Source organism: Pseudomonas sp. H1_D05, from assembly GCF_054682705.1.
Genome location: NZ_CP162825.1, coordinates 1,923,133 through 1,975,000, shown reverse-complemented (window position 1 = coordinate 1,975,000; position 51,868 = coordinate 1,923,133). Strand labels below are relative to the sequence as shown.

Annotated in this window: 58 protein-coding genes (2 of these 58 running past the window's edge); 36 read left to right on the top strand and 22 right to left on the bottom strand. The window is 59.4% G+C overall.

The window, feature by feature from the left end; all coding sequences use genetic code 11:
• Positions 1-1,083, bottom strand: partial view of an acyl-CoA dehydrogenase gene (locus AB4O11_RS09090; RefSeq protein ID WP_007953903.1) — the 5' portion only. Its footprint begins 99 nt before the window's first position; only the first 1,083 of its 1,182 coding nucleotides appear in the window; it begins with the start codon at positions 1,081-1,083; its stop codon lies beyond the left edge, outside the window.
• A 157-nt stretch (positions 1,084-1,240) separates the two neighbouring features.
• On the opposite strand from AB4O11_RS09090, the gene AB4O11_RS09085 reads away from it, so the two are divergent.
• The 11 genes from AB4O11_RS09085 to AB4O11_RS09035 all read left to right on the top strand — a co-directional run bounded on the left by AB4O11_RS09085 (position 1,241) and on the right by AB4O11_RS09035 (position 11,377).
• Positions 1,241-2,140, top strand: coding sequence for a LysR family transcriptional regulator (locus AB4O11_RS09085; protein ID WP_116254150.1), 900 nt, complete (start codon positions 1,241-1,243; stop codon positions 2,138-2,140).
• Between the two features lie 434 nt (positions 2,141-2,574).
• Entirely contained in the window at positions 2,575-3,696 is a 1,122-nt protein-coding gene (locus tag AB4O11_RS09080) for a Re/Si-specific NAD(P)(+) transhydrogenase subunit alpha (protein WP_093429467.1), read from the top strand.
• 15 nt (positions 3,697-3,711) lie between these two features.
• The gene (locus AB4O11_RS09075; protein ID WP_003187417.1) at positions 3,712-4,032 is read left to right on the top strand and encodes an NAD(P) transhydrogenase subunit alpha part 2; all 321 of its coding nucleotides are present in this window, start codon (positions 3,712-3,714) and stop codon (positions 4,030-4,032) included.
• The gene (locus AB4O11_RS09070; protein ID WP_093429468.1) at positions 4,032-5,465 is read left to right on the top strand and encodes an NAD(P)(+) transhydrogenase (Re/Si-specific) subunit beta; all 1,434 of its coding nucleotides are present in this window, start codon (positions 4,032-4,034) and stop codon (positions 5,463-5,465) included. The genes AB4O11_RS09075 and AB4O11_RS09070 overlap by 1 nt, the downstream gene beginning before the upstream one ends.
• Positions 5,466-5,679: 214 nt before the next feature.
• Complete coding sequence (locus AB4O11_RS09065) at positions 5,680-7,173, top strand: acetyl-CoA hydrolase/transferase family protein (protein ID WP_460089406.1); 1,494 nt, start codon at positions 5,680-5,682, stop codon at positions 7,171-7,173.
• A gap of 320 nt (positions 7,174-7,493) precedes the next feature.
• Positions 7,494-7,709, top strand: coding sequence for a DUF1127 domain-containing protein (locus tag AB4O11_RS09060; RefSeq protein ID WP_007911656.1), 216 nt, complete (start codon positions 7,494-7,496; stop codon positions 7,707-7,709).
• A gap of 258 nt (positions 7,710-7,967) precedes the next feature.
• Entirely contained in the window at positions 7,968-8,177 is a 210-nt protein-coding gene (locus AB4O11_RS09055) for a DUF1127 domain-containing protein (protein ID WP_460130480.1), read from the top strand.
• Between the two features lie 135 nt (positions 8,178-8,312).
• Positions 8,313-8,630 (top strand): DUF2388 domain-containing protein, encoded by a 318-nt coding sequence (locus tag AB4O11_RS09050; protein WP_460089403.1) that lies wholly within the window; start codon positions 8,313-8,315, stop codon positions 8,628-8,630.
• A 107-nt stretch (positions 8,631-8,737) separates the two neighbouring features.
• Entirely contained in the window at positions 8,738-9,055 is a 318-nt protein-coding gene (locus AB4O11_RS09045; RefSeq protein ID WP_093429472.1) for a DUF2388 domain-containing protein, read from the top strand.
• A gap of 43 nt (positions 9,056-9,098) precedes the next feature.
• The gene (locus AB4O11_RS09040) at positions 9,099-9,419 is read left to right on the top strand and encodes a DUF2388 domain-containing protein (RefSeq protein ID WP_007911662.1); all 321 of its coding nucleotides are present in this window, start codon (positions 9,099-9,101) and stop codon (positions 9,417-9,419) included.
• Positions 9,416-11,377, top strand: coding sequence for a DUF7844 domain-containing protein (locus AB4O11_RS09035; RefSeq protein WP_460089401.1), 1,962 nt, complete (start codon positions 9,416-9,418; stop codon positions 11,375-11,377). Before AB4O11_RS09040 ends, AB4O11_RS09035 begins: the two co-directional genes overlap by 4 nt.
• Before the next feature lie 47 nt (positions 11,378-11,424).
• Here the strand turns inward: AB4O11_RS09035 and AB4O11_RS09030 are convergent, their stop codons facing one another.
• The 3 genes from AB4O11_RS09030 to trpB all read right to left on the bottom strand — a co-directional run bounded on the left by AB4O11_RS09030 (position 11,425) and on the right by trpB (position 14,035).
• Positions 11,425-11,868 carry an anti-virulence regulator CigR family protein gene (locus AB4O11_RS09030; RefSeq protein WP_460130479.1) on the bottom strand — a complete coding sequence of 148 codons (444 nt, stop codon included), beginning with the start codon at positions 11,866-11,868 and terminating at the stop codon, positions 11,425-11,427.
• Between the two features lie 122 nt (positions 11,869-11,990).
• Positions 11,991-12,803, bottom strand: coding sequence for a tryptophan synthase subunit alpha (trpA, locus tag AB4O11_RS09025; protein WP_116254153.1), 813 nt, complete (start codon positions 12,801-12,803; stop codon positions 11,991-11,993).
• Positions 12,803-14,035 carry a tryptophan synthase subunit beta gene (trpB, locus tag AB4O11_RS09020; protein ID WP_186620386.1) on the bottom strand — a complete coding sequence of 411 codons (1,233 nt, stop codon included), beginning with the start codon at positions 14,033-14,035 and terminating at the stop codon, positions 12,803-12,805. Before trpB ends, trpA begins: the two co-directional genes overlap by 1 nt.
• Positions 14,036-14,149: 114 nt before the next feature.
• Here trpB and AB4O11_RS09015 point away from each other — a divergent pair, with 114 nt between their 5' ends.
• A complete protein-coding gene (locus AB4O11_RS09015) occupies positions 14,150-15,067 on the top strand; it encodes a LysR family transcriptional regulator (RefSeq protein ID WP_460089399.1) in 918 nt (305 codons plus the stop codon).
• On the opposite strand, the gene AB4O11_RS09010 is transcribed toward AB4O11_RS09015, so the two are convergent.
• Positions 15,040-15,366, bottom strand: coding sequence for an ElaB/YgaM/YqjD family protein (locus AB4O11_RS09010; protein WP_007911686.1), 327 nt, complete (start codon positions 15,364-15,366; stop codon positions 15,040-15,042). The genes AB4O11_RS09015 and AB4O11_RS09010 overlap by 28 nt on opposite strands.
• 157 nt (positions 15,367-15,523) lie before the next feature.
• On the opposite strand from AB4O11_RS09010, the gene AB4O11_RS09005 reads away from it, so the two are divergent.
• On the top strand, positions 15,524-15,739 hold the full coding sequence (locus tag AB4O11_RS09005; protein ID WP_003220389.1) for a dodecin: 216 nt from the start codon (positions 15,524-15,526) through the stop codon (positions 15,737-15,739).
• Positions 15,740-15,866: 127 nt separating this feature from the next.
• Positions 15,867-16,088: a DUF1161 domain-containing protein gene (locus AB4O11_RS09000; RefSeq protein WP_099757642.1), complete on the top strand. Its 222-nt coding sequence runs from the start codon at positions 15,867-15,869 to the stop codon at positions 16,086-16,088.
• A 260-nt stretch (positions 16,089-16,348) separates the two neighbouring features.
• Here AB4O11_RS09000 and AB4O11_RS08995 read toward each other — a convergent pair whose 3' ends face one another.
• Positions 16,349-17,350 (bottom strand): LLM class flavin-dependent oxidoreductase, encoded by a 1,002-nt coding sequence (locus AB4O11_RS08995; RefSeq protein ID WP_034152274.1) that lies wholly within the window; start codon positions 17,348-17,350, stop codon positions 16,349-16,351.
• A gap of 242 nt (positions 17,351-17,592) precedes the next feature.
• Between AB4O11_RS08995 and AB4O11_RS08990 the strand changes: the two genes are divergently transcribed.
• Positions 17,593-18,024, top strand: coding sequence for an OsmC family protein (locus tag AB4O11_RS08990; protein WP_093429478.1), 432 nt, complete (start codon positions 17,593-17,595; stop codon positions 18,022-18,024).
• Positions 18,025-18,270: 246 nt separating this feature from the next.
• A complete protein-coding gene (locus AB4O11_RS08985; RefSeq protein ID WP_099757641.1) occupies positions 18,271-18,510 on the top strand; it encodes a DUF1161 domain-containing protein in 240 nt (79 codons plus the stop codon).
• Positions 18,511-18,516: 6 nt separating this feature from the next.
• Here AB4O11_RS08985 and AB4O11_RS08980 read toward each other — a convergent pair whose 3' ends face one another.
• Both AB4O11_RS08980 and AB4O11_RS08975 read right to left on the bottom strand, forming a co-directional pair.
• Entirely contained in the window at positions 18,517-18,936 is a 420-nt protein-coding gene (locus AB4O11_RS08980) for a PA0061/PA0062 family lipoprotein (RefSeq protein WP_093429480.1), read from the bottom strand.
• 40 nt (positions 18,937-18,976) lie between these two features.
• Entirely contained in the window at positions 18,977-19,399 is a 423-nt protein-coding gene (locus AB4O11_RS08975; protein ID WP_034152270.1) for a PA0061/PA0062 family lipoprotein, read from the bottom strand.
• Positions 19,400-19,458: 59 nt separating this feature from the next.
• On the opposite strand from AB4O11_RS08975, the gene AB4O11_RS08970 reads away from it, so the two are divergent.
• Positions 19,459-20,541 carry an aminopeptidase gene (locus tag AB4O11_RS08970; RefSeq protein ID WP_460089396.1) on the top strand — a complete coding sequence of 361 codons (1,083 nt, stop codon included), beginning with the start codon at positions 19,459-19,461 and terminating at the stop codon, positions 20,539-20,541.
• Between the two features lie 93 nt (positions 20,542-20,634).
• Here AB4O11_RS08970 and AB4O11_RS08965 read toward each other — a convergent pair whose 3' ends face one another.
• Positions 20,635-21,285, bottom strand: a complete 651-nt coding sequence (locus tag AB4O11_RS08965) for an HAD family hydrolase (RefSeq protein ID WP_186620376.1) — start codon at positions 21,283-21,285, stop codon at positions 20,635-20,637.
• 28 nt (positions 21,286-21,313) lie between these two features.
• Positions 21,314-21,859, bottom strand: coding sequence for a gamma carbonic anhydrase family protein (locus AB4O11_RS08960; RefSeq protein ID WP_093429483.1), 546 nt, complete (start codon positions 21,857-21,859; stop codon positions 21,314-21,316).
• Positions 21,860-21,947: 88 nt separating this feature from the next.
• Between AB4O11_RS08960 and prlC the strand changes: the two genes are divergently transcribed.
• Positions 21,948-23,999 (top strand): oligopeptidase A, encoded by a 2,052-nt coding sequence (prlC, locus tag AB4O11_RS08955; RefSeq protein WP_095113094.1) that lies wholly within the window; start codon positions 21,948-21,950, stop codon positions 23,997-23,999.
• Positions 23,996-24,283: a YheV family putative zinc ribbon protein gene (locus tag AB4O11_RS08950; protein WP_093429485.1), complete on the top strand. Its 288-nt coding sequence runs from the start codon at positions 23,996-23,998 to the stop codon at positions 24,281-24,283. Before prlC ends, AB4O11_RS08950 begins: the two co-directional genes overlap by 4 nt.
• A gap of 49 nt (positions 24,284-24,332) precedes the next feature.
• On the opposite strand, the gene AB4O11_RS08945 is transcribed toward AB4O11_RS08950, so the two are convergent.
• Positions 24,333-24,977, bottom strand: a complete 645-nt coding sequence (locus tag AB4O11_RS08945; RefSeq protein WP_093429486.1) for a dual specificity protein phosphatase family protein — start codon at positions 24,975-24,977, stop codon at positions 24,333-24,335.
• A gap of 303 nt (positions 24,978-25,280) precedes the next feature.
• Between AB4O11_RS08945 and AB4O11_RS08940 the strand changes: the two genes are divergently transcribed.
• The 3 genes from AB4O11_RS08940 to AB4O11_RS08930 are packed head-to-tail and all read left to right on the top strand — an operon-like array spanning position 25,281 to position 29,128.
• Entirely contained in the window at positions 25,281-26,027 is a 747-nt protein-coding gene (locus tag AB4O11_RS08940) for a gluconate 2-dehydrogenase subunit 3 family protein (RefSeq protein WP_460089393.1), read from the top strand.
• Positions 26,028-26,029: 2 nt separating this feature from the next.
• Entirely contained in the window at positions 26,030-27,814 is a 1,785-nt protein-coding gene (locus AB4O11_RS08935) for a GMC family oxidoreductase (RefSeq protein ID WP_460130478.1), read from the top strand.
• Positions 27,815-27,826: 12 nt separating this feature from the next.
• Positions 27,827-29,128, top strand: coding sequence for a c-type cytochrome (locus AB4O11_RS08930; protein WP_460089390.1), 1,302 nt, complete (start codon positions 27,827-27,829; stop codon positions 29,126-29,128).
• A 59-nt stretch (positions 29,129-29,187) separates the two neighbouring features.
• On the opposite strand, the gene AB4O11_RS08925 is transcribed toward AB4O11_RS08930, so the two are convergent.
• Both AB4O11_RS08925 and AB4O11_RS08920 read right to left on the bottom strand, forming a co-directional pair.
• Positions 29,188-29,463, bottom strand: a complete 276-nt coding sequence (locus AB4O11_RS08925; protein WP_460130477.1) for a hypothetical protein — start codon at positions 29,461-29,463, stop codon at positions 29,188-29,190.
• 207 nt (positions 29,464-29,670) lie between these two features.
• On the bottom strand, positions 29,671-29,973 hold the full coding sequence (locus AB4O11_RS08920) for a hypothetical protein (protein WP_460130476.1): 303 nt from the start codon (positions 29,971-29,973) through the stop codon (positions 29,671-29,673).
• A 227-nt stretch (positions 29,974-30,200) separates the two neighbouring features.
• On the opposite strand from AB4O11_RS08920, the gene AB4O11_RS08915 reads away from it, so the two are divergent.
• From AB4O11_RS08915 to AB4O11_RS08905, 3 genes are all read left to right on the top strand, one after another.
• Positions 30,201-31,259, top strand: coding sequence for a PA0069 family radical SAM protein (locus AB4O11_RS08915; RefSeq protein WP_093429491.1), 1,059 nt, complete (start codon positions 30,201-30,203; stop codon positions 31,257-31,259).
• A gap of 237 nt (positions 31,260-31,496) precedes the next feature.
• Positions 31,497-32,225: a carbonic anhydrase gene (locus tag AB4O11_RS08910; protein WP_064116616.1), complete on the top strand. Its 729-nt coding sequence runs from the start codon at positions 31,497-31,499 to the stop codon at positions 32,223-32,225.
• Between the two features lie 90 nt (positions 32,226-32,315).
• The gene (locus tag AB4O11_RS08905; RefSeq protein ID WP_460130475.1) at positions 32,316-33,842 is read left to right on the top strand and encodes a SulP family inorganic anion transporter; all 1,527 of its coding nucleotides are present in this window, start codon (positions 32,316-32,318) and stop codon (positions 33,840-33,842) included.
• A 135-nt stretch (positions 33,843-33,977) separates the two neighbouring features.
• Here the strand turns inward: AB4O11_RS08905 and AB4O11_RS08900 are convergent, their stop codons facing one another.
• Positions 33,978-34,628, bottom strand: a complete 651-nt coding sequence (locus tag AB4O11_RS08900; RefSeq protein ID WP_093429493.1) for a hypothetical protein — start codon at positions 34,626-34,628, stop codon at positions 33,978-33,980.
• Between the two features lie 369 nt (positions 34,629-34,997).
• Here AB4O11_RS08900 and coxB point away from each other — a divergent pair, with 369 nt between their 5' ends.
• From coxB to AB4O11_RS08880, 4 genes are all read left to right on the top strand, one after another.
• Positions 34,998-36,125 (top strand): cytochrome c oxidase subunit II, encoded by a 1,128-nt coding sequence (gene coxB / locus AB4O11_RS08895; protein ID WP_034152255.1) that lies wholly within the window; start codon positions 34,998-35,000, stop codon positions 36,123-36,125.
• An 82-nt stretch (positions 36,126-36,207) separates the two neighbouring features.
• Entirely contained in the window at positions 36,208-37,794 is a 1,587-nt protein-coding gene (gene ctaD, locus AB4O11_RS08890) for a cytochrome c oxidase subunit I (RefSeq protein ID WP_034152254.1), read from the top strand.
• A gap of 116 nt (positions 37,795-37,910) precedes the next feature.
• The gene (locus AB4O11_RS08885; protein ID WP_016986464.1) at positions 37,911-38,462 is read left to right on the top strand and encodes a cytochrome c oxidase assembly protein; all 552 of its coding nucleotides are present in this window, start codon (positions 37,911-37,913) and stop codon (positions 38,460-38,462) included.
• Between the two features lie 25 nt (positions 38,463-38,487).
• Positions 38,488-39,375 carry a cytochrome c oxidase subunit 3 gene (locus AB4O11_RS08880; RefSeq protein ID WP_093429494.1) on the top strand — a complete coding sequence of 296 codons (888 nt, stop codon included), beginning with the start codon at positions 38,488-38,490 and terminating at the stop codon, positions 39,373-39,375.
• A gap of 9 nt (positions 39,376-39,384) precedes the next feature.
• Here AB4O11_RS08880 and AB4O11_RS08875 read toward each other — a convergent pair whose 3' ends face one another.
• On the bottom strand, positions 39,385-39,588 hold the full coding sequence (locus AB4O11_RS08875; RefSeq protein ID WP_007911731.1) for a twin transmembrane helix small protein: 204 nt from the start codon (positions 39,586-39,588) through the stop codon (positions 39,385-39,387).
• A 71-nt stretch (positions 39,589-39,659) separates the two neighbouring features.
• On the opposite strand from AB4O11_RS08875, the gene AB4O11_RS08870 reads away from it, so the two are divergent.
• From AB4O11_RS08870 to AB4O11_RS08850, 5 genes are read left to right on the top strand one after another with little or no spacing between them, the layout of a single operon-like run.
• Entirely contained in the window at positions 39,660-40,400 is a 741-nt protein-coding gene (locus AB4O11_RS08870; RefSeq protein WP_093429496.1) for an SURF1 family protein, read from the top strand.
• Complete coding sequence (locus AB4O11_RS08865) at positions 40,366-40,959, top strand: hypothetical protein (RefSeq protein WP_093429961.1); 594 nt, start codon at positions 40,366-40,368, stop codon at positions 40,957-40,959. The genes AB4O11_RS08870 and AB4O11_RS08865 overlap by 35 nt, the downstream gene beginning before the upstream one ends.
• Positions 40,960-40,969: 10 nt before the next feature.
• Complete coding sequence (locus AB4O11_RS08860) at positions 40,970-42,049, top strand: COX15/CtaA family protein (RefSeq protein ID WP_460130474.1); 1,080 nt, start codon at positions 40,970-40,972, stop codon at positions 42,047-42,049.
• Positions 42,037-42,936 carry a heme o synthase gene (gene cyoE, locus AB4O11_RS08855; RefSeq protein ID WP_093429498.1) on the top strand — a complete coding sequence of 300 codons (900 nt, stop codon included), beginning with the start codon at positions 42,037-42,039 and terminating at the stop codon, positions 42,934-42,936. The genes AB4O11_RS08860 and cyoE overlap by 13 nt, the downstream gene beginning before the upstream one ends.
• Complete coding sequence (locus tag AB4O11_RS08850; RefSeq protein WP_008081211.1) at positions 42,933-43,568, top strand: SCO family protein; 636 nt, start codon at positions 42,933-42,935, stop codon at positions 43,566-43,568. The genes cyoE and AB4O11_RS08850 overlap by 4 nt, the downstream gene beginning before the upstream one ends.
• Positions 43,569-43,892: 324 nt before the next feature.
• On the opposite strand, the gene AB4O11_RS08845 is transcribed toward AB4O11_RS08850, so the two are convergent.
• The 3 genes from AB4O11_RS08845 to AB4O11_RS08835 all read right to left on the bottom strand — a co-directional run bounded on the left by AB4O11_RS08845 (position 43,893) and on the right by AB4O11_RS08835 (position 46,421).
• Complete coding sequence (locus AB4O11_RS08845; RefSeq protein WP_093429499.1) at positions 43,893-44,663, bottom strand: MetQ/NlpA family ABC transporter substrate-binding protein; 771 nt, start codon at positions 44,661-44,663, stop codon at positions 43,893-43,895.
• A 76-nt stretch (positions 44,664-44,739) separates the two neighbouring features.
• Positions 44,740-45,414 carry a methionine ABC transporter permease gene (locus AB4O11_RS08840; RefSeq protein WP_016986455.1) on the bottom strand — a complete coding sequence of 225 codons (675 nt, stop codon included), beginning with the start codon at positions 45,412-45,414 and terminating at the stop codon, positions 44,740-44,742.
• Positions 45,414-46,421, bottom strand: coding sequence for a methionine ABC transporter ATP-binding protein (locus tag AB4O11_RS08835; RefSeq protein ID WP_460130473.1), 1,008 nt, complete (start codon positions 46,419-46,421; stop codon positions 45,414-45,416). Before AB4O11_RS08835 ends, AB4O11_RS08840 begins: the two co-directional genes overlap by 1 nt.
• Positions 46,422-46,681: 260 nt before the next feature.
• Here AB4O11_RS08835 and katE point away from each other — a divergent pair, with 260 nt between their 5' ends.
• On the top strand, positions 46,682-48,823 hold the full coding sequence (gene katE / locus AB4O11_RS08830; RefSeq protein WP_460131065.1) for a catalase HPII: 2,142 nt from the start codon (positions 46,682-46,684) through the stop codon (positions 48,821-48,823).
• 105 nt (positions 48,824-48,928) lie between these two features.
• Here katE and AB4O11_RS08825 read toward each other — a convergent pair whose 3' ends face one another.
• Genes AB4O11_RS08825 through AB4O11_RS08810 form a run of 4 tightly spaced genes read right to left on the bottom strand, consistent with a single transcriptional unit; the run spans position 48,929 to position 51,728 of the window.
• Positions 48,929-49,642 (bottom strand): PA5502 family lipoprotein, encoded by a 714-nt coding sequence (locus AB4O11_RS08825; RefSeq protein WP_099757626.1) that lies wholly within the window; start codon positions 49,640-49,642, stop codon positions 48,929-48,931.
• Positions 49,643-49,679: 37 nt separating this feature from the next.
• Entirely contained in the window at positions 49,680-50,468 is a 789-nt protein-coding gene (gene znuB / locus AB4O11_RS08820) for a zinc ABC transporter permease subunit ZnuB (protein WP_093429502.1), read from the bottom strand.
• Positions 50,461-51,246: a zinc ABC transporter ATP-binding protein ZnuC gene (znuC, locus tag AB4O11_RS08815; protein ID WP_007911759.1), complete on the bottom strand. Its 786-nt coding sequence runs from the start codon at positions 51,244-51,246 to the stop codon at positions 50,461-50,463. The genes znuB and znuC overlap by 8 nt, the downstream gene beginning before the upstream one ends.
• The gene (locus AB4O11_RS08810) at positions 51,246-51,728 is read right to left on the bottom strand and encodes a Fur family transcriptional regulator (RefSeq protein ID WP_007911760.1); all 483 of its coding nucleotides are present in this window, start codon (positions 51,726-51,728) and stop codon (positions 51,246-51,248) included. The genes znuC and AB4O11_RS08810 overlap by 1 nt, the downstream gene beginning before the upstream one ends.
• Positions 51,729-51,794: 66 nt before the next feature.
• Between AB4O11_RS08810 and AB4O11_RS08805 the strand changes: the two genes are divergently transcribed.
• On the top strand, positions 51,795-51,868 hold the 5' portion of the coding sequence (locus tag AB4O11_RS08805) for a zinc ABC transporter substrate-binding protein (protein ID WP_460130472.1). Its footprint extends 847 nt past the window's final position; the window shows 74 of its 921 coding nt (coding positions 1-74); its start codon is at positions 51,795-51,797; its stop codon lies off the right edge, out of view.

The window sequence follows — 51,868 nt, the reverse complement described above, 5'->3', positions numbered from 1 at the left end:
ATGACGGGCCACGCCGAATTCGTCGGAGATGCCGTTACCACCCAACATGTCGCGCGCCATACGGGCAATGTCCAGCGACTTGCCGCAGGAGTTGCGCTTCATGATCGAAGTGATTTCGACCGCAGCAGTGCCTTCATCTTTCATACGCCCCAACCGCAGGCAGCCTTGCAGGGCCAAGGTGATTTCGGTCTGCATGTCTGCCAGTTTTTTCTGGATCAACTGAGTGGCAGCCAATGGGCGACCAAACTGCTGGCGATCGAGGGTGTACTGACGAGCGGTGTGCCAGCAGAACTCGGCAGCGCCCAGTGCGCCCCAAGAAATGCCGTAACGCGCCGAGTTGAGGCAGGTGAACGGACCTTTCAGGCCACGCACGTCCGGGAAGATGTTCTCTTCCGGCACAAACACGTTATCCATAACGATTTCACCAGTGATCGACGCACGCAGGCCGACCTTGCCGTGAATCGCCGGAGCACTAAGGCCTTTCCAGCCTTTTTCCAGGACGAAGCCACGAATGTCACCGGCATCGTCTTTGGCCCAGACCACGAACACATCGGCGATCGGGCTGTTGGTGATCCACATTTTCGCGCCGGTCAGGCTGTAGCCGCCGTCGACCTTACGTGCACGAGTGATCATCGCGCCCGGGTCGGAACCGTGGTTGGGTTCGGTCAGACCGAAGCAGCCGATCCATTCGCCGGAAGCCAGCTTCGGCAGGTACTTCTGCTTTTGCGCTTCAGTACCGAATTCGTTGATCGGCACCATCACCAGCGACGACTGCACGCTCATCATCGAGCGGTAGCCTGAGTCGACACGCTCGACTTCACGAGCAATCAGACCGTAGCTGACATAGTTCAGACCGCTGCCGCCGTACTGTTCAGGGATGGTCGCGCCCAACAGACCGACTTCGCCCATCTCGCGGAAGATCGCCGGGTCGGTTTTCTCATGACGGAAGGCTTCAAGAACACGCGGCGCGAGGCTCTGTTGAGCAAACTGCTCGGCGGTGTCGCGGATCATGCGCTCTTCTTCAGTGAGCTGTTGATCCAGCAGCAGGGGATCAATCCAGTTGAAGCTAGCTTTACCGCCCATGAGTCTGTCCTCGCAAATCGGTGAATTAACGTGGCATTGATCCTAGGCGCGGTTCGCCGTCGCGGCAAACGAGGATTTCGCATTCTGTTGTGCTAATTTCTCACTCCGAAACGTCGCGGAATGCCTTTTATGCGGCGCATTAGTGAGGTTGACGTACATGCGCAGGAAGATCCCCAGCACCACCGCCCTGATCAGTTTCGAAGCTGCCGCGCGCCACGAGAGCTTTACCCGCGCTGCCGAAGAACTTTCCCTGACTCAAGGCGCCATTTGCCGACAAATAGCCAGCCTTGAGGAGTTCCTCAGTGTGGAACTATTCCGACGCTCGCGGCGCGGGGTGAAGCTGACCGAGGCGGGGCTTTCCTACAGCCGCCGAGTCGCGACGCAACTAGATGCAGTCGAACGCGACACGCTGTCCGTGATGGGCCAGCAAGGCACCAACGTAATCGAACTGGCGGTGGTGCCGACCTTTGGCACGCAATGGCTGCTGCCACGTCTGAAGGATTTCCAGCACAAGCATCCGGAAGTCACGGTCAACCTGACCAACCGCACCCGGCCCTTTCTGTTTGCCGATACCGAATTCGATGCGGCGATCTACTTCGGTGATGCCGATTGGTCCGGTACCGAATCCCACAGGCTGATGGGCGAGAATCCGATGCCGGTGTGCAGCCCGGCCCTACTCGGCAACAAGACGCTTCTGACAGCCGCAGCCATCGCCGAACTGCCGCTGCTGCAGCAGACTACCCGACCTTACGCTTGGCGCCAGTGGTTCAACTCGCAACAGCTGAATATCCCGCGCGACATGACAGGCCCGCGCTACGAGCTATTCTCCATGCTCGCCCAAGCGGCCATGCACGACATGGGGATCGCGCTGATTCCACCGTTCCTGATTCAGCGTGAGCTGGCCGAGAAACGCCTGGTGATTGCAAACCCGCAGGCGCTTTCCAGCATCAAGGCCTACTACCTGATGATTCCTGAGCGAAAGGTCGAATCAGCGTCATTAAAGGCATTTCGTGACTGGCTGGTAACTCAGGCACAGAGCTATAGCCTAGAAGGGTAAAGGCTTACAACGTTACCTAACCCCGTAGTCAGGAAAACAAAAGCCCTACAGATATAAGTATTTGTCGCAATTCAACAGACTGTATCCGAAAGTCGTACAGACGTCCCACAAGCGGCTGAAGACGTGGCTTTCAGCCTTCATCAGCGACGCATTAGTGCCTATTCACGTCACCGATGAGAAATTTTTCCATATTCGGCCAGAATCCTTACAAGGCACGGCCTGCAAGGGATTCGGCTGGCCATCTGCGACATTCGGTCACGGGATGACTTGTAGTTAATTTTCCGTCACCCGTCATAATCCCTTGAAGGGCATAAAGTTCGCCTGCAAAATGCCGCGCCCCGCCCTGATTTGGCGGGATCGTGCTGATCGGCCGCCCCAGTCGCACCATCCGTAGTGCATGGGTTTACTCAATAAGATCACGCAGGAGATTTGACGTGCACATTGGTGTTCCTCTCGAAACCCAGACCGGTGAAACACGGGTTGCTGCAACCCCGGAAACCATTAAAAAGCTGATCAGCCAAGGTCATAAGGTCACTGTGCAAACCGGCGCCGGCGTTAAAGCCAGCGTTGTCGACAGTGCCTATGAAGCGGCAGGCGCAACCATTGGCAGTGCCAATGACGCGTTTGGCGCCGAGCTGATTCTCAAAGTGGTCGCGCCAAGCGATGCCGAACTGACGCTGATCAAGCGCGGTACGGTGTTGGTCGGCATGCTCAATCCGTTCAACAACGAAACCATCGCAAAGATGGCCGAGTGCGGCATTACCGCGTTCGCCCTCGAAGCGGCGCCGCGCACCTCGCGCGCGCAGAGTCTCGATGTGTTGTCGTCGCAGGCGAACATTGCCGGCTATAAGGCTGTGTTGCTGGCCGCTCATTACTATCCGCGCTTCATGCCGATGCTGATGACCGCTGCGGGCACCGTGAAAGCGGCGCGCGTGCTGATTCTCGGCGCCGGTGTGGCCGGGTTGCAGGCGATTGCTACGGCGAAGCGTCTGGGTGCGGTGATCGAAGCGTCCGACGTGCGTCCGGCGGTAAAAGAGCAGATCGAATCACTCGGCGCCAAGTTCGTCGACGTACCTTACGAGACCGATGAAGAGCGTGAATGCGCCGTCGGTGTCGGCGGTTACGCGCGACCAATGCCGGCGAGCTGGATGCAGCGTCAGGCGCAGGCCGTGCACGAGCGCGCCAAGCAAGCTGACATCGTCATCACCACCGCGCTGATTCCGGGCCGAAAGGCACCGACGCTGTTGAGCGCGGAGACCGTAGCGCAGATGAAACCGGGCTCGGTGGTCATCGACCTCGCCGCTGCTCAGGGCGGCAACTGCCCGCTGACCGTGGCTGATCAAGTCGTGGTCGAGAATGGCGTGACCATTTGCGGCCCGACCAATCTGGCCGGTGAAGTCGCTGCAGACGCCTCGGCACTGTATGCGCGCAACCTGCTGGACTTCCTCAAGCTGGTCTTCACCAAAGAAGGCCAGTTCGACGTCAACCTCGAAGACGACATCGTCGCCGCGTGCCTGATGTGCCGCGACGGCCAAGTCATCCGCAAAAACGCCTAAGCAGGGATTCAGACGATGGAAGAGCTTATCTCCCCCGGTATCTACAACCTGATCATCTTCGTGCTGGCGATTTATGTCGGTTACCACGTGGTCTGGAACGTTACACCTGCGCTGCACACACCTTTGATGGCGGTAACCAACGCCATCTCGGCGATTGTGATCGTCGGCGCCATGCTTGCCGCTGCGCTGACCGTCACGCCGCTGGGCAAAACCATGGGCACCCTTGCTGTGGCGCTGGCTGCGGTCAACGTGTTCGGTGGCTTCCTGGTGACCCGCCGCATGCTTGAGATGTTCAAGAAGAAAGCCCCGAAAGTAAAAGAAGAGGCGCCGAAGTAATGAGCATGAATCTTGTCACGACGCTCTACCTGATCGCGTCGATCTGCTTTATCCAGGCCCTCAAAGGCTTGTCGCACCCGACTACCTCGCGGCGCGGCAACCTGTTCGGCATGCTCGGCATGGCGTTGGCCATCCTGACCACCGTCGGCCTTATCTATAAGTTGGGTGCTGAGCTGGCCACGGCTGGCATCGGTTACGTGATCGTTGGCCTGCTGGTCGGCGGCACCGCCGGTTCGATCATGGCCAAGCGCGTTGAAATGACCAAGATGCCGGAACTGGTCGCCTTCATGCACAGCATGATCGGCCTTGCGGCAGTGTTCATTGCCATCGCCGCTGTGGTGGAGCCGCAATCGCTGGGCATCGTCAAGCAACTGGGCGACTCGATTCCGGCGGGCAACCGTCTGGAGCTGTTCCTCGGCGCTGCGATCGGTGCGATCACCTTCTCCGGTTCGGTGATTGCGTTCGGCAAGCTGTCGGGCAAATACAAGTTCCGTCTGTTCCAGGGCGCCCCGGTACAGTTCGTTGGTCAGCACAAGCTGAACGCCGTGCTGGGCCTGGCGACGCTGGCACTGGGCCTGACCTTCATGTTCACCGGTAACCTCACTGCGTTCGCGCTGATGCTGGCGCTGGCGTTTGTGATGGGCGTGCTGATCATCATCCCGATTGGCGGCGCCGACATGCCGGTCGTGGTGTCGATGCTCAACAGCTACTCGGGCTGGGCGGCGGCGGGTATCGGCTTCTCGCTGAACAACTCGATGCTGATCATTGCCGGTTCCCTGGTGGGTTCGAGCGGTGCGATCCTGTCGTACATCATGTGCAAGGCGATGAACCGTTCCTTCTTTAATGTACTGCTCGGCGGTTTCGGCAACACGGCCGACGCAGGTCCTGCCGGTGCGAAGGAAGCACGTCCGGTGAAATCCGGTTCGGCTGACGACGCGACCTTCCTGCTGACCAACGCCGACACCGTGATCATCGTCCCGGGCTACGGTCTGGCAGTGGCACGTGCGCAACATGCGCTGAAAGAGCTGACCGAGAAGCTGACCCACCGTGGCGTGACCGTGAAGTACGCGATCCACCCCGTAGCGGGCCGTATGCCGGGGCACATGAACGTTCTGCTCGCCGAGGCCGAAGTGCCTTACGACCAGGTGTTCGAGATGGAGGACATCAACTCCGAGTTCGGTCAGGCCGATGTGGTGCTGGTGCTCGGCGCGAACGACGTGGTTAACCCGGCCGCAAAGAACGATCCGAAATCGCCGATTGCCGGCATGCCGATTCTCGAAGCGTTCAAAGCCAAGACCATCATCGTCAACAAGCGCTCGATGGCCAGCGGCTATGCCGGCCTGGACAACGAGCTGTTCTATCTGGACAAAACCATGATGGTCTTCGGCGACGCGAAGAAAGTCATCGAAGACATGGTCAAAGCGGTCGAGTAATTCCCCGCTGCAATACCGAACGCCCCGACTTGTCGGGGCGTTTTTGTTTGCGCAAACAGTCGGACAATTTGCCGCGTTGTTGCAGATCCAGTAACGGTGTTTTACTTCAAACCCGCTAAATAGACGCCTCGTTTGCGACCTTGGTAGCGGGACAGGCGCTCGTCAAATTCACTAGACTGCGCATCCTGCTACTCGCTTCCCGAGATAATAATCCATGTACCGTGACCGTATTCGCCTGCCTTCGTTGTTGGATAAAGTGATGAGCGCCGCCGACGCAGCCGCTTTGATTGAGGACGGCATGACCGTCGGCATGAGCGGATTTACTCGTGCTGGCGAAGCCAAAGCCGTCCCTCATGCACTGGCCGAGCGCGCCAAGGTCACGCCGCTGAAGATCAGCCTGATGACCGGCGCCAGCCTGGGCAACGACCTCGACAAGCAACTGACCGAAGCCGGCGTGCTGTCGCGGCGGATGCCGTTCCAGGTCGACAGCACCTTGCGCAAGGCAATCAATGCCGGCCAGGTAATGTTCATTGATCAGCACCTGTCGGAAACCGTCGAGCAGCTACGCAACCAGCAACTGAAGCTGCCGGACATCGCGGTCATCGAAGCTGTGGCCATCACCGAGCAAGGCCACATCGTGCCGACCACCTCGGTGGGCAACTCGGCGAGCTTCGCAATTTTCGCCAAACAGGTGATTGTCGAGATCAACCTGGCGCACAACGCCAACCTCGAAGGCCTGCATGACATCTATATCCCGACCTATCGCCCGACGCGCACGCCGATCCCGCTGGTAAAAGTCGACGACCGCATCGGCAGCACGGCGATTCCGATTCCGCCGGAAAAAATCGTCGCCATCGTGATCACCCAGCAGGCGGACTCGCCGTCTACCGTGTCGTCGCCGGACGTCGACACCAACGCCATTGCCGATCACCTGATCACCTTCTTCAAGCAGGAAGTCGACGCCGGGCGCATGACCAACAAGCTCGGCCCGTTGCAGGCAGGGATCGGCAACATTGCCAACGCGGTGATGTTCGGTCTGATCGATTCGCCGTTTGAAGACCTGACCATGTACTCCGAAGTACTACAGGATTCGACCTTCGACCTGATCGACGCCGGCAAGCTGAGCTTCGCTTCGGGCAGCTCGATCACCCTGTCGGAGCGCCGCAACAGCGACGTGTTCGGTAACCTGGAGAAGTACAAGGACAAACTGGTACTACGTCCGCAGGAGATCTCCAACCACCCGGAAGTGGTGCGCCGCCTAGGCATCATCGGGATCAACACGGCGCTGGAGTTCGACATTTACGGCAACGTCAACTCCACCCACGTTTGCGGCACGCGGATGATGAACGGCATCGGCGGTTCCGGCGACTTCGCGCGTAACGCGCATCTGGCGGTGTTCGTGACCAAGTCGATCGCCAAGGGCGGGGCGATTTCCAGCGTGGTGCCGATGGTCAGCCACGTCGACCACACAGAGCACGATGTCGACATTCTGGTGACCGAAGTGGGTCTGGCCGATTTACGCGGCTTGGCGCCGCGGGAACGTGCACGTGTGATCATCGATAACTGTGTGCACCCGGACTTCCGTCAAGCGCTGGATGATTACTTCACGAAGGCCTGTGCAATCGGTGGCCATACCCCACACATTCTGCGTGAAGCGTTGAGCTGGCATATCAACCTGGAAGAAACCGGGCGCATGCTTGCGGTGTAATTCACTCAGATAACCGTTGGCGCAAACACAGTTTGCGTCAGCGGATTGTTGCAATCTTCAAAGCTGACAAAAACTGTACCGCTGTACCGGTCCTTTCCTACAGCTTTTGCCTACCTTTTTCCTCGAATCGAGCAAAAACGCACCACTTAAGTGCGGACAGGTACAGTTTGCTCGTTTTTGACCCGTACACCCCCTATAAACAGTTAACTGGTCACTCACAATACAGTTGAACTGTATCTAGAGAGACTTGGCAAACGAGAGGATCATGGGCACCAGTCAAACCACTACCTGATCCCGCCACAAGCGGAAGGATGTCAACCATGGAACGTACACTCAGTTCCGAACTGTTCTTCGAAGACAAAGCTGTAAACACCCAGGCTTCCCTGCCTCTGCGCGTTATCGCCAACCTGATGTTGTGGCAGCGCCGCATCTCCAGCCGCCATCAACTGGCTCGCCTGGATTCGCGTTTGCTGGCTGACGCCGGTATCAGCGAAGCACAACGCTACGAAGAGCTGAGCAAGCCGTTCTGGCGCTAAGTAGCGTCGCTGGCTCTGGTCATTAGACCCACCGCCAGCAACCCGAATTGAACAAACGAAACCCGTCGTGGGAAACCACGACGGGTTTCGTCGTTTTGGGGAGTTTTAAATCCCTATACAGCTAGCTTTATCGCTGACAGGTACAGTTCATTATAATCACCACCTGGACCAGTACAATTTGCTTCTGCTGTATCTGCCTCTTCCTCTGTCACAGGCTCAACATGACCTTCCGCCTTCACCGGTAATAAGGAATACGTCATGAATGACTTACGGGATGTTTCAAGAAACTTCAGCCATTCCTACCCTCGCCCCAATGCTCTGCGTCGCCTGATTCGCGGGCTTCTGGACAGCCTGGAGCGCGCCAGAACAAGGCGCCTGCTCTCTCAACTCGACGGTCGGGATCTCGCCGATCTTGGCCTCAGCCATGCTGATCGACTGAGTGAACTGCATAAACCGTTCTGGCGCTAGCATTTTGCCCACTGTGCGAACCTCGCAAAGCAAGCCTAATATCCACGCAGAACGTGGCGAATGCTGTGTCACTGGCGTCTGACTCCTCAGATCCCGAGCCACCTCTCAATACGGTTTATCCATAGGAGTTACACCATGTCCCGTCTTCGTCTGATCAGTGCTGCCGCCCTGCTGGCCGTGGCTGCCAACGCCAGCGCCACCAGCTTCATCGTGACCACCGACGCTGTTGTCGGTGCACTGAAATCCTCGTCCGACGCCACCTCCGACGTTTCCTCGTCGTTCCGTGATGACAAAATCGTCCTCGCCGCCCGTGACGACGCTGCCAGCTTCGTGGCCAGCGAAGGCGAAATCCGTGGTGTGAAACTGGAAAGCGCGCTGGATCACATCCGTCATCAGGCCCCACAGCTACAAGCTACCGACGCACAGTTGGCTCAAGCCATCCTGACGATCTAAGCGCGTGACACCGTTCGGGACACGCCGGTCGTGTCCCGATGTTTCGGCGCTGGCTCTGGCCCGGGCATTGCGCTAGCCTTTGGGCTCACCAAAAATTACCGAGTCCGATGCGCTTTCTTCCAAATCTACTGATTCCCTCCGTATTGTTCACCGCCTGCTGGGCGACATCGGTCGATGCCTTTGATGCTTTCAATGCGTCGACGCAAGGCACCGTCGTCAGTGGTTACGCCACCAGCATGGTGTCTTCCGCCCCATTCGACCGTAAACTGCTGCTCGCGGCCCACGATGATGCCGCAGCTTTTGTTGCCAGTGACGGTGAATGGCGTGGTGCTCGACTGGAATCCGCGCTGCATTACCTGCGCAAAACCCGGCCGAAACTTCATGTCAGCGACCTTGAACTGGCAGAGGCAATTCTCGTCCAATAGTTATCCTGTACCCCTGTTATCCTTGCCCTTCCGGAGTCGTTCCATGCGTAGCCCGCTGATTGCTGCCGCCCTTGGCCTGTTTTTGTTGGCCGACGTGGCCCAGGCGCACACCCTGGTAGCCACCAGTAACATCATCGTTCGTGCCTCCCAGCGCACTATCGATTTCACTTCCGACACCACCACGTCGATCCGCGATTCGAAAATCATCCGCGAAGCACACGATGATGCCGCCAGTTTCGTCGCCACTAACGGTGATATCCGTGGCGCGCATCTGGAAGCCGCGCTCAACACCCTGCGCACCCGTGTGCCGGAAGCGCGCGACGCCAGCGATCAGGTTCTCGCCGAAGCCATCCTCGCACTGTGAAGTCACTCGGCACCTGGCTGCTGGCCGGGGCGTTGTTGCTGCTTGGCAACAGCGCCCACGCCGGCCTGCAATTGCGGCTCAAGACCGACGGTCTGAGCCCCGCCCAACAACAGGCCAGCCAGGCGCTGATCGATGAGGCGATGCAAAAGCTGCCGCCGAGCTTTATCGAGCGGCTGGATCGGCGCATCGATGTCGGCTGGACCGACGACATGCCCGCCAACGCTTACGGCCAGGCCACGCTCGTTGCCGAACTCGATCTGAATCGCAAACTGCTGGCCAGCCTCACTGACGGCAGTGCAGCCAAAGAAAAAACCAATCGCCCCCACGGCACTGTGCGCCAGGAATTGCTCGCCACGGTGTTGCACGAAATTACCCACATTTACGATCGCGCGCGCTTGTGGCCGGACGCCGAGCGCACGCTAATCCAGCGCTGCACCCGCCGCTTCAACAGCGCCGGGCTGATCGGCATTCCCGATGAGTGTCGCGGGCAGAACGGGCGGCGTTTCACCCTCAGCGATGACCCACGCCTGCTCGATCTCGCCGGTTGGCAGCAATACGTCGGCCGTCGGGGTGAGCGCGAACAACACAACCGCCAGATCGCGCGCAGCCCGGACCTGTACGAAATCTCCAGCCCGAAGGAGTTTGTCGCGGTCAACATGGAGTATTTCCTCCTCGACCCGAGCTATGCCTGCCGTCGCCCGGCGTTGTATCGCTATTACCAGCAGCACTTCGGCTGGACACCGTCGGCCAAGGACACCTGCAGCAAGACCTTCTCCTTCCTCAATGCCGGCAACGACTTCGCCAAGCAACCCTTGGGGCAGGTCGATCCCGAGCGGGTCTACGCCGTCGACTATCTACTGGCCGAGGCCAATCAGAACTGGGTCAGCCGCTGGGGCCACAGCATGTTGCGCCTGGTGATCTGTGCACCGGGTCGCCCGCGCGGGCCGGATTGCCGGCTCGACCTCGATCAGCATCTGGTGTTGTCCTACCGCGCCTTTGTCGGTGATGTACAGCTGTCGAGCTGGGACGGACTGGTCGGCAAATACCCGTCGCGCCTGTTCGTGCTGCCGCTCGCGCAGGTCATCGACGAATACACCAAGACCGAACTGCGCAGCCTTGCTTCCGTGCCGCTGAACCTGTCACGGGACGAGATCGAAGGCGTGGTCGAACACGCCGCCGAAATGCACTGGAGCTACGACGGCAACTACTTCTTCCTCTCCAACAACTGCGCGGTAGAAGGCCTGAAGCTGTTGCGCAGCGGCAGTAACAACAACCAGTTCGTGGGTCTGGACAGCATCATGCCCAACGGTTTGCTGGAAGTGATGAAGGGCCGTGGTCTGGCGGACACCAGTGTGCTGGATGATCCGAAAGAAGCCCTGCGCCTGGGTTACCGCTTCGACTCGTTCCGCGATCGCTATCAGGCCATGTTCGATGTGCTGAAGAAGCAATTGCCGATCAAACAGAACACCGTCGAGGAATGGCTTTCGCTGACAGCCGAAGAACGCCGTGAGTGGTTCGAACGCGCCGACTTGCGTACCAGCGCCGCCCTGCTGCTGTTGGAGCAGGCGAGTTATCGACGCCAGTTGTTGCTGGCTCAGGATGAGGTCAAGCAACGCTACCTCGGCGCGCGGGAGCTGGAAAACGGCGGCATGGACAAGGCCAACGCGACCTTGCAGGAAATCCTCGCCAACAGCGGGTTCCTCAGTCGTCCGGCGGAATTGCTCGATTCCAAGGGTTACGGATTGCCGCAGCCGACCGAGTTCAGTCGACTCGAAGCGGAGAGCAGTCAGCGGCAGAAGAAGCTGTTGGCACTGTCCGGAGATCTGGATGCAGAAGTGCGTAAGTTGCTGGAGCCGAAGCGGGCCGCCGAAATTGCGGCCAGTGAGGAGAACGTGAAGCAGATCGGCGCGCATCTGCGCAAACTGCACAAGGCCTCCGGCGGACTGGAGCTGCCCTGAAAAAAAGACCGCAGCCAATGGCTGCGGTCTTTTTTATTGCCTGCAGATCAATACAAAACGCCATCGAGAATTTCGTAGACGATCCCGGTGCCCACCGCGATCAGCACGATATCACCCCCCGCCCGGCGCCATTCGTAACCCGGGTACACCGGCAGACGACCTAACGCCCGACTATCCAGACGCTCGCCGTAATAGCCGTGCGGCAACGGCCGGCCACGCTCCAGATGAATCCCCGGAGGCGGCGGTGCGCCGCGCACGAAGTAGCCATGATTGTCACGAATGGTCTGGCGCACCGGGCCGAAGTCGTACGGCGGCGGGCCGCCACGGTGATCGTTTGGCGAGCCACGATGATCATTACCATGGTTGTTGTATTGGCCCTGCTGTGGGCCGCCGTGGTCATGATCATCGCGCGGATCGGCGCTGGCCAGCAGCGGTGTCACGCTGATCATCAGCACGCCCAGTCCGGCCATCAGACGTTTCGGCATTTTCATCGGGTCTTTCCTCACGGCACAAACAGCAAAAAGGGATTCAGAACGTGGTTCTGAATCCCTCGGTCTTGCTGGATTAGTCTGTGCCGCGAGGCGCTAATTCCTCTGTATCAGGAACTTTACCTTCAGCTGACGCGGGCCTTACGCACGCCTTCGGAGAGAGCCGAGCACAGGCTCAGCACGCCGTCGATGGCCTGGTCGGGTGTGGTCGCGTTGGCGATGTGATCGATCAACGCCGAACCCACCACCACACCGTCGGCCAGACGCGCGATGGACGCCGCTTGCTCCGGCGTGCGGATGCCGAAACCGATGCTGATCGGCAGATCGGTATGGCGACGCAGACGGGTCACCGCCTCTTCAACGTGCTCCAGCGTCGCCGCGCCGGCACCGGTCACACCGGCGACCGACACGTAGTAAACGAAACCGGAACTGCCATTAAGCACCTTCGGCAGACGCGCATCGTCGGTGGTCGGCGTGGTCAGGCGGATGAAGTCCAGACCCGCAGCCTGCGCCGGGTCGCACAGCTCGGCGTTGTGCTCAGGCGGCATGTCGACCACGATCAGGCCATCGACGCCAGCCTCTTTCGCATCGGCGATGAAGCGCTCAACGCCATACATGTGGATCGGGTTGAAGTAGCCCATCAGCACCAGCGGCGTATCACTGTTGCCTTCACGGAACTCGCGAACCATTTGCAGGGTTTTCATCAGGTTCTGCTTGGCGCCCAAGGCACGGATGTTCGCCAGTTGAATCGCCGGGCCGTCGGCCATCGGGTCGGTGAACGGCATGCCCAGCTCGATCACGTCGGCGCCAGCACCCGGCAAGCCTTTGAGGATCGCCAGCGAGGTGTCGTAGTCCGGGTCACCGGCGGTGACGAAGGTCACCAGCGCAGCGCGGTTCTGTTCTTTGAGATCGGCAAAACGGGTTTGCAGGCGGCTCATCAGTGTTTCTCCTGCTTAGACTGTTCCATATGGTGCATGACGGTCTGCATGTCTTTGTCACCACGGCCGGAAAGGTTGACCACCATCAGGTGATCCTTCGGCAAGTTCGGTGCGCGCTTGAACACTTCAGCCAAGGCGTGGGCGCTTTCCAGGGCAGGAATGATCCCTTCCAGGCGGCAGCATTTGTGGAACGCATCCAGCGCTTCGTCGTCGGTCACCGAGGTGTACTGAACGCGGCCGATGTCATGCAACCACGCGTGTTCAGGACCAATGCCTGGGTAATCGAGGCCGGCGGAAATCGAGTGAGCGTCGATGATCTGGCCGTCGTCGTCCTGCAGCAGGAAGGTACGGTTGCCGTGCAACACACCCGGAACGCCGCCATTCAGGCTCGCCGCATGCTTGCCGGTTTCAATGCCGTAACCGGCGGCTTCAACACCGATGATTTCAACGCTCTTGTCGTCGAGGAACGGGTGGAACAGGCCCATCGCGTTGGAACCGCCACCGATGCACGCCACCAGGCTGTCCGGCAGACGACCTTCCTGAGCCTGCAACTGATCACGGGTTTCCTTGCCGATGACGGCCTGAAAGTCGCGAACCATTGCAGGATAAGGGTGCGGGCCGGCCACGGTGCCGATCAGGTAGAACGTGTTGTCGACGTTGGTCACCCAGTCACGCAGGGCTTCGTTCATCGCGTCTTTAAGGGTGCCGGTGCCGGCCACCACCGGAATTACTTCAGCGCCCAACAGCTTCATGCGGAAGACGTTGGCCTGCTGACGTTCGATGTCAGTGGTGCCCATGTAGATCACGCAGTCCAGACCGAAACGTGCGGCGACGGTGGCCGTGGCCACGCCGTGCATGCCGGCGCCGGTCTCGGCGATGATGCGTTTCTTGCCCATGCGCCGTGCCAGCAGGATCTGGCCGATGCAGTTGTTGATCTTGTGCGCGCCGGTGTGGTTCAGCTCTTCACGCTTGAGGTAAATCTTCGCGCCGCCGCAGAACTCGGTCAGGCGTTCGGCGAAATACAGCGGGCTCGGACGCCCGACGTAGTCACGCTGGAAGTAGGCCAATTCTTCTTTGAACGCCGGATCTTCCTTGGCCGCTTCGTATTCGCGGGCCAGGTCGAGGATCAACGGCATCAGCGTTTCCGCCACGTAGCGGCCACCGAACGAACCGAACAGGCCGTTGGCGTCAGGGCCGTTACGCAGATCAGAGGTGTTCGAAGTCTGGGTCATGAGTCGCTCCAGGTGAATTCGGGTGAGAAGACAATGACGACCACTCTACCCCTGACCTTCTATGCTGAAAACCGATAAGATCGCCACAACCTGTCAGGAAAACTCACAGATACCATGAGCCAAGACCTTCCCCCGCTGAACGCCTTGCGTGCGTTCGAAGCCACCGCCCGGCTGAACAGCGTCAGTCAGGCTGCCGAACAGCTGCACGTCACCCATGGCGCGGTCAGCCGTCAGCTCAAGGTGCTGGAAGAGCACCTTGGCGCCAGTCTGTTCGTCAAAGATGGGCGCGGCTTGAAACTCACAGATGCCGGCATGCGGTTACGCGATGCCAGTGGCGAGGCGTTTGATCGCTTGCGCAGTGTTTGTGCCGAGCTCACCCAAATTACGGCCGATGCCCCGTTTGTACTCGGCTGCTCCGGAAGCTTGTTGGCGCGCTGGTTCATTCCGCGTCTGGGCCGGTTGAATGCAGATCTGCCGGATTTGCGGCTGCACCTGTCGGCGGGCGAAGGCGATCTCGATCCACGACGCCCGGGGCTGGATGCTTTGCTGCTGTTCGCCGAACCACCGTGGCCGGCGGACATGCAGGTCTATGAACTGGCCGCAGAACGCATCGGCCCGGTCATGAGTCCGCTGTTCAGTGGTTATCAACGTCTGCAAACCGCGCCAGCCTCGGCCCTGCTAAACGAACCGTTGCTGCACACCACTTCGCGCCCGCAAGCCTGGCCGAGTTGGGCGCAGCAGAACGCACTCGACGCAAAAGCAATGAAGCTCGGGCAAGGTTTTGAGCATTTGTATTATTTGCTGGAAGCAGCGGTCGCGGGTCTCGGCGTAGCCATCGCGCCGGAGCCGCTGGTGACGGAAGATTTGAAGGCCGGTCGCCTGGTTGCGCCATGGGGTTTCTGTGAAACCCCGGCGCAACTGGCGTTGTGGCTACCCAAGCGCGCCGCAGACGGGCGCGCCCGGCAACTGGCGCAATGGCTCAAGAACGAACTGCGCCAGACGGATCACTCGCCGCGCTTGAACAGCAAGTAAGCCGCCAGCAGACCGATCGCACCGACGGCCACACCGGCCGTCGTCCATGGATGTTCCTGAGCGTAATCACGGGTGGCGATCCCGGTTTCGCGGGTTTTAACCTTGACTTCTTCGTAGGCATCGCTGAGCAGGTGGCGCGAGTGCTTCAGCGCACTTTCGGCATTGCTTTTCAGCGCCTTGAGGGTCTTGCGCGACTCGTCCGAAGCGTCGTCTTTCAAGCTTTCCAACGATTTGAGCAGACTCTCGATCTCGGCTTCCATGCTTTGCAACGAGGCTTTACGTAAAGAGGTGTTGGCCATGGTGGCTCTCCTGCATTGGTGATGAGTGGCGTGTGTTGGTTGGGACTTCAGCGGTTTGAGAAAGTGCAGAAAATCTGAACTTCGCCTGCGCGGTGCCGCCGAAATCAACAGTGCAGATTCACTGCTAGTCTCAATTCCACACGCCAAGGAGATCGTTATGAGTGACCATCACACGTACAAGAAAGTCGAGCTGGTCGGTTCGTCCACCAGCAGCATCGAAGACGCCATCAACAACGCGCTGGCCGAAGCCAACAAGAGCATCAAGCATCTTGAGTGGTTTGAAGTGGTCGACACCCGTGGCCACATCAAGGACGGCAAGGCAGCGCACTTTCAGGTGACGCTGAAAGTCGGCTTCCGCATTGCTAGCAGCTGAGTTTGGTCTAGTCTTCTGAACTTGCGCGCTGGCCGAGTGCCATAGGAATGGCAAAGCGCTACAGGGTGGCTGCATCGGGTGAACGCTCGATGCCCGCCTCTTTTAATCCGACCAGGGAGTGCGACCGATGAAGAAGTTCATGTTGGCAGTAGGTTTGTTGAGCCTTGCGGGTGGTGCGTTTGCTGCCGGTAAGCCTTGTGAAGAGCTGAAAAGCGAGATTGCGGCGAAGCTGGATGCCAAGGGCGTTTCCGGGTATTCGCTGGAGATTGTTGATAAGGGCGCTGCCGCTGGTGGCAAAGTCGTTGGCAAATGCGAAGGTGGCTCGAAGGAAATCGTCTACAAGAAGTGAGCTGATCGCGCCTGAAATACAAAAAGCCGACGTGAAGGCGTCGGCTTTTTTGTGTCTGAAAGATTTGTGGTGTGTTTGAGATTGATCCCCCTCACCCCAGCCCTCTCCCCCGGGGGGGCGAGGGGGAAAGGGAGCGGATCGGGGGTTGTTCAGATCCTGAGTTCGACTCGATTTTTCAGGTCGATGTCGAGCGCAAGAAGACCTCAATCAGTCCCCTCTCCCCCTGGGAGAGGGCTAGGGTGAGGGTGCCTTTCGGCTTTTCAGCCCTTCATGACCTGCGCGAGCAGTTCGTACGAGTGCACCCGATCAGCGTGTTCATACAGATCACTGGTGAAAATCAGCTCATCCGCCTGCGTCTGCTCAACCAACACCTCAAGCTTGGCGCGGATCTTCTGCGGACTCCCCACCATCGCCAGCCCCAGGAAATCCCCCACCGCCTCACGCTCATGCGGTAGCCACAGCCCGTCCATGGTTTTCACCGGCGGACGCTGCACCAGGCTCTGCCCACGCATCAACGCCAGAATGCGCTGATACACCGACGTCGCCAGATAATCGGCTTGTTCATCGGTATCCGCCGCCACCAGCGGTACGCCGAGCATCACGTACGGCTTGTCGAGCACTGCCGACGGCTTGAAGTGATTGCGATAGACGCGAATCGCCTCGTGCATGAAGCGCGGAGCGAAATGCGAGGCGAAGGCATACGGCAAACCGCGCTCACCGGCTAATTGCGCGCTGAACAGACTGGAACCGAGCAGCCAGATCGGCACATTGGTGCCGGTGCCAGGCATCGCGATCACGCGCTGGTCCGGGGTACGCGGACCGAGGTAGCGCACCAGTTCGGCAACGTCTTCGGGGAAATCGTCAGCGCTGCCGGAGCGCTCGCGGCGCAAGGCGCGGGCAGTCATCTGATCGGAACCGGGCGCACGGCCCAGGCCGAGGTCGATCCGGCCCGGATACAGGCTTTCCAGCGTGCCGAACTGCTCGGCGATCACCAGCGGCGCATGGTTGGGCAGCATTACGCCGCCAGAGCCAACACGAATGGTCGACGTACCGCCAGCCAGATAACCGAGTAATACAGACGTCGCGGAGCTGGCGATACCGTCCATGTTGTGGTGTTCGGCCACCCAGAACCGCGTATAGCCGAATTTCTCGACGTGCTGCGCCAGATCCAGCGAGTTGCGCAGCGATTGCGCCGGGCTGCCGTTTTCGCGCACCGGTACCAGATCGAGGGTGGAAAATTTTACGTCGGACAGTTGCTTCATAAACCTGCGTCTCCGAGTGAGGAGGCAGGTTCTTCTTGCAAACGAAAACCTGCCGAATCCATAAGCGTGTTTTGTGCAATGAGGGCATATACCCGAGTTTCAATAGCAGTGATGAAATTTCCTACTAAAAAAGTCAACGATTCAGCCGGGCTGAACTTTGCTGCGGCGTCTATCCTCAGAAGCCTTGCAAGCAAAAACCACGACGACGCGGCGTTTCCGCGTCAGATCTTGAGGAGGCAGACATGGCTATCGTGAAGAAAGCATCCGCACATTGGGCAGGCGATCTGAAAACCGGTATCGGCTCGATCTCCACCGAAACCGGTGTCCTCAGAGAAGCCCCTTACGGCTTCAAGGCGCGCTTTGAGGGCGGTAAGGGCACTAACCCGGAAGAGCTGATCGGCGCCGCGCATGCCGGTTGTTTTTCCATGGCGTTTTCGATGATTCTCGGCGATGCGGGCCTGAAGGCTGACAGCATTGATACTCAGGCTGAAGTGACCCTGGATCAGGTGGATGGCGGGTTCGCGATCACTGCGGTGAAGCTGATCCTCAAGGCGAAAATCCCTGGAGCGACGCAGGAGCAGTTTGAAGAGCTGAGCAACAAGGCCAAGGAAGGGTGCCCGGTCTCGAAAGTGCTGAATGCGAAGATTACGCTTGAGGCTTCGCTGATTTCTTAAGCTTCGAAACAGTCGCTGGCTTTACCGACGCCTTCGCGAGCAAGCTCGCTCCCACATTGGTTCTGACTAAACCGGAACATTGTGGGAGCGAGCTTGCTCGCGAAGGCGATCTCGAGATCGACACAGGTTTGAAACCAAAAACACAAGTTGTGAGCGAAGTCAGAACCCTCGCTGTAAAAATATGGTCGAATAAATGACAGCAGCTTCAGCGCACACCCGTGCGCGCTGCCTCAGGGAGCTTCACTCATGAAACGTATTGGCTTGGCGATCCTCTGCAGTGCACTGGCCACTTCTGTCATTGCAGCACCCAAAGATTGCGAAGAACTGAAGAACGAAATCGAAGTAAAAATTCAGGCCAACGCCGTGCCGTCTTACACGCTGGAAATCGTCAGCAAGGAAGAGGCCGACAAACACGATGTGGCGATGGTCGTCGGCACCTGCGACAACGGCACCAAAGCGATCATTTATCAGAAGAACGATCGCTGAACCTGACTAGATAATGCAGTTGTAGTCGTAATCCTCGGCGACGATTTCTCGCTTGGCGTTATACAGCCGGGCGCTCGGTGTGAACCCCAGCGAACGCCCTTCCAGCACATAACGCTGCCCGGCCTCGAAATGGTCGTAGCGGATGTACAGGTAACACAACCGCTCTACCGGGCCGTTCATCAAACTGCCGCCACCACCAAACACTTCGAAATCAAACCGCACGCGCAATTCGTGGCTGCCCGGCGTGACCTGAAAGTAGCGCCCGTCATTCAGTCGCTGTTTGTCGAGGCGCTCGGCCATGAGCACTTTACCGCCGGGTGTCGGCGTCGAAAAATCGACCCAGGCCATCTGCGGATCGACCGGGGGCAATGGCGTCTGACAACCGGCCACAAGACTGGCAACGAGCAACAACAGCAACTGGCGCATGACGAATATCCACTGATCTGAATACTCAGCATAGCGCCGTTCAGGTGCGCTGACAGCCTGCCGGCGTGCCTTGGCCTACCACTTTGCGCTGCTCGTCATAGAGCTTGGCCCAAGGCCGGAAACCAATACTGCCGGCCTGCAACTGATAACGCTGGCCGGCGTTGAAGTCCTTGAATTTCACGCTCAACTGGCAATCGCGCCACAGCGGCTCAGCGTCGGGACCGATGTTGGTCGCCTCGACCGGAAATTGATAACGCACCTTCAACTCATGGCTGCCGGGCTGTACTTCGAAGTAGCGTTTGTCGGCAGTCGCTTGGGTATCGACCTGCAGCGCTTGCAGCGCCGTGTCCTGCTGCCGGGCATCCAGATCGATCCAGGCTTGCGAAGGGTCAGGATCGGGCATTCCGAATCCGGCACAACCGGCCAGCGTCAGCAGGCCTCCTGACAGCATCAACATGCGCATAGCGGTGCTCCTTAAGGCGGGATAGTCTTGCGGGCAGACTCTCCGGGGGATTTCTTATTTTGAGCAGGCCGTTTCCAAGCCTTGGGTTACTTGATCGCGTTTTTCGGATTTTGTTTCCGGGTGTGTTGTTTTTGTTGCTCAACGGTTGCGCCAGCGTCAGCTATTACACGCAGTTGGCCAGCGGCCAACTGCAATTGCTGCGGGCGCGCGAGCCTGTGGAAAAGGTGATCAACGATTCGAGCCGCGACGCGACACTGCGCGAACACCTGGCGCAAGCGCAAAAGGCCCGCGCCTTTGCGAGTGAACATCTGCATTTGCCGGATAACCAGAGCTATCGCCTGTACGCCGACATCCATCGCCCGTACGTGGTGTGGAATGTGTTCGCCACTCAAGAGTTCTCCCTGACACCGCAGAACCATTGTTTCCCGATTGCCGGCTGCGTGGCCTATCGCGGTTATTACAGCCAGAGCGCCGCGCGCGGCGAGGCAGCGATCCAGCGCTTGCAGGGTATGGACGTGTCGATTGGCGGTGTCGAGGCCTACTCGACGCTCGGCTGGTTCAACGACCCGATCCTCAATTCAATGATGGGCTGGGGTGATGAGCGCCTGGCCACGCTGATCTTTCATGAGCTGGCGCACCAGCGTTTCTATGTGAAGGACGACACCGAGTTCAACGAGTCCTTTGCCACGTTTGTCGAGCAGGAAGGCACGCGGCAGTGGCGGGCGTTTCGCGGGTTGCCGGCGGATACCGATTCACGGCTGAAGCAGCGCGATCAGTTTATTGAATTGGTCCTCGATACCCGTTCACGGCTGGAGAAGCTTTACGTGCAGTCAATGCCGGTTGAGCAAATGCGCGAGCGAAAAGCGGCCGAGTTCGAGCAGTTTCGCCGGGATTATCGGCTGATGAGGGACAGTCAGTGGTCCGGGGACAAGCGTTATGACGCTTGGGTGAATGCGCCGCTGAACAATGCGCGGTTGTTGCCGTTTGGGCTTTATGACCAGTGGGTCCCCGCGTTTTCGACACTATTCAAAAAGGTCGGGGGAGATTGGCTGAAGTTTTATGCTGAGGTAGAGCGGTTGGGTGGGCTGCCGGCCGCTGAGCGCAAGGCGGCACTGAAAGCGTTGGCATATCCGGAAGTCTGAGGTGGCTGAAAGGGCGTCATCGCGAGCAGGCTCACTCCTACAGGGGAATGCGTTCCACATGCAGGAGTGAGCCTGCTCGCGATAGCAATCTAATCAGCGCTGCAGAAACGCCTGATGCAACTCGTCCAGCGTTTCAAAATGATAAGCCGGCGCCTCGGCACTCAACTCTTCAAAACTGCCAAACCCATAACCGACCGCCGCCGCATCCAGCCCATTGCTGCGCGCCCCGATCAGATCATGCTTACGGTCACCGATCATCAACGTCTTCGCCGGGTCCAGCCCTTCTTCCTTGATCAGATGCGCAATCAACTCAACCTTGTTGGTCCGCGTGCCATCCAGCTCACTGCCGTAGATCACCTTGAAGTGCCGGGCAAAATCAAAATGCCGGGCAATCTCGCGGGCAAATTCCCACGGCTTCGAAGTGGCGATATACAGCTGCCGGCCTTGGCCACTGAGGGTTTCCAGCAACGGCGTGACACCATCGAACACACGGTTCTCGTACAGGCCCGTCACTTTGAAGCGCTCGCGATAGAAATTCACCGCCTGCCATGCCTTGGCCTCATCGAATCCGTAAAACTGCATGAACGCCTGCAATAACGGCGGGCCGATGAAGTGTTCCAGCTTGGTCAGATCCGGCTCATCGATGCCGAGCTTGGCGAGGGCGAACTGGATGGAACGGGTGATGCCCTCACGCGGGTCGGTCAGGGTGCCATCAAGGTCGAACAGTACGGTCTGGTAATGCATGAGAAATCCTGAGCAGGTGTAAGGCGATTCAGAGCTGGTCGTAGCCTTCGGCCAGATGCAGGTCCTTGAGTTTCACGTAGTTCGCCGCGCTGTAGGTGAAGAAAGCTTTTTCCTTGTCGGTGAGTTCTCGCACCTGTTTCACCGGGCTACCCACATAGAGGAAGCCACTTTGCAGACGCTTGCCCGGAGGCACCAGGCTGCCGGCGCCGATGATCACGTCGTCCTCGACCACCGCGCCGTCCATGACGATGCTGCCCATGCCGATCAACACGCGGCTGCCGACGGTACAGCCGTGCAGCATGACTTTGTGGGCGATGGTGACGTCATCGCCGATCAGCAGCGGGAAGCCGTCGGGGTTGAACGGGCCGGCGTGGGTGATGTGCAACACGCAGCCGTCCTGCACGCTGGTGCGCGCACCGATACGGATACGGTGCATGTCGCCACGGATCACGGTCAGCGGCCAGACAGAGCTGTCTTCGCCGATTTCGACGTCGCCGATAACCACCGCCGAGCCGTCGACAAACGCGCCTTTGTTCAAGTGCGGGGTGTGATTCTGGTACTTGCGAACGGACACGATAATTTCTCTCTCTGTCGCCGATAGCTGCGGTGAATGCCGATTGTAATTAAGATGGGGCAATGTTTCCCCAGCCAAGGTGCCAACCGTGAGCGTGAACAACCCTCTTCTGCAGTCCTACGACCTGCCGCCGTTCTCCACGATCCGTGCCGAACACGTCCTGCCCGCCATCGAAACGATCCTGGCCGACAACCGCGCCGCCATTGCCGAAATCCTCAAGACTCAGGTTCAGAACCCGACTTGGGCCGGTCTGGTACTGGCGATGGACGAACTCAATGACCGCCTCGGCGCTGCCTGGAGCCCGGTCAGCCACCTCAATGCCGTGTGCAACAGCGCCGAATTGCGTGAAGCCTACGAGTCATGCCTGCCGGCTTTGAGCGCCTACTCCACCGAGATGGGCCAGAACCGCGAGCTGTTCCAGGCTTATGAAGCGCTGGCCAACAGCCCGGAAGCCGCCGGTTTCGACGTGGCGCAAAAGACTATTCTGGAACACGCCCTGCGTGATTTCCGTCTGTCGGGTATCGATCTGCCGGAAGCCGAACAGAAACGCTACGCCGAAGTGCAGAGCAAACTGTCCGAGCTGGGCAGCCGTTTCTCCAATCAACTGCTCGACGCCACTCAGGCGTGGACCAAGCACGTCACCGACGAAGCCGCCCTCGCCGGCCTGACCGATTCAGCCAAGGCGCAAATGGCTGCTGCCGCACAGGCCAAAGGCCTCGACGGCTGGCTGATCACCCTGGAATTCCCGAGCTACTACGCGGTGATGACCTACGCGCAAGACCGCGCGCTGCGCGAAGAAGTCTATGCCGCTTACTGCACCCGCGCCTCGGACCAAGGTCCGAACGCCGGTCAGAACGACAACGGCCCGGTGATGGAAGAGATCCTCGACCTGCGTCAGGAACTGGCCAAACTGTTGGGCTTCGCCAGTTTCTCCGAGCTGAGCCTGGCCACCAAAATGGCTGAATCCAGCGATCAGGTGCTGAGCTTCCTGCGCGATCTGGCCAAGCGCAGCAAGCCGTTCGCTGCGCAGGATCTGCAACAGCTGCGCGCCTACGCCGCCGAACAGGGCTGCGCCGACCTGCAAAGCTGGGACAGCGGTTTCTACGGTGAAAAGCTGCGTGAACAACGCTACAGCGTTGCTCAGGAAACCCTGCGCGCCTACTTCCCGATCGACAAAGTGCTGGGCGGTCTGTTCGCCATCGTGCAGCGTCTGTACGGCATCGAAATCGCTGAACAGAAAGGTTTCGACACCTGGCATCCGGACGTGCGCCTGTTCGAAATCAAGGAAAACGGCCAGCACGTCGGCCGCTTTTTCTTCGACCTCTACGCCCGCGCCAACAAGCGTGGCGGTGCCTGGATGGATGGCGCCCGCGACCGTCGCCGCACCGTCGACGGCGTGCTGCAAAGCCCGGTGGCCAATCTGGTGTGCAACTTCACCCCGGCCGACAGCGGCAAGCCTGCGCTGCTGACCCACGATGAAGTGACCACGCTGTTCCACGAATTCGGTCATGGCCTGCATCACTTGCTGACCCGCGTTGATCACGCCGGCGTTTCCGGGATCAACGGTGTGGCATGGGACGCGGTCGAGCTGCCGAGCCAATTCATGGAAAACTGGTGCTGGGAGCCGGAAGGCCTCGCACTGATTTCCGGTCACTACGAAAGCGGCGAGCCGCTGCCCCAGGACCTGCTGGAAAAAATGCTCGCGGCGAAGAATTTCCAGTCCGGCCTGATGATGGTCCGCCAACTCGAGTTCTCGCTGTTCGACTTCGAACTGCATGCCACCCACGGCGACGGCCGTAGCGTGCTGCAAGTGCTCGAAGGCGTGCGTGACGAGGTATCGGTGATGCGTCCGCCGGCCTACAACCGTTTCCCGAACAGCTTCGCGCACATCTTTGCCGGCGGTTACGCGGCGGGTTACTACAGCTACAAGTGGGCTGAAGTACTGTCGGCGGATGCCTTCTCGAAATTCGAAGAAGACGGCGTGCTCAATGCTGAAACCGGTCGGGCCTTCCGTGAAGCGATTCTCGCGCGCGGCGGTTCGCAGGCGCCGATGGTGCTGTTCGTCGACTTCCGTGGCCGTGAGCCATCGATTGACGCACTCTTGCGCCACAGCGGCCTGAGTGAGGACGCGGCAGCATGAGTGAGGCACCTGTGATTACCAAGAAACGCTTTATCGCCGGGGCGGTCTGCCCGGCGTGCAGCGAACCGGACAAGCTGATGATGTGGAACGAGGACGGCGTGCCGCACCGCGAATGTGTGGCCTGCGGTTACTCGGATACGCTAAACGAGCAAGGGCTGTCGGTACCGAAAGAACTGGGCACGCGGGTCAACACCAGCGCGCTGAACAAACCTGCGCCGGACAAGACGGTGCAGGCAGTACAGTTCTTCCCGAATCCGAAGCTCAAGAAGAAATCCGAAGACTGAGCTGCAGCTTGAAAACCTTCCACGATGCAATGTCGTGGAAGGTAGCGGATTACTTCAGATTGACTGACTGAAACCAGCTCTTCATCGAGCAGGTGGCAAACGCACTGGTGCTGCAATCACCATTGGCCAGAGCGGTGCGCAGCTTGTCGACATCGGCCTGCATCACATAACGCACGCCATCCTTGAAATGACCGCTTTCTCCAAATCCGCCCTGAGTCATTTCATTCAGCGCATCTTCCTTGCTCCAGCCTTGCACCACGATCCGGTACATCGCCGCCATCAGGCCGGTGCGGTCAGAGCCGTGTTTGCAATGCATCAACACCGGACCGTTGGCTTCGGCGGACTGAATCGCGCGCAGAGTCTTGAGCACATCGGCGTCATCGACATGATTGGTGCGGTAAGGCAATTGCACCTGATTGATGCCCGGCTCTGACAACCAGTTATTGTCCGCTTCCGGAAGGAAGTTGATCACCGTGGCGACTTTCAGATTCTTCAGCAACGGCACCGCACCGCCATCGGGCAAGGCGCTGCGATAGAGCGTCGGCGACATCTGGAACAGGTTGTATTGCACTTCGACCGGTTGCGCCCAATCAGCAGGACGAACTGTCGCAGTTGCCGCAGCCTGGGCAGGCATCCAGGGCAACAGCACCAATAGCGATAAGCACAAAGCGGAAAAAAAACGCACTCGGGACATGCTGGGGTAACCGTGTCGGGGTTCATCGGTGAGAGGAACTGCAGCTTCGATGTTGAGCGGTCAAAGCCCTGTGAGGCGCTTGTCAAAGAATCGTGAATCCGCACGGTTTCATGCACTGGCATGCGGAAAACCGCTGTTTTTTTCCACTGAATCGATTCATCCCGAAGCTTAGCCTGCTACCATTTGTCACACGATGTTGCAGACGCGTCCCCATTTTCCGGGTCATACCGTCACGTCGCGACGAAAAATCCTCAAGCCGTTCGCAGAAGCGGCTGTCCCCTAATGCCTGATGAGGTGCACCCCATGTCTGATGAAAGTCGAGACAACCCGCGGCGTGAGTTCTTACGCAAATCCCTGACCCTGATACCGGTGGTCACCCTGGCTGGCACCGGTCTGGGCAGCAGCGTCTTGCAAGCAGCGCCTGAAGCCAAACCAGCTGCGCCCGCGCCGCAACCGGTTCGCACTGATGCCAGCGTGTATCAGCCGAGCTATTTCACCGCCGAAGAATGGGCGTTCATCAATGCCGCCGTCGCACAGCTGATCCCCAACGATGCCCAAGGTCCGGGTGCGCTAGAAGCCGGTGTCCCGGAATACATCGACCGCCAGATGAACACGCCGTACGCCGCCGGTGCACTTTGGTACATGCAAGGCCCGTTCAATGCCGACGCCGCTCCGGAAATGGGTTGGCAGAGCAAACTGGTGCCCAAAGAGATCTATCGACTCGGCATCGCCGCCACGGATCAGTGGGCAAAATCTCTCAACGGTAAAGTATTTGCTGAGCAAGACAGCGCTACCCGAGACGATTTGCTCAAGCAACTCGAAGCTGGCAAGCCGCAATTCGATGCGGTTCCGGCAAAGATTTTCTTCAATCTGCTGCTGCAAAACACCAAGGAAGGGTTCTTCTGCGACCCGATCCACGGTGGCAACAAAGGCATGGTCGGCTGGACCATGATCGGCTTCCCCGGCGCCCGCGCCGATTTCATGGATTGGGTGGAACGTAACGAGCAATACCCCTTCCCGGCAGTTTCGATTCGCGGCGAGAGGGCGTAAGCATGGCAACGGTAATGAAGAAGGTTGACGCAGTGATCGTGGGCTTCGGCTGGACCGGCGCGATCATGGCCAAGGAGCTGACCGAAGCGGGTCTCAACGTGCTGGCGCTGGAGCGCGGGCCGATGCAGGACACCTACCCGGACGGCAACTATCCGCAGGTGATCGACGAACTCACCTACAGCGTGCGCAAAAAACTCTTTCAGGACATCTCCAAGGAAACCGTCACCATTCGCCACAGCGTCAACGACATCGCCCTGCCGAACCGCCAGTTGGGCGCGTTTCTGCCGGGCAATGGTGTTGGCGGCGCCGGACTGCACTGGTCGGGCGTGCACTTCCGGGTCGATCCGATCGAGTTGCGCATGCGCAGCCACTACGAAGAGCGCTACGGCAAAAGCTTTATCCCCAAGGACATGACCATCCAGGACTTCGGCGTCAGCTATGAAGAACTAGAGCCGTTCTTCGATTTCGCCGAAAAAATCTTCGGCACCTCGGGCCAGGCCTGGACGGTGAAAGGCCAATTGGTCGGTCAGGGCAAGGGCGGCAACCCGTACGCGCCGGATCGCTCCAATCCGTTCCCGCTGGAAGCGCAGAAAAACACAGTCTCCGCACAGCTGTTCGGCAAAGCAGCGACTGAAGTCGGTTACAAGCCCTACAACTTGCCTTCGGCAAACACCTCGGGGCCTTACACCAACCCTTACGGCGCACAGATGGGCCCGTGCAACTTCTGCGGTTTCTGCAGTGGTTACGTTTGCTACATGTATTCCAAGGCCTCGCCGAACGTGAACATTCTGCCGGCGCTCAAGCCGCTGCCGAATTTCGAGCTGCGGCCTAACTCGCATGTGTTGCGGGTCAATCTCGACAGCAGCAAATCCAAAGCCACCGGCGTGACCTACATCGACGGTCAGGGCCGCGAGATCGAGCAACCGGCGGATCTGGTGATCCTCGGCGCGTTCCAGTTGCACAACGTGCGTCTGATGCTGCTGTCCGGGATCGGCAAGCCATACGACCCGATCAGCGGCGAAGGCGTGGTCGGGCGTAACTTCGCCTACCAGAACATGGCGACCATCAAGGCGTTCTTCGACAAGGACACCCACACCAACAACTTCATCGGCGCCGGCGGCAACGGCGTGGCGCTGGACGATTTCAACGCCGACAACTTCGACCACGGCCCGCACGGCTTCGTCGGTGGCTCGCCGATGTGGGTCAACCAGGCCGGCAGCCGGCCGATTGCCGGCACTTCGAACCCGCCGGGCACACCTGCGTGGGGCAGTGCCTGGAAACGCGCGACCGCCGATTACTACACCCACCAGGTGTCGATGGACGCCCACGGCGCGCATCAGTCCTACCGTGGCAACTACCTCGATCTCGATCCGGTGTACCGCGACGCCTACGGCTTGCCGCTGCTGCGGATGACCTTCGACTGGCAGGAAAACGACATAAAGATGAACCGCTTCATGGTCGAGAAAATGGGCAAGGTCGCCGAAGCGATGGGCCCGAAAGCCATCGCGGTGATCGGCAAGAAAGTCGGCGACCACTTCAATACGGCGTCGTACCAGACCACCCACCTCAATGGTGGCGCGATCATGGGCACCGATCCGAAGAAGAGCGCGCTGAACCGCTACTTGCAGAGCTGGGACGTGCACAACGTCTTCGTCCCGGGCGCCTCGGCCTTCCCGCAGGGCCTCGGTTACAACCCGACCGGGCTGGTTGCTGCGCTGACCTATTGGTCGGCGAAGGCGATCCGCGAGCAATACCTGAAAAACCCCGGCCCGCTGGTTCAGGCTTAAGGAGCGATGACCATGAAAAATCTCGTTATCGCGACTCTGGCGCTGCTCGGCAGTGCCGCAATCCATGCGGCTGAAGTTGATCAAAGTTTGATCAAACAGGGCGAATACCTTGCCCGCGCCGGTGACTGTGTGGCCTGCCACACTGCCAAGGGCGGCAAACCGTTCGCCGGTGGCCTGCCGATGGAAACCCCGATCGGCACGATTTACTCGACCAACATCACCCCGGACAAAACCGGCGTCGGTGAATACAGCTTCGAAGACTTCGATCAGGCCGTACGCCATGGCGTCGCCAAAAACGGCAGTACGTTGTACCCGGCGATGCCGTATCCGTCCTACGCGCGTGTCAGCGAAACCGACATGCAAGCGTTGTACGCGTACTTCATGCACGGCGTAGAACCGGTGGCGCAGGAAAACAAGGCCAGCGACATTCCGTGGCCGTTGAGCATGCGTTGGCCGTTGATGGGCTGGCGCTGGATGTTTGCGCCGAAGGTCGAGGACTACAAGGCAGTCGGTGACGACGCCGTCATCAGCCGTGGCGCGTATCTGGTCGAAGGCCTCGGCCATTGCGGTGCCTGCCATACGCCACGCGCGCTGACCATGCAGGAAAAATCCCTGAGTGCGGCTGACGGCACAACCTTTCTCGCCGGCAGTGCGCCGCTGGAAGGCTGGATCGCCAAGAGTCTGCGCGGCGATCACAAGGATGGCCTCGGCAGCTGGAACGAGGAACAACTGGTGCAGTTCCTCAAGACCGGGCGCAGCGACCGCAGCGCCGTGTTCGGCGGCATGAGCGACGTGGTCACCCACAGCATGCAATACATGACCGATGCCGACCTGACGGCGATTGCCCGCTACCTCAAATCACTGCCGGCCACTGATCCGAACGATCAACCGCATCAGTACGATGAAAAAGCCGCCAAAGCCTTGTGGAACGGTGACGACAGTCAGCGCGGAGCTGCGGTGTACATCGACAACTGCGCGGCGTGCCACCGCACCGATGGTCACGGCTACACCCGGGTGTTCCCGGCGCTGGCGGGCAATCCGGTGCTGCAATCGGCAGACCCGACTTCGTTGATTCACATCGTGCTCAGGGGCGGTACGTTGCCGGCGACGCACACGGCACCGTCGACGTTCACCATGCCGGGCTTTGCCTGGCGCCTGTCGGACCAGGAAGTGGCGGATGTGGTGAGTTTCATTCGTGGCAGTTGGGGCAACAAAGGCGCGCCAGTTGACGCTGAAGATGTAGCCAATCTACGCAAGAACGATATGCAAACGACTTCCGGGGATGATTTGGGGCAAGTCACTACGCATAACTGACGGATGTGATTGATACGCCGTTGGCACGGTTCGACTTTTCGTGCGGTGTCAGCGGCCGATCAACGCTTGGGCTGAAAGCCTTTAAACTGCGCAAATGCATCGGCCAGCTGCAGATAAAGCTTCTCGTCGTATTTGTCGATGTCGCCATCGCCGTCAGTATCGACGGCGTCTTCGGAGATCAGGTCATAACGACCATTGGCCTGCGACGACGAAGCAAAAAGCGAATAGTCGTAATCCATCATTTCGGTCGCGTCCTCGCTGTAGTGATAAAAAGCGATTTCCGGACTTGCATCCCGATCCATATCCGCGATTTCCAGCAGTATTCTGATAGCCATGGATGAAACCCTGCAGATTGATTGCGTGCTTGAGATTAGGTTTGGCGAGAATTCCGGTCTACTGTCAAAGCTGACAGGGTGTATGCCCAGCCAGTCCTTTACCGGCCACCTGCCATTTACCGTCTTTTCTTCTAAAACAATAAAGTCCTGCATGAGTCGTCATGCAGGACTTTATTTTCATTTGCTGTGAGACTCTTGAATTTTCAATTACGGATTAACGATACTTACATAAGCCCTGGCCAGTGCAATCAACTTCGCTTTGTCGTCGTTATCAATATCGCCATCACCGTCCACATCTTTCTTGTTGGTGCGAACAGTGAACGTTTTGCCACGGTCGCTGGATACCGCCACCACGTAGATCGAGTCGACCAGCGCCTCGGTAGGCAATTCCTGTTCGGCGTTCCAGCCCAGTTCCTTTCGTGCCAGTTGCATCGAAACAATGGTGTTGGGTTCCGATGCATTGGGTTGCATCATTTGCACAAAGACACCGCGCTGATTGAGGTAAGACATGAATTAAATCCTTTTAATTTAGTTATCGGACAAGTGCCACTCGGAGTAGCCAAGGCTATCTTTGATAACTTGTCGCGACAATCAAACATATGTATCTCGGGTTGTACTTCGGCTCTGCACCTATATATATACTTTGGAACTCAGCAAGTATCCCATCGCTGAACGGTACTGGATCACAGCGGGCTTGCTCATGTACTGTATGCATATACAGATCTGGAGCCTGCCCAATGATCAACCCTCTCCCCCAGCGCGGTCGCGGCACCGCCAGCAACCCGCACAACCGCTTCGCGCCGAACCGTTCGGTGGCCGAGGATGACGGCTGGTATCAGGAAGTGCCGCTGACCCAAGGCACCGAGGTGATGATCGAAACCGCGAAAACCATCATTACCCGCAATACCTCTCCGGATCTGCCCTTCGACCGCTCGATCAATCCCTACCGTGGCTGCGAGCATGGCTGCATCTATTGCTACGCACGGCCCAGCCACGCTTATTGGGACATGTCGCCAGGGCTGGACTTCGAAACCAGGCTGATCGCCAAGACCAACGCCGCCCAAGTGCTGGAGGAACAGCTCGGGAAAAAAGGCTATCAATGTGCGCCGATCAACCTGGGCTCCAACACCGATCCGTATCAGCCGATCGAGCGCGAACACAAAATCACCCGGCAGACCCTCGAAGTGCTTCTGCGCTATCGACATCCCGTGACCATCGTCACCAAAGGCTCGCTGATTCTGCGCGATCTCGACCTGCTGACCGAGTTGGCCGAGCAACGCCTGGTCGCGGTGATGATCAGCCTGACCACGCTCGATGACGAGCTCAAACGGATCCTCGAACCGCGCGCTGCTGCCCCCAAAGCGCGATTGCGCGCCATTCGGGTCATGCGCGAAGCAGGCATACCGGTCGGCGTGCTGTGTTCGCCGATGATTCCGATGATCAACGACAGCGAGATCGAAAACCTGCTTAACGAAGCCCACGCGGCCGGAGCACAAAGCGCTGCCTATATGATGCTGCGTCTGCCGCTGGAAGTGGCGCCGCTGTTCGAAGAATGGCTTCAGGCGCACTATCCGCAACGCGCCGCGCATGTGCTGAGCCTGATCCGCCAGAGCCGTGGCGGCGAGCTCTACGACAGCCGTTTCGGCGCACGCATGCGCGGCGAAGGGGTGTTCGCCGACCTGCTCGCGCAACGATTTGCCAAAGCCATCAAGCGTCTGGGCATCAATCACCGCGAAAGCTACAACCTCGATTGCACTGCCTTCTGTCCGCCGGGTCGCCAGATGTCGTTGATTTAGCGACAATTGGCCTATGGTTGAGGGGTTGGAATCTTCCGCCGAAATCACTCAGTCACGTTTTTTGTGACCTGGAACACACGTGCTAGAGCGTTTGATTCAGTTTGAGTTAAGTTTCGGCGGCTACCTTGTTCATCGAGTGACTGACGGGTCGGGATGACCCGGATGTTTTAAACAGCCACTGGCTTCATACCGGAATACATGGGAACGACTCCCCTAATCCGCCAAAGAGGATGAATCATGAGTGACAAGGATAAACAGCCGTTGGCTGCGTCGGCGCAAACCCCTGAAGCGGAATCCGCCGATGCAGCGCTGCGACAGATCGTAGACGGCTTTTTGCATTTTCATCATGAGGTCTTTCCCCAGCAGGAAGAACTCTTCAAGAAACTCGCCACGGCCCAGGCGCCAAAGGCGATGTTCATCACCTGCGCCGACTCGCGCATCGTCCCTGAGCTGATCACCCAGAGCTCGCCGGGCGATCTGTTCGTGACCCGTAACGTCGGCAACGTTGTCCCGCCTTACGGCCAGATGAACGGCGGCGTTTCCACCGCGATCGAATACGCGGTGCTGGCGCTGGGCGTGCAGCACATCATCATCTGCGGCCACTCCGATTGCGGCGCCATGCGTGCGGTGCTCAATCCGGACAGCCTGGAAAAGATGCCGACAGTCAAAGCCTGGCTGCGCCACGCTGAAGTCGCGAAAACCATGGTGCACGATAACTGTCACTGCGCCGACGAAAAAGAAAGCATGCCGATCCTCACCGAGGAAAACGTCATCGCCCAATTGCAGCACTTGCGTACCCATCCTTCGGTAGCCTCGCGCATGGCGAACGGTCATCTGTTCATCCATGGCTGGGTCTACAACATCGAAACCAGCGAAATAAAAGCTTACGACGCGGATCAGGGACGTTTCCTGCCGCTCGATGGTAGCCATCCGATTCCGGTGGCGACGCCCAAAGCGCGCTTCTAAATCTTCCTAAACATCTGTGTGGTTTGACGCCGGCCGCTGTTTCAGCGGTTCGGCGAAGCCATGCCTGAAGAAAACTTCGGGAGAATCGCCATGCGTGCGGCTCAATTGAAAGCGGTGTTGCCACGGGAGTTGCTCGCTTCAGTGGTTGTGTTTCTGGTCGCGTTGCCGCTGTGCATGGGTATCGCGATTGCTTCAGGGTTGCCACCGGCCAAAGGTCTGATCACCGGGATCATCGGCGGTCTGGTGGTTGGCTGGCTGGCGGGTTCGCCGTTGCAGGTCAGCGGGCCGGCGGCGGGTCTGGCGGTGTTGGTGTTTGAACTGGTGCGCCAGCACGGTATTGAAATGCTGGGGCCGATTCTGCTGCTCGCCGGTTTCCTGCAACTGGTGGCCGGGCGCTTGAAACTCGGTTGCTGGTTTCGGGTCACGGCGCCAGCGGTGGTTTACGGGATGCTGGCGGGGATTGGCGTATTGATCGTGCTGTCGCAGGTGCATGTGATGCTCGATGCGTCACCGAAGCCTTCTGGCCTGGATAACCTTACGGCGTTCCCGGCGGCAGTGGCGCAGGCCTTGCCGTCGTTCGGCTGGCAGGCCGGACTCCTCGGTCTGTCGACGATTGCGGTGATGTGGCTATGGGAAAAATTTCGCCCGCATTCGCTACGTTTCGTGCCCGGTGCATTGCTCGGCGTGGGTCTGGCGACAGCTGCCAGTCTGCTGCTGGCGTTGCAGGTCAAACGTGTTGAAGTACCGGCGAATCTGGCCGAAGCCATTGATTGGCTGAAACCGGCGGACCTGCTCAGCCTGGCCGATCCTACGCTGCTGATCGCCGCGTTCGCCGTGGCGTTTATCGCCAGCGCCGAAACCCTGTTGTCCGCCGCTGCGGTGGATCGTATGCACAGCGGCGTGCGTTCGGACTTCGACCGTGAGCTGTCGGCGCAAGGTGTCGGCAACATGCTCTGCGGTCTGCTCGGGGCACTGCCGATGACCGGGGTGATTGTGCGCAGTTCGGCCAACGTCCAGGCCGGCGCGACCACGCGTTACTCGACGATCTTCCATGGTCTGTGGCTGCTGGCGTTCGTGCTGTTGCTGTCGAGTGTGCTGCAAAGCATTCCGGTGGCGAGTCTGGCGGGTGTGCTGGTGTACACCGGGTTCAAACTGGTCGATCTCAAAGCGTTTCGAGGTCTGGGTCGTTATGGGCGGATGCCGATGTTCACCTATGCGGCGACGGCGCTGGCGATCATCTTCACTGACCTGTTGACCGGGGTGTTGATCGGTTTCGGTCTGACGATGTTGAAACTGGCGTTCAAGGCTTCGCGATTGAAGATCAGCCTGATCGATCTGCCGCAGGACGGCGAGATGGAGTTGCGTCTGGTCGGCGCGGCGACATTCCTCAAAGTGCCGGCGTTGACGCAGGTGCTGGGCAGTATTCCGCACGGCACCACGGTGCATGTGCCGCTCAATAACCTGAGCTACATCGACCATTCGTGTCTGGAGTTGCTGGAGGAGTGGGGCCGGGCGAATGCGGCGAAGGGCTCGAAGCTGTTGATTGAGTCGCGCGGGTTGAAGCGCAGGCTTGAGGGACGGATTCGAACCACCACCGGTATCGGTGCGGCCGGCTAAAAAGGCCATGTTGCGATAAACCTTGTGGGAGCGAGCCGGCTCGCGAAAGCGATGTATCAGCCAACAGAGATGTTGAATGATCGACCGCATTCGCGAGCAGGCTCGCTCCCACATTGGATCTATGGCGTATGAGGATTACGCGGCAGGCTGGTCCAGTTCCAGGCCTACACCCAGTCGGCGGCCCATGCACGGCCAGCGTTTCCACGCGGCGCCGGTGTCCGGGCTGCTGAGTTTGCCGCGGTAGGCTTCTACCGATTCCAGGGCAAAACTCTCGTCGTTGAGCATCTCGTCGATGGCGTGATGCACCGCTTCGTCCAGTTGGTTGGCAAATTCCTCACCGATCAATTGGTGAGCAATCAAGTTAGCGACCGTCATGTCCAAGGGGATCAGTGGCTGGCCGAAATGCTTGATGTACAGGTCGTTGACCTCTTCGACAAAACGGTGCGCCAGATAGGCTTCGTCGAGCAGGCTGTCCAGGCCAACGTGCCCGGCCATGATGGCTGGCGGCTGGAGGAAATACTGCTCGGCGATTTTCAGCACCGGTTTGATCTGCGATTCGATTCCCGCTTCCCTGGCAACTTCATTGGCTGCATCCAGCAGGTCTGGCACTTCATCAATGTAGGCGGCGACAAAACGCGTCAGCACACCGTTGGCGTCGGCTTCCGGCAATTGGATCGCCGGGTGTAAATGAGGCAGCTTGCTTTCTAGCTGACGGGTCAGCAGGCCGGTTTCTTTTTCGTGTTGTTGGGCTTTTTGGATCTGCTCGCGCAATGCGGCGGTGTTCATGAAAACTCCAGGAAACAAGGCAATGAAATAGGGAAGACATAACTTAGCTGGCTTACGAAAAATGCTAAGACGCATTTGTCATAATTATTTCATCCTTGATGCACCTGCGTTATATCGGTTTGCCACCACTCGTCTGCATCCTTCTCCATTCGTGCCCTTGAACGCAAGTGCCAGCTGTTTCAGTTCATTTACGTGCGCACATTGCAATTTCCCGTCGCTGTCTATACTCGCCATTGAATGGAGTTAGCTGATGACGCCCGACTGCACCCGCAGCAAGGCCCGGCGATTCAAGTTCGTAGTCTGATGCAGCCGCTCCCTTGCCGCAGGCGAAAGCCGGCGGGATAACAAGAACGATAAGGGGAACCCGCAATGATGCGACATCCACACGTCTGGATGGGCCTCCTGTTGTGGTCGATTTTCAGTCCGGCACACGCTGCCTGGACTGTAAATATGGCGCCTGGAGCGACTGAAATCAGTCACGCAGTATTCGACCTGCACATGACCATTTTCTGGATCTGTGTGGTGATCGGGATCATCGTCTTCGGCGCCATGTTCTGGTCGATGATGGTGCACCGCCGTTCTACCGGGCAGGTCGCCGCAAAATTCCACGAAAGCACTACCGTCGAAATTCTCTGGACCGTCGTACCGTTCCTGATTCTGGTGGCGATGGCCGTACCGGCGACCGCCACCCTGATCAAGATGTACGACACCAGTGAGCCGGATATCGATATCCAGATCACCGGTTATCAGTGGAAGTGGCACTACAAATACCTGGGCCAGGACGTCGAGTTTTTCAGCAACCTGGCCACTCCCGCCGAACAGATCCACAACAAGGAAACCAAGGGCGAGCATTACTTGCTCGAGGTCGACAAGCCGTTGGTGCTGCCGACCGGCGCCAAAGTGCGCTTCCTCGTGACTTCCGCCGACGTCATTCACTCCTGGTGGGTGCCGGCCTTCGCGGTGAAACGCGATGCGATCCCGGGATTCGTCAACGAGGCGTGGACGCGCATCGACAAGCCCGGCATCTACCGTGGCCAGTGCGCCGAATTGTGCGGCAAGGATCACGGCTTCATGCCGATCGTGGTCGAGGTCAAAGAGAAGGCCGACTACGACAAATGGCTCGCCGACCGCAAAGCCGAGGCTGCGCAGCTCAAAGAGCTGACCAGCAAGGAATGGACCCTCGACGAACTCAAGGAACGCGGCGACAAGATCTATCACACCACCTGCGTCGCCTGTCACCAGGCCGAAGGTCAGGGCCTGCCGCCGATGTTCCCGGCGCTCAAAGGCTCGAAAATCGCCACCGGACCGAAAGAAGGCCACTTGAGCATTGTCTTCCACGGCAAGCCCGGCACCGCCATGGCGGCGTTCGGCAAGCAGTTGTCGGAAGTCGATATCGCAGCGGTCGTGACCTACGAACGTAACGCCTGGGGCAACAACAAGGGCGACATGGTCACGCCAAAAGAAGTGCTGGAGCTGAAACAGGCGGAAAGCAAATGAGCCGGTCTATCGCGTACCTCGTGAACCGGTCGGGGCAGAGCGCCCCGGCCTGCCTCATCCACTCACGTAAAGGAGACCGGCCATGAGCGCTGTCATTGATGACCACGGTCATGCCGACCACGCCCACGGCCCCGCCAAAGGCCTGATGCGCTGGGTGCTGACCACCAACCACAAGGACATCGGCACGCTGTACCTGTGGTTTGCGTTCTCCATGTTTCTGCTCGGCGGCACGTTCGCGATGGTGATTCGCGCCGAACTGTTCCAGCCCGGCTTGCAGATCGTCGAGCCGGCGTTCTTCAACCAGATGACCACCATGCACGGTCTGGTGATGGTCTTCGGTGCGGTGATGCCGGCGTTTGTCGGCCTCGCCAACTGGATGATCCCGTTGATGATCGGCGCGCCGGACATGGCCTTGCCCCGGATGAACAACTTCAGCTTCTGGCTGTTGCCGGCGGCGTTCCTGATCTTGGTGTCGACGCTATTCACCCCCGGCGGCGGGCCGAACTTCGGCTGGACGTTCTATGCGCCGCTGTCGACGACGTATGCACCGGAAAGCGTGACCTTCTTCATCTTCGCCATCCACTTGATGGGCATCAGTTCGATCATGGGCGCGATCAACGTGATCGCCACCATCCTCAATCTGCGCGCACCCGGCATGACGCTGATGAAAATGCCGCTGTTCGTCTGGACCTGGCTGATCACCGCGTTCCTGCTGATCGCGGTGATGCCGGTGCTGGCCGGGTGCGTGACGATGATGCTGATGGACATCCACTTCGGCACCAGCTTCTTCAGCGCTGCCGGTGGCGGTGACCCGGTGCTGTTCCAGCATGTGTTCTGGTTCTTCGGCCATCCCGAGGTGTACATCATGATCCTGCCGGCCTTCGGCGCCGTCAGCTCGATCATCCCGACCTTCTCGCGCAAGCCGCTGTTCGGCTACACCTCGATGGTCTACGCGACGGCGAGCATCGCCTTCCTGTCGTTCATTGTCTGGGCGCACCACATGTTCGTGGTCGGCATTCCGCTGGTGGGCGAGCTGTTCTTCATGTACGCCACGCTGTTGATCGCGGTGCCGACCGGGGTGAAGGTGTTCAACTGGGCCAGCACCATGTGGCAAGGCTCGCTGACCTTCGAAACGCCGATGCTGTTTGCCGTGGCGTTCGTGATCCTGTTCTCCATCGGCGGTTTCTCCGGGTTGATGCTGGCCATCGCGCCGGCGGACTTCCAGTATCAGGACACCTACTTTGTGGTCGCGCACTTCCATTACGTGCTGGTGCCGGGGGCGATCTTCGGGATCTTCGCCTCGACCTACTACTGGCTGCCGAAATGGACCGGCCACATGTACGACGAAACCCTCGGCAAGCTGCATTTCTGGCTGTCGTTCGTCGGCATGAACCTGACCTTTTTCCCGATGCACTTCGTCGGTCTTGCGGGAATGCCGCGGCGGATTCCGGACTACAACCTGCAATTCGCCGACTTCAACATGGTCTCGTCGATTGGCGCGTTCATGTTCGGTGCGACGCAGATTTTCTTCCTGTTCATCGTCATCAAGACCATTCGCGGCGGCCCGCCAGCACCGGCCAAACCGTGGGATGGTGCTGAAGGTCTGGAGTGGAGCGTGCCGTCCCCGGCGCCGTATCACACCTTCACCACACCGCCGGAAGTGAAATGAAACGCTTGGCTTTTGTAGGAGTGAGCCTGCTCGCGATGGCGGTGTGTCGGGCACACCGCGGTGCACCCATCGCGAGCAGGCTCACTCCTACAGGGTTTGGTGGGGAGGCATGAACCATGGCTGATTCGATCTCGATGAAAAAACTCGTCACCCGCCTGCTCGGCGTGGTGGTGGCGATGTTTGTCTTCGGTTTTGCCTTGGTGCCGATCTACGACGTGATGTGCAAAGCCTTCGGCATCAACGGCAAGACCGCCGGGCAGTACGAGGGTGAGCAGGTGGTCGACACTTCGCGCCAGGTGCGTGTGCAGTTTCTGTCGACCAACAACGTCGACATGCCGTGGGACTTTTACCCCAAGCATGACGAACTCACCGCCAACCCCGGCGCGGTCAACGAGATGATCTTCATCGCGCGCAACCCCACCGACAAACCGATGAGTGCGCAAGCCGTGCCGAGCATCGCGCCGAGCAACGCCGCGGCATACTTCCACAAGACCGAATGCTTTTGCTTTACCCAGCAGGTGCTGCAGCCCGGTCAACAGATCGAGATGCCGGTTCGCTTCATTGTTGACCGCGACATGCCCAAGGATGTGAAGCACCTGACGCTGTCCTACACGCTGTTCGATATCACCGCCCGACATCCGCCGGTGGCTGTAAACACTGGCGGTTGAGCGTGCCCGATAAGGAGAACAATAAATGGCAACTCATGAGCATTATTACGTTCCGCCGCAAAGCAAATGGCCGATCATCGCGACATTCGGCATGGCCATCACCGTGTACGGCCTCGCCACCTGGTTCAACGATCTGAAGGCAGCGCGCCCGGAATCCCACGGCCCGTACATCTTTTTCGTCGGTGGCCTGTTGCTGGCGTACATGCTGTTCGGCTGGTTCGGGGCGGTGATCAAGGAAAGCCGCGCGGGGCTTTATAGCCCGCAACTCGATCGCTCGTTCCGCTGGGGCATGAGTTGGTTCATCTTCTCCGAAGTGATGTTCTTCGTCGCCTTCTTCGGTGCGCTGTTTTACGTGCGGCACGTCTCCGGACCGGCGCTCGGCGGTGAGGGCACCAAAGGCATCGCGCACATGCTCTGGCCGAACTTCCAGTTCACCTGGCCGTTGCTGCACACGCCGGATCCGAAACTGTTCCCGCCGCCAAAAGAAGTCATCAGCCCGTGGGGCCTGCCGCTGATCAACACAATTCTGCTGGTCAGCTCCAGCGTGACCATCACCATCGCCCACCATGCGCTGAAAAAGGGCCATCGCGGCGCACTGAAAATCTGGCTGGCGATCACCGTGCTGCTGGGCTGCGCGTTTCTCGGCTTCCAGGCTGAGGAATACATGCACGCCTACCACGAACTGGGCCTGACCCTCGGTTCCGGTATTTATGGCGCGACGTTCTTCATGCTCACCGGTTTCCACGGCGCCCACGTGACCATCGGCACGATCATTCTGTTTGTGATGCTGATGCGCATCATGAAGGGCCACTTCGACAACGAGCACCAGTTCGGCTTCGAAGCGGCGAGCTGGTATTGGCACTTCGTCGACGTGGTCTGGATCGGTCTGTTTATCTTCGTCTACGTACTCTGAGGATCACCACTACCAAGGCGCATGCGACACCAATTGGCCGCTGTAAAAGCCCCAGGCGATCAAGCCGACGGTGGCGGCGGCCAATGCCACCCGAACACTCAAGGCGATGACCAGGCGATTCGAGCTGCTGTCGTCCTTGACCAGGAAAAACAGGCCGCTGAACAGGCTGATCACCGTGGCAATCAGCATCAGGACGATGGCTGTTTTGAGCATGGGAAGAACTCCGGGGGACAGGCGATGCAGTTGAGTATAGCGATCGCAACGACTGACTTTGTGGCGCAGCCATGAAGCGCTTTCGCCCGGGCGTGATACCGACCGTGGTGGTGGCGTTGTTGCTGCCGTTGCTGGTTTCGCTAGGCTTCTGGCAATTGAGCCGGGGTGCCGAGAAAACCGCTCTGCTCACCAGCTACGCCGAACGCCGCGCGGCCGAACCGATGGCCAGCAGCGAACTGCTCAATAGCGCTGATCCGGCTTATCGCCGCGTGCATCTGCACGGCCAGTTCGATGCCGCGCACAGCTTGCTGCTGGATAACCGTCAGCGTAACGGCAAGGTCGGTGTCGAGCTGCTGCAACCGTTTCAGGATCAACGCACAGGCCTGTGGCTGCTGGTTAATCGCGGCTGGCTGCCGTGGCCGGACCGCCGCGTGCCGCCGCAATTCACCACGCCTTCCGAAGCCTTGAATGTCGATGCCTGGGTCTACGTCGCCCCCGGCGCCACTTTTCAACTTCATGCCGATCCGGTCAGCAACACCTGGCCGCAAACCATCACTGCCGTCGAACCCGCCAAGCTGTGGAAAACCCTTGAGCGCGACGGCTTTACCTACGAGTTACGCGCCGAACCCGGCCCGGCCAGCTACGAGGCCGATTGGCCGGTGGTCGCCATGGGCCCGGAAAAACACCTCGGTTACGCCGTGCAGTGGTTCGCCATGGCCACCGCCCTGCTCGGCCTCTACGTCTATTTGGGCTTGCACAACGCAAAGGAGAAACACCATGGGAACGGCCATGAATCCACCCAGCATGTCTGAGGCGAAACCTGCCGCCACCCGTCGTCGCGGGCGCATTCAGTTGCTGCTGATATTGCTCGGCGTGATCGGCCCGATGGTGCTCGCCACCGGCATGTACAAATTGCAGTTCTGGGTGCCGGAGGGTCGCAGCTATCACGGCGAACTGATCGGCAACGGCCAGACCCGCGCCGACCTCGGCGTGCAGGCCGACGAGGAGCGCTGGCAGATGCTGGTCACCGCGCCGAAGGATTGCGCGGTGGATTGCCAGCAACTGGTGTATCTGGCGCGGCAGATCCAGATCGGCCTCGGTCGCGATGCCGGCCGCGCCAGCCACGCTCTCGCCATGGCGCAACCAGTGAGCGCCGATTACGAGGCCAAGCTCAACCGCGAATATCCACAGCTGCAACGCTATCCGCTGGACGCTACATCGTTCAGTAAAACCACGGGCGACAAAGCCACGCCGCAGCTGTGGATCATCGACCCCCACGGCAATCTCGTACTGCGTTACGAGCCGAATGTGAAAGGCAAGGATCTGCTCAACGACCTGCGTCACCTGCTGAAACTGTCGAACATCGGATAAGGGCATCGTCATGGCCAAACCTGGATTTCGCCTCGCGCTGTTTGCCACCCTGCTGGCGCTGATTGTGGTGCTGCTCGGCGCCTATACGCGCCTGACCCACGCCGGCCTCGGCTGTCCGGACTGGCCGGGCTGCTACGGTTTTATCAGCGTGCCGAAAAGCGAAGCGCAACTGGCCCATGCCGAACTGCATTACCCCGACTCGCCAGTGGTGGCGCACAAGGGCTGGAACGAGATGATCCACCGCTACTTCGCCGGCACCCTCGGCCTGCTCATTTCGATTCTTGCCGGACGCGCGTGGGTTAACCGTCGTCATCCGGGGCTGCCGTTGAAGCTGCCGTTGTTTCTGCTCGCGGTGGTGTTCGCGCAAGCGGCGTTCGGCATGTGGACGGTGACGCTCAAGCTCTGGCCGCAAGTGGTCACCGGGCATTTGCTCGGCGGTTTTGCGACGTTGAGTTTGCTGTTTTTGCTGACCTTGCGACTGTCCGGCGTGCTGCCGGCACTGACCGTGCCCAAGCGTTTGCAGTATTGGGCGACAGCGGGATTGTTGTTGGTGATTGGCCAGATCGCGCTGGGTGGCTGGGTCAGTTCCAACTACGCGGCGGTGGCCTGCATCGATTTCCCGACCTGCCACGGGCAATGGCTGCCACCGGCAGATTTCGCCAATGGCTTTCACCTGACTCAACACATCGGCCCGAATTATCTCGGCGGACAACTCGACAGCGATGCACGCACGGCGATTCACCTGACTCATCGTATCGGCGCGCTGCTGGTGACGCTGGTGCTGCTCGGCCTCGCCTGGCAATTGAAAGTGGTTGGCATGACGCGGTTGGCCGGTCTTGTGTTGATCGCCCTCGCAGCGCAGATCACCCTCGGCATCAGCAACGTGCTGTTCCACCTGCCGCTGCCGGTGGCGGTCGCGCATAACGCTGGCGGCGCGGCGCTGTTGCTGACCATGGTGCTGGTCAATTACCACGCGCGCACCAGCCTGGTCCGGGTCAAACAACCGGTGCTCGCGCGCTGGCGCCTGAGCCCGCGCAAACACGCGGCCGCGCCCATCACCATAAAAGGAGAAACGCCGTGGCGATTCTGATTGGCGAGCGCCCGCATCAGGCGATCTGGCGTGATTATCTGGAGCTGACCAAACCGAAAGTCGTGGTGCTGATGCTGATCACCTCGCTGGTTGGCATGTTCCTCGCGACCCGTGCCGGGGTGCCGTGGACGGTGCTGGTGTTCGGCAATCTGGGGATTGCCCTGTGTGCCGGTGGTGCGGCGGCGGTCAACCATGTGGTGGATCGGCGCATCGATGCGGTGATGGCGCGTACGCATAAACGGCCGCTAGCCGAGGGCCGGGTTTCACCGGCGGCGGCACTGACGTTTGCCTTGGTGCTGGCGTTGCTCGGTCAGGCGTTGTTGCTGACTTTCACCAATCCGCTGACCGCTTGGCTGACCTTGGCTTCGCTTCTTGGTTATGCAGTGATTTACACCGGTTTCCTCAAACGCGCGACGCCGCAGAACATCGTCATCGGTGGCCTCGCCGGTGCTGCCCCGCCATTACTGGGCTGGACCGCAGCCACCGGCCACGTCAGCGCCGAACCGTTGTTGCTGGTGCTGATCATCTTCGCCTGGACCCCACCGCACTTCTGGGCGCTGGCGATTCATCGCAAGGAGGAATACGCCAAGGCCGACATCCCGATGCTGCCAGTCACCCACGGCGAGCACTACACCAAGGTGCACATTCTGCTGTACACGTTTGCGCTGCTGGCGGTGAGTCTGCTGCCTTACGTGATTCACATGAGCGGCATGCTCTACCTGATTTGCGCGCTCTGCTTGGGCGCGAGGTTTCTGCAATGGGCCGTGGTGCTGTACCGTGGCACTCGGCCGCACGCGGCGATCAACACCTTCAAGTACTCTATTTGGTACTTGTTCCTGTTGTTCATCGCCCTGCTCGTAGACCACTACTTACTGTTGAACCTATGACTCGAACCCAGAAAACCGTCTTCATCCTCGTCGCCGTGATCGCGCTGATCCTGGGACTTACCGTCAACAAAGTGCTGAGCGGCAAGGGCCAGGGCGACCCGACTGCGCTGATCGACGCCGGCATTATCCTGCTGCCGCAGAGCCGCAATCTGCCGGACGTGACGATGACCGATCAGGACGGTAAACCGGTGGCGATCAACGAGTTGAAAGGCAAGTGGAGCCTGCTGTTCTTCGGCTACACCTTCTGCCCGGACATCTGCCCGACAACGTTGGCGCAGCTGCGGCAGATCAAGAGTGAACTGCCGAAAGACGCTGTGGACAAGTTGCAGATCGTGCTGGTCAGCGTTGACCCGAACCGCGATAACCCCAAGCAGTTGAAGCAGTACCTGGGCTATTTTGATCCGCAGTTCATTGGCCTGACACCGACTTCGATTGAAGAGCTGCAGAAGGTGGCGAACGCGGTGAGTATTCCTTTTATTCCGGCGGATACGAGCAAGCCGAATTACACCGTTGACCATAGCGGCAATCTGGCGGTGATCGGGCCGGACGGGACGCAGCGGGGGTTTATCCGAGCGCCGCTGAACAATGCCAAACTGGTTGCGCAACTGCCGGTCATGCTTAACCGCAAGTAATCGCCTAAAGGCAAAAGCCCCTCACCCTAGCCCTCTCCCAGAGGGAGAGGGGACTGATTGGGGGATGCTGACGAAATACGCCGACCTGTAAGCGCTGTGCTGAATCCATAATCGCCAAGATCGTTCAGATCGATGTGCAGTGCCGAACCCATAATCGACTGGATCTTTCAGGTCGATGTAGAACGCAAGACACCTCGGTCGGCCCCCTCTCCCTCTGGGAGAGGGCTGGGGTGAGGGGAAGCTTCACAGCAGGTCCAAAGCCAAACACCAGAGACAAAAAAAGGGGACGCACATGGCGTCCCCTTTTTCGTTGCAACAACCCAATCAGAACGCCGGCAATACTGCGCCTTTGTACTTCTCGGTAATGAATTTCTTCACTTCCGGGCTGTGCAGCGCAGCAGCGAGTTTCTGCATCGCGTCGCTGTCTTTGTTGTCCGCGCGGGACACGAGGATGTTCACGTACGGCGAGTCGTTGCCTTCGATTACCAGCGCATCCTTGGACGGATCGAGCTTGGCTTCCAGCGCGTAGTTGGTGTTGATCAGCGCCAGATCGACCTGGGTGAGCACGCGCGGGATGGTCGCGGCTTCCAGTTCACGGATTTTCAGGTCTTTCGGGTTTGTCGCGATGTCTTTGACGGTCGACAGGATGTTGGTCGGATCCTTCAGAGTGATCACGCCCGCCTTGGCCAGCAGCAACAGGGCACGGCCGCCGTTGGTGGCGTCGTTCGGAATCACCACGTTGGCACCGCTTGGCAGATCCTTCAGATCCTTGAGCTTGCTCGAGTAGGCGCCCAGCGGCTCCAGGTGCACACCGGTCACGGCAACCAGACTAGTGCCCTTGGCCTTGTTGAACTCATCGAGGTACGGCTGGTGCTGGAAGAAGTTGGCGTCCAGACGCTTTTCCGCGACCTGTACGTTCGGCTGAATGTAGTCGGTGAAGACCTTGACCTTCAGCTCCACGCCTTCTTTGGCCAACGCCGGCTTCACGAACTCAAGGATTTCCGCGTGCGGCACCGGGGTGGCGGCAACGGTCAGGGTTTCGGCGTGGGCCGAGAATGCTGCAACGGCAGCGAAAGCAGCGATCAGTTTTTTCATTCAGCTAACTCCTTATGAGGCGCCCGTCTGGCGCCTGCCAGCGAATGGCCGGCTCATCTCTTGATTACAAAACCGGTTATTTGCGCGAGAAATGCACAACCAGTCGATCACCGACCATCTGCAGCACTTGCACCAGAATCAACAGCAACACCACGGTGACGATCATCACGTCAGTCTGGAAACGCTGGTAACCGAAACGGATCGCCAGGTCACCCAGACCACCGGCGCCGACCACACCGGCCATCGCCGTGTAGGACACCAGTGTAATCGCCGTCACCGTAATCGCCGCGAAGATGCCCGGGCGGGCTTCCGGCAGCAAAGCGTTCATGATGATCTGCCGCGTGGTCGCGCCCATCGACTGGGTCGCTTCGATGATGCCGCGATCGACTTCACGCAGCGCGGTTTCCACCAGACGCGCGAAGAACGGTGTCGCACCGACTACCAATGGCGGAATCGCACCGGCCACGCCCAGCGACGTGCCGGTGATCAGCACGGTGAACGGGATCATCACGATCAACAGAATGATGAACGGCAGCGAACGCAGGATGTTCACCGCCAGCGACATGAATGCGTAGAGGCCACGGTTTTCCAGCAATTGACGCGGGCTGCACAGAAACAGCAACACGCCCAGCGGTAGGCCGAGTAATACGGTGAACAGCAGCGAACCACCGAGCATCAGCATCGTATCGCCGGTTGCCAGCCAGATTTCGTACCAGTCGATATTGGTGAAGAAACTGATCAGGTCTTCCATTAGCGCAATACCTCCATGTGAACGTCAGCGGCGGTGAAGCGGGCGAAGGCCGCTTCCATGTCGCCACCGGTGACGGCGAGGGTCAATTGCCCGTACGGAATGTCTTTGATGCGGTCGATGCGACCAGCGAGGATGCTGTAGTCGACGCCGGTTTCCCGGGCGACGGTACCGAGCAGCGGCGCGTAGGTCGCTTCGCCCTGGAAGGTCAGACGCACGATGCGACCCGGCACGTGAGCGAAGTCATCACGCTGTTCGCTTTCGTCGATCTGCTCGCTTTCCTGCACAAAACGCTTGGTGGTCGGGTGTTTTGGATGCAGGAACACATCGGCGACCGAACCTTGCTCGACGATCACACCAGCGTCCATTACGGCCACTTGATCGCAAACGCGACGGATCACATCCATCTCGTGGGTGATCAGGACGATGGTCAGTTTCAGTTCGCGGTTGATCTCGGCCAGCAATTGCAGGACCGAAGCGGTGGTCTGCGGGTCGAGGGCACTGGTGGCCTCGTCGCACAGCAGAATCTTCGGCTTGGTTGCCGGGGCGCGGGCGATGCCGACGCGCTGCTTCTGGCCACCGGACAATTGCGCCGGGTACTTCTTGGCGTGGTCGGACAGACCGACCCGCGCCAGCAATTCGGCAACACGCTTGTCAATCTCGCCGCCCGACAGTTCGCCGGCCAGGGTCAGCGGCAACGCAACGTTGTCGGCCACGGTCTTGGAGGCAAGCAGGTTGAAGTGCTGAAAGATCATCCCGACTTGCTGACGGAAATGGCGCAGGCCGTTGGCGTCCAGTGCGGTGACTTCTTCGCCGTCGACGATGATCTTGCCGCCACTGGAGTCTTCCAGGCGATTGATCAGGCGCAGCAGGGTACTTTTGCCCGCGCCGGAATGGCCGATCAGGCCGAACACCTGCCCGTTCTCGATGGAGAGACTGGTCGGATGCAGCGCGGGAATGTCCTTACCGGCGACGCGGTAAGTCTTGTGGACGTTTTGAAACTCGATCACGTAGCGAACCTTGTGGGGCGCGTTAGAAAAGGATCAGCGGTTAGCCGGGCGCGCATTTTAGCCTGTCCGTATAGAGGTTCTTAGCATTTATTTCGCAATTAACCTTCGATTTGGCAATAACAAGATCAAAGGTCATAAAAAAGGAACGTCCAAAGCAGCCCATCAGTCACTAAGTAAGCGACTTGAAAACCCTGGGTGCCGTGCCCGGGAACCACTCAAGAGTCCCCGGCCAGCATCGGGGTCAACCGAGGAGTTTACGACTGATGAGCAAGAAGCCTACGACCGATAAAAGCCAGATGGCCGGAACCGATGCCCCGGATCGCGCCAACACCAACGCCAAACTCGACAGCCTGGAGAAATTCCGCTCCGACGCCACCGGCCGGGCCCTGCGCACCAACCAAGGTGTGAAGATCGCTGACAACCAGAACACCCTCAAGGCCGGCCCGCGTGGGCCGTCGCTGCTTGAAGATTTCATCATGCGGGAAAAGATCACGCATTTTGACCATGAGCGGATCCCGGAACGCATCGTCCACGCACGCGGCACCGGGGCGCATGGTTTCTTTCAGGCCTACGAGAACCATTCGACGCTGACCAAGGCCGGGTTCCTACAGGATCCGGGGAAAAAGACCCCGGTGTTCGTGCGCTTTTCCACGGTTCAGGGCCCACGCGGTTCCGGCGACACCGTGCGTGACGTACGCGGTTTCGCGGTGAAGTTCTTTACCGATGAAGGCAACTTCGACCTGGTCGGCAACAACATGCCGGTGTTTTTCATTCAGGACGCGATCAAGTTTCCCGACTTCGTCCACGCGGTGAAACCCGAGCCGCACAACGAAATCCCTACCGGCGGCTCGGCTCACGACACCTTCTGGGACTTCGTTTCGCTGGTCCCGGAATCGGCGCACATGGTCATCTGGGCGATGTCCGACCGGGCGATCCCGAAAAGCCTGCGCAGCATGCAGGGCTTCGGCGTGCACACGTTCCGCCTGATCAATGCCGAGGGCAAATCGCGCTTCGTCAAATTCCACTGGCGCCCTACCGCCGGCACTTGTTCGCTGGTGTGGGACGAGGCGCAGAAGCTTGCCGGTAAGGACACTGACTACCACCGTCGCGATCTGTGGGAAGCGATCGAGATGGGCGATTACCCGGAATGGGAACTCGGCGTACAGATCATCGAGGAGGAAAACGAGCACGACTTCGATTTCGACATCCTCGACCCGACCAAGCTGATCCCCGAAGAAATCGTGCCGATCACGCCGCTCGGCAAAATGACCCTGAACCGCAACCCCGACAACTTCTTTGCCGAGACCGAGCAGGTCGCGTTCTGCCCCGGCCACATCGTGCCCGGCATCGACTTCTCCAATGACCCGCTGCTGCAAGGTCGGCTGTTTTCCTACACCGACACGCAAATCAGCCGACTCGGCGGGCCGAACTTTCATGAGTTGCCGATCAACCGGCCGGTGGCACCGTTCCACAATGGCCAGCGTGATGCGCAGCACCGCACGGTGATCGACAAGGGTCGCGCCTCGTATGAGCCGAACTCGATTGATGGCGGCTGGCCGAAAGAAACCCCGCCGGCCGCACAGGACGGTGGCTTCGAGAGCTATCCGGAACGCATCGACGCGAACAAGATCCGCCAGCGCAGTGAGTCGTTCAGCGATCACTTCTCCCAGGCGACGTTGTTCTTCAACAGCATGAGCGATCACGAGAAGGAGCACATCATTGCCGCTTACAGCTTCGAGCTGGGCAAGGTTGAGCGTGAGTTCATCCGCGCGCGGGAGGTGAACGAGATTCTCGCCAACATCGATCTGGAACTCGCCAAGCGTGTCGCGGCTAATCTGGGTCTGCCGGCGCCGAGCAAAGGTACGGTCGAAGTGCGCAAGGTTGCCTTCGATCACTCGCCGTCATTGAGTCAGGCTAATTTGCTGCCAGAAAACATCAAAACCCGAAAAGTGGCGATTCTTGCTGCCAACGGCGTCGATGGTGCGGCGATTGATGCAATGAAGAAGGCATTGGCCGCTGAGGGTGCGCACGCCAAGTTGCTCGGCCCAACTTCAGCGCCGGTGAAGACCGCTGACGGCAAAACCCTGGCGGTGGATGCGTCGATGGAAGGCATGCCGTCGGTGATCTTCGATGCGGTGTTCGTACCGGGTGGCGCGGCGTCGGTGAAGGCGTTGAGCGGCGATGGCGTGGCGTTGCATTACCTGCTGGAGGCGTACAAGCATCTGAAGGCGATTGCGTTGCAGGGTGATGCGAAGCAGTTGCAGGATCTGCTGAAACTGGAGACGGATGACGGATTGCTGCAAGGCAAGGATGTGCCGGCGTTGACCAAGCCGTTCTTTGCGGCGATCGGGCAGCATCGGGTTTGGGCGCGGGAGCCTAAGGCGAAGGCCATTCCGGCTTAAAAGCTTCGTTGGCTGAAAGGACGCTTTCGCGAGCAAGCTCGCTCCCACCCTGGTTTTGTGTCGTTCACAAACCCAGTGTGGGAGCGAGCCTGCTCGCGAAGCTTTTTAGGGTTTACGCGGACTCAAGACCATTTGTGCAGGCACGGTACGCACGGTCTGCTTCTCAATCTTCAGATCAAAATCCGGGTTCAACTTCTTCACCCGCTTGGTCAGCAGAGTCGCCAGCCACGGATAGTCATCTGTACGCGGTGCCTGAATGGTCACCCCACACTCATAATTCACCACATCAGCGGCGATCGCATCGAGTTGCCGACGAAGTTTGCGGCTATCGGTGATGTTCAGCGCAACCGTGGTGCTCTCGGCAGTCGGATCAATCACTTTGGCTTTCGGCTTGGCCTCGGCGGCCAGCAATGCAGCCTCAGCCTTTTCCAGCTCAGCCTTGCGCGCTTCAGTAATGGCACCGTTGACGCCACCGGTCAGCGCCGGCGCTTTCGGCATCAAAGCGCGGGCACGACTTAACGCCGTAGCGGCAGCATTCACATCGCCCTTCTGCAGCACAATCTGGCTGCGACGCAGATACGCTTCGGCCAATTGCCGCTGGTATTGCTCAAGGGATTGATCGTTGGGGGTTTCTTTCTGCAAAGCGGCCAACTGATCTTCGGCAGTGGCCAGCTCGCTGCTGGCCAGGCTTTGCTCCAGCTGTGCGATGGCCGCAGCTCGCGCATCGGGGACTTCGGCCACCGGCGGCGTGCTTTGGCAGGCGCCCAGTAGCACTGAAAATGCGACAAGGAGCAGATAACGGGAGGCGAACGGCTTCATTCCTGCGACTCTCTATTTGCGCAAAAAGCGGCCAAGTCTACACCCCACGACGGGGCAGAACAAAACTCAACAGAAACAGTGCGGCCGCCGTCACAACGATAGACGGCCCCGCCGGGGTGTCTTTGAACCACGACAGCGCCAGCCCGCCACACACGGCGAGCATGCCCAGCAGGCTTGCGCCCAGTGCCATCTGCTCCGGCGAGCGGGCGTGACGCTGTGCCGCAGCCGCCGGGATGATCAACAGTGAAGTAATCAGCAACACTCCGACGATTTTCATCGCCACCGCAATCACCACCGCGATCAACAGCATCAGCGCCATGCGCAGGCCCGCCACCGGCAGACCTTCAACCTTGGCCAGCTCTTCGTGCACGGTGATCGCCAGCAATGGCCGCCACAGTGTCACCAGCAATGCCAGTACCGCCGCGCTGCCACCGAGGATCCACGCCAGATCGGTCGGGCTGATCGCCAGCAGGTCGCCAAACAGATAGGCCATCAGGTCGATCCGCACTTCATGCATGAAGCTTAGTACCACCAGGCCGAGAGAGAGCGTGCTCGGTGCGAGAATTCCCAACAACGTGTCGGACGCCAGCGGTTGACGCTGTTGCAATGTGACCAGCAGCACCGCCAGCAACAGACAGCCTACGGTCACCGCAACGGTCGGGCTGACATCCAGCAGAAAGCCCAGCGCCACACCCAGCAACGCGGCGTGGGACAAGGTGTCGCCGAAATACGCCATGCGCCGCCAGACCACAAACGAACCCAGCGGACCTGCAACGATCGCCAGCGCCAGACCTGCAAGCAGGGCATACAACAGAAAATCAGCCATGCTTGCAGTTGTCTCCGTGAACGTGAGGTTGGCCAATAACCGGCCCTTTGACCACCGAACCGTGCAGGTCGTGAGCGTGGTCGTGATGGTGGTGATAAACCGCCAGGCTCTGCGCGTTCTTGCCGAACAGCTCGACGAACGCAGGATCGCCGCTGACCTGCTCGGGATGCCCGGAACAGCAGACATGACGGTTGAGGCAGACCACTTGGTCGGTGGTGCTCATCACCAGATGCAAATCGTGGGACACCATCAACACGCCGCAACCATGACGATCGCGCAGACGGGTGATCAGGCTGTACAACTCCGCTTGGCCGGCGACGTCGACACCCTGCACCGGTTCATCGAGCACCAGCAATTCCGGCTCGCGCAACAACGCGCGAGCGAGCAGCACGCGCTGCATTTCACCGCCGGAAACGCTTTGCACCGGGCTGTCGATGACGTGTTCGGCGCCAACTTCTTTCAGCGCAGCCAGCGCGCGCGGCCGATCAACGCCCGGAACCAGGCGCAGAAAGCGCAGCACCGACAACGGCAAGGTCGGATCGACGTGGAGTTTTTGCGGCATGTAACCGACGCGCAGCTTTGGCTTGCGCCAGACACTGCCGCTGTCCGGCTTGAGCAAGCCGAGCACGGCGCGCACCAGCGTGGTCTTGCCGGCGCCGTTGGGGCCGATCAGGGTGACGATCTGCCCCGGCTCGACGCTCAGCTCGATGTTGTCCAGCACAGCCTGCCCGGCAAACGTGACGGCGACCTGCTCCAGACGGATCAGCGCATTGCTCATCAAGCCCCCTGGCAACCGGAACACAGGCCGACGACTTCGACGGTCTGCGCTTCGACGATGAAACCAACGTCTTTGGCGCTGTTGATGATCGCGTCGCTGATCACTTTTTGCTCAAGTTCGATGGCGGCGTGGCAATCGCGGCAGATCAGGAATTGGCCCTGATGCGCGTGTTCCGGGTGTACGCAGCCAACGAAGGCGTTGAGCGAGGAGATGCGGTGCACCAGGCCGTTTTCCAGAAGGAAATCCAGCGCGCGGTACACGGTCGGCGGCGCGGCGCGGCGGCCGTCCTGCTCGCTCAGCACGGCAAGAATGTCGTAGGCGCCCAGCGGCTTGTGGCTCTGCCACACCAATTCCAGCACCCGGCGGCGCAACGCGGTCAGGCGCAAGCCTTTCTGGGCGCACAAGGTATCGGCCTCGGACAAAGCGCTGTGCACGCAATGAGAGTGGTCGTGGGGACGGCTGGCAATCGGTGTAATAGGCATGGGCGGCGACGAGTTTTGATAGAGACGTTATTATGTTACCCGTTCTCGCCTCCTTGAGTGGTCATCGTGTCCCGACTTTTTTCTGTTTTTGTGGCTTTTGTCGCCAGTTTTCTGCTGATCGGTTCGGCTCAGGCCGAGGT

Coding starts and splice junctions, on each gene's coding strand:
- AB4O11_RS08880 (WP_093429494.1), top strand. CDS start 38,488: ATGGCAACTCATGAGCATTATTACGTTCCGCCGCAAAGCAAATGGCCG.
- AB4O11_RS09010 (WP_007911686.1), bottom strand. CDS start 15,366: ATGGCCAACACCTCTTTACGTAAAGCCTCGTTGCAAAGCATGGAAGCC.
- AB4O11_RS08935 (WP_460130478.1), top strand. CDS start 26,030: ATGGCAACGGTAATGAAGAAGGTTGACGCAGTGATCGTGGGCTTCGGC.
- AB4O11_RS08930 (WP_460089390.1), top strand. CDS start 27,827: ATGAAAAATCTCGTTATCGCGACTCTGGCGCTGCTCGGCAGTGCCGCA.
- AB4O11_RS09070 (WP_093429468.1), top strand. CDS start 4,032: ATGAGCATGAATCTTGTCACGACGCTCTACCTGATCGCGTCGATCTGC.
- AB4O11_RS08915 (WP_093429491.1), top strand. CDS start 30,201: ATGATCAACCCTCTCCCCCAGCGCGGTCGCGGCACCGCCAGCAACCCG.
- AB4O11_RS08900 (WP_093429493.1), bottom strand. CDS start 34,628: ATGAACACCGCCGCATTGCGCGAGCAGATCCAAAAAGCCCAACAACAC.
- AB4O11_RS08845 (WP_093429499.1), bottom strand. CDS start 44,663: ATGAAAAAACTGATCGCTGCTTTCGCTGCCGTTGCAGCATTCTCGGCC.
- AB4O11_RS09000 (WP_099757642.1), top strand. CDS start 15,867: ATGAAGAAGTTCATGTTGGCAGTAGGTTTGTTGAGCCTTGCGGGTGGT.
- AB4O11_RS08940 (WP_460089393.1), top strand. CDS start 25,281: ATGTCTGATGAAAGTCGAGACAACCCGCGGCGTGAGTTCTTACGCAAA.
- AB4O11_RS09015 (WP_460089399.1), top strand. CDS start 14,150: ATGAGCCAAGACCTTCCCCCGCTGAACGCCTTGCGTGCGTTCGAAGCC.
- AB4O11_RS08905 (WP_460130475.1), top strand. CDS start 32,316: ATGCGTGCGGCTCAATTGAAAGCGGTGTTGCCACGGGAGTTGCTCGCT.
- AB4O11_RS08875 (WP_007911731.1), bottom strand. CDS start 39,588: ATGCTCAAAACAGCCATCGTCCTGATGCTGATTGCCACGGTGATCAGC.
- znuC (WP_007911759.1), bottom strand. CDS start 51,246: ATGAGCAATGCGCTGATCCGTCTGGAGCAGGTCGCCGTCACGTTTGCC.
- AB4O11_RS09065 (WP_460089406.1), top strand. CDS start 5,680: ATGTACCGTGACCGTATTCGCCTGCCTTCGTTGTTGGATAAAGTGATG.
- AB4O11_RS09055 (WP_460130480.1), top strand. CDS start 7,968: ATGAATGACTTACGGGATGTTTCAAGAAACTTCAGCCATTCCTACCCT.
- AB4O11_RS09075 (WP_003187417.1), top strand. CDS start 3,712: ATGGAAGAGCTTATCTCCCCCGGTATCTACAACCTGATCATCTTCGTG.
- AB4O11_RS08925 (WP_460130477.1), bottom strand. CDS start 29,463: ATGGCTATCAGAATACTGCTGGAAATCGCGGATATGGATCGGGATGCA.
- AB4O11_RS09040 (WP_007911662.1), top strand. CDS start 9,099: ATGCGTAGCCCGCTGATTGCTGCCGCCCTTGGCCTGTTTTTGTTGGCC.
- ctaD (WP_034152254.1), top strand. CDS start 36,208: ATGAGCGCTGTCATTGATGACCACGGTCATGCCGACCACGCCCACGGC.
- AB4O11_RS09085 (WP_116254150.1), top strand. CDS start 1,241: ATGCGCAGGAAGATCCCCAGCACCACCGCCCTGATCAGTTTCGAAGCT.
- AB4O11_RS09045 (WP_093429472.1), top strand. CDS start 8,738: ATGCGCTTTCTTCCAAATCTACTGATTCCCTCCGTATTGTTCACCGCC.
- AB4O11_RS08965 (WP_186620376.1), bottom strand. CDS start 21,285: ATGCATTACCAGACCGTACTGTTCGACCTTGATGGCACCCTGACCGAC.
- trpB (WP_186620386.1), bottom strand. CDS start 14,035: ATGACCCAGACTTCGAACACCTCTGATCTGCGTAACGGCCCTGACGCC.
- znuB (WP_093429502.1), bottom strand. CDS start 50,468: ATGGCTGATTTTCTGTTGTATGCCCTGCTTGCAGGTCTGGCGCTGGCG.
- trpA (WP_116254153.1), bottom strand. CDS start 12,803: ATGAGCCGCCTGCAAACCCGTTTTGCCGATCTCAAAGAACAGAACCGC.
- AB4O11_RS08910 (WP_064116616.1), top strand. CDS start 31,497: ATGAGTGACAAGGATAAACAGCCGTTGGCTGCGTCGGCGCAAACCCCT.
- AB4O11_RS08945 (WP_093429486.1), bottom strand. CDS start 24,977: ATGTCCCGAGTGCGTTTTTTTTCCGCTTTGTGCTTATCGCTATTGGTG.
- AB4O11_RS08810 (WP_007911760.1), bottom strand. CDS start 51,728: ATGCCTATTACACCGATTGCCAGCCGTCCCCACGACCACTCTCATTGC.
- AB4O11_RS08975 (WP_034152270.1), bottom strand. CDS start 19,399: ATGCGCATGTTGATGCTGTCAGGAGGCCTGCTGACGCTGGCCGGTTGT.
- AB4O11_RS08850 (WP_008081211.1), top strand. CDS start 42,933: ATGACTCGAACCCAGAAAACCGTCTTCATCCTCGTCGCCGTGATCGCG.
- AB4O11_RS09030 (WP_460130479.1), bottom strand. CDS start 11,868: ATGAAAATGCCGAAACGTCTGATGGCCGGACTGGGCGTGCTGATGATC.
- AB4O11_RS08885 (WP_016986464.1), top strand. CDS start 37,911: ATGGCTGATTCGATCTCGATGAAAAAACTCGTCACCCGCCTGCTCGGC.
- AB4O11_RS08840 (WP_016986455.1), bottom strand. CDS start 45,414: ATGGAAGACCTGATCAGTTTCTTCACCAATATCGACTGGTACGAAATC.
- AB4O11_RS09005 (WP_003220389.1), top strand. CDS start 15,524: ATGAGTGACCATCACACGTACAAGAAAGTCGAGCTGGTCGGTTCGTCC.
- AB4O11_RS08950 (WP_093429485.1), top strand. CDS start 23,996: ATGAGTGAGGCACCTGTGATTACCAAGAAACGCTTTATCGCCGGGGCG.
- AB4O11_RS09050 (WP_460089403.1), top strand. CDS start 8,313: ATGTCCCGTCTTCGTCTGATCAGTGCTGCCGCCCTGCTGGCCGTGGCT.
- AB4O11_RS08860 (WP_460130474.1), top strand. CDS start 40,970: ATGGCCAAACCTGGATTTCGCCTCGCGCTGTTTGCCACCCTGCTGGCG.
- coxB (WP_034152255.1), top strand. CDS start 34,998: ATGATGCGACATCCACACGTCTGGATGGGCCTCCTGTTGTGGTCGATT.
- AB4O11_RS08870 (WP_093429496.1), top strand. CDS start 39,660: ATGAAGCGCTTTCGCCCGGGCGTGATACCGACCGTGGTGGTGGCGTTG.
- AB4O11_RS08990 (WP_093429478.1), top strand. CDS start 17,593: ATGGCTATCGTGAAGAAAGCATCCGCACATTGGGCAGGCGATCTGAAA.
- AB4O11_RS08825 (WP_099757626.1), bottom strand. CDS start 49,642: ATGAAGCCGTTCGCCTCCCGTTATCTGCTCCTTGTCGCATTTTCAGTG.
- AB4O11_RS08920 (WP_460130476.1), bottom strand. CDS start 29,973: ATGTCTTACCTCAATCAGCGCGGTGTCTTTGTGCAAATGATGCAACCC.
- AB4O11_RS08980 (WP_093429480.1), bottom strand. CDS start 18,936: ATGCGCCAGTTGCTGTTGTTGCTCGTTGCCAGTCTTGTGGCCGGTTGT.
- AB4O11_RS08995 (WP_034152274.1), bottom strand. CDS start 17,350: ATGAAGCAACTGTCCGACGTAAAATTTTCCACCCTCGATCTGGTACCG.
- AB4O11_RS09060 (WP_007911656.1), top strand. CDS start 7,494: ATGGAACGTACACTCAGTTCCGAACTGTTCTTCGAAGACAAAGCTGTA.
- AB4O11_RS08985 (WP_099757641.1), top strand. CDS start 18,271: ATGAAACGTATTGGCTTGGCGATCCTCTGCAGTGCACTGGCCACTTCT.
- AB4O11_RS08865 (WP_093429961.1), top strand. CDS start 40,366: ATGGGAACGGCCATGAATCCACCCAGCATGTCTGAGGCGAAACCTGCC.